Source organism: Pseudomonas ulcerans (genome assembly GCF_036324125.1).
GTDB classification, from domain to species: domain Bacteria; phylum Pseudomonadota; class Gammaproteobacteria; order Pseudomonadales; family Pseudomonadaceae; genus Aquipseudomonas; species Aquipseudomonas ulcerans.
This window is the reverse complement of record NZ_JAZDQN010000015.1, coordinates 57672-112783: the sequence shown is the minus strand read 5'-3', so window position 1 is coordinate 112783 and position 55112 is coordinate 57672. Positions and strand designations below refer to the sequence as shown.

Annotated in this window: 53 protein-coding genes and 2 tRNA genes (2 of these 55 cut by a window edge); 23 read left to right on the top strand and 32 right to left on the bottom strand. The window is 66.1% G+C overall.

Annotated features, from left to right (window positions below; translation table 11 throughout):
• From ercA to V0R59_RS15785, 12 genes are all read right to left on the bottom strand, one after another.
• A protein-coding gene (gene ercA / locus V0R59_RS15840; protein WP_330075200.1) for an alcohol dehydrogenase-like regulatory protein ErcA crosses the window boundary here: on the bottom strand, positions 1-1028 show its 5' portion. It extends 136 nt beyond the left edge of the window; the window shows 1028 of its 1164 coding nt (coding positions 1-1028); its start codon is at positions 1026-1028; its stop codon lies beyond the left edge, outside the window.
• 115 nt (positions 1029-1143) lie between these two features.
• Complete coding sequence (gene pqqA / locus V0R59_RS15835; RefSeq protein WP_009394664.1) at positions 1144-1215, bottom strand: pyrroloquinoline quinone precursor peptide PqqA; 72 nt, start codon at positions 1213-1215, stop codon at positions 1144-1146.
• A 110-nt stretch (positions 1216-1325) separates the two neighbouring features.
• A complete protein-coding gene (gene exaC / locus V0R59_RS15830; RefSeq protein WP_330075199.1) occupies positions 1326-2846 on the bottom strand; it encodes an acetaldehyde dehydrogenase ExaC in 1521 nt (506 codons plus the stop codon).
• Between the two features lie 137 nt (positions 2847-2983).
• Positions 2984-7528, bottom strand: coding sequence for a dermonecrotic toxin domain-containing protein (locus V0R59_RS15825; protein WP_330075198.1), 4545 nt, complete (start codon positions 7526-7528; stop codon positions 2984-2986).
• A gap of 292 nt (positions 7529-7820) precedes the next feature.
• A complete protein-coding gene (locus V0R59_RS15820) occupies positions 7821-8594 on the bottom strand; it encodes an enoyl-CoA hydratase (RefSeq protein ID WP_330075197.1) in 774 nt (257 codons plus the stop codon).
• Between the two features lie 12 nt (positions 8595-8606).
• Positions 8607-9734, bottom strand: coding sequence for an acyl-CoA dehydrogenase (locus tag V0R59_RS15815; protein WP_330075196.1), 1128 nt, complete (start codon positions 9732-9734; stop codon positions 8607-8609).
• Between the two features lie 8 nt (positions 9735-9742).
• The gene (locus V0R59_RS15810; RefSeq protein WP_330075195.1) at positions 9743-10936 is read right to left on the bottom strand and encodes an acetyl-CoA C-acyltransferase; all 1194 of its coding nucleotides are present in this window, start codon (positions 10934-10936) and stop codon (positions 9743-9745) included.
• Positions 10937-10948: 12 nt separating this feature from the next.
• Positions 10949-11716: an SDR family NAD(P)-dependent oxidoreductase gene (locus V0R59_RS15805; RefSeq protein ID WP_330075194.1), complete on the bottom strand. Its 768-nt coding sequence runs from the start codon at positions 11714-11716 to the stop codon at positions 10949-10951.
• Positions 11717-11727: 11 nt separating this feature from the next.
• A complete protein-coding gene (locus V0R59_RS15800) occupies positions 11728-13380 on the bottom strand; it encodes an AMP-binding protein (RefSeq protein ID WP_330075193.1) in 1653 nt (550 codons plus the stop codon).
• A gap of 141 nt (positions 13381-13521) precedes the next feature.
• Positions 13522-17967, bottom strand: coding sequence for an NEL-type E3 ubiquitin ligase domain-containing protein (locus tag V0R59_RS15795; protein WP_330075192.1), 4446 nt, complete (start codon positions 17965-17967; stop codon positions 13522-13524).
• Positions 17968-18070: 103 nt separating this feature from the next.
• Positions 18071-19135, bottom strand: a complete 1065-nt coding sequence (locus tag V0R59_RS15790) for an AraC family transcriptional regulator (protein WP_330075191.1) — start codon at positions 19133-19135, stop codon at positions 18071-18073.
• Entirely contained in the window at positions 19132-19995 is an 864-nt protein-coding gene (locus V0R59_RS15785; RefSeq protein WP_330075190.1) for a LysR substrate-binding domain-containing protein, read from the bottom strand. The genes V0R59_RS15790 and V0R59_RS15785 overlap by 4 nt, the downstream gene beginning before the upstream one ends.
• A gap of 111 nt (positions 19996-20106) precedes the next feature.
• On the opposite strand from V0R59_RS15785, the gene V0R59_RS15780 reads away from it, so the two are divergent.
• Both V0R59_RS15780 and phnX read left to right on the top strand, forming a co-directional pair.
• Positions 20107-21213, top strand: coding sequence for a 2-aminoethylphosphonate--pyruvate transaminase (locus V0R59_RS15780; RefSeq protein ID WP_330075189.1), 1107 nt, complete (start codon positions 20107-20109; stop codon positions 21211-21213).
• Between the two features lie 31 nt (positions 21214-21244).
• Positions 21245-22072, top strand: coding sequence for a phosphonoacetaldehyde hydrolase (phnX, locus tag V0R59_RS15775; protein ID WP_330075188.1), 828 nt, complete (start codon positions 21245-21247; stop codon positions 22070-22072).
• Between the two features lie 52 nt (positions 22073-22124).
• Here the strand turns inward: phnX and V0R59_RS15770 are convergent, their stop codons facing one another.
• On the bottom strand, positions 22125-22679 hold the full coding sequence (locus V0R59_RS15770) for an NADPH-dependent FMN reductase (protein ID WP_330075187.1): 555 nt from the start codon (positions 22677-22679) through the stop codon (positions 22125-22127).
• Between the two features lie 151 nt (positions 22680-22830).
• On the opposite strand from V0R59_RS15770, the gene V0R59_RS15765 reads away from it, so the two are divergent.
• The gene (locus V0R59_RS15765) at positions 22831-23049 is read left to right on the top strand and encodes a hypothetical protein (RefSeq protein ID WP_330075186.1); all 219 of its coding nucleotides are present in this window, start codon (positions 22831-22833) and stop codon (positions 23047-23049) included.
• Between the two features lie 117 nt (positions 23050-23166).
• Here the strand turns inward: V0R59_RS15765 and V0R59_RS15760 are convergent.
• Positions 23167-23243, bottom strand: a tRNA-Val gene (locus V0R59_RS15760).
• 211 nt (positions 23244-23454) lie between these two features.
• On the opposite strand from V0R59_RS15760, the gene V0R59_RS15755 reads away from it, so the two are divergent.
• Entirely contained in the window at positions 23455-23952 is a 498-nt protein-coding gene (locus tag V0R59_RS15755) for an HvfX family Cu-binding RiPP maturation protein (RefSeq protein ID WP_330075185.1), read from the top strand.
• Positions 23953-23983: 31 nt separating this feature from the next.
• Here the strand turns inward: V0R59_RS15755 and V0R59_RS15750 are convergent, their stop codons facing one another.
• The 4 genes from V0R59_RS15750 to V0R59_RS15735 all read right to left on the bottom strand — a co-directional run bounded on the left by V0R59_RS15750 (position 23984) and on the right by V0R59_RS15735 (position 26431).
• Complete coding sequence (locus V0R59_RS15750) at positions 23984-24721, bottom strand: HvfC family RiPP maturation protein (protein ID WP_330075184.1); 738 nt, start codon at positions 24719-24721, stop codon at positions 23984-23986.
• Complete coding sequence (locus tag V0R59_RS15745) at positions 24714-25550, bottom strand: HvfB family MNIO-type RiPP peptide maturase (protein ID WP_330075183.1); 837 nt, start codon at positions 25548-25550, stop codon at positions 24714-24716. The genes V0R59_RS15750 and V0R59_RS15745 overlap by 8 nt, the downstream gene beginning before the upstream one ends.
• A gap of 75 nt (positions 25551-25625) precedes the next feature.
• On the bottom strand, positions 25626-26090 hold the full coding sequence (locus V0R59_RS15740) for an HvfA family oxazolone/thioamide-modified RiPP metallophore (protein WP_330075182.1): 465 nt from the start codon (positions 26088-26090) through the stop codon (positions 25626-25628).
• A 264-nt stretch (positions 26091-26354) separates the two neighbouring features.
• A tRNA-Val gene (locus V0R59_RS15735) sits at positions 26355-26431 on the bottom strand.
• Between the two features lie 224 nt (positions 26432-26655).
• Here V0R59_RS15735 and V0R59_RS15730 point away from each other — a divergent pair.
• Positions 26656-27939, top strand: a complete 1284-nt coding sequence (locus tag V0R59_RS15730) for an NAD(P)/FAD-dependent oxidoreductase (protein WP_330075181.1) — start codon at positions 26656-26658, stop codon at positions 27937-27939.
• Between the two features lie 15 nt (positions 27940-27954).
• On the opposite strand, the gene V0R59_RS15725 is transcribed toward V0R59_RS15730, so the two are convergent.
• Entirely contained in the window at positions 27955-28683 is a 729-nt protein-coding gene (locus V0R59_RS15725; protein ID WP_330075180.1) for a PA2778 family cysteine peptidase, read from the bottom strand.
• A gap of 154 nt (positions 28684-28837) precedes the next feature.
• On the opposite strand from V0R59_RS15725, the gene V0R59_RS15720 reads away from it, so the two are divergent.
• Positions 28838-29023, top strand: coding sequence for a hypothetical protein (locus V0R59_RS15720; RefSeq protein WP_330075179.1), 186 nt, complete (start codon positions 28838-28840; stop codon positions 29021-29023).
• 79 nt (positions 29024-29102) lie between these two features.
• On the opposite strand, the gene V0R59_RS15715 is transcribed toward V0R59_RS15720, so the two are convergent.
• Positions 29103-29852: a TerC family protein gene (locus tag V0R59_RS15715; RefSeq protein ID WP_330075178.1), complete on the bottom strand. Its 750-nt coding sequence runs from the start codon at positions 29850-29852 to the stop codon at positions 29103-29105.
• Positions 29853-29890: 38 nt separating this feature from the next.
• Positions 29891-30127, bottom strand: coding sequence for a hypothetical protein (locus tag V0R59_RS15710; protein ID WP_330075177.1), 237 nt, complete (start codon positions 30125-30127; stop codon positions 29891-29893).
• Between the two features lie 135 nt (positions 30128-30262).
• Here V0R59_RS15710 and nhaR point away from each other — a divergent pair, with 135 nt between their 5' ends.
• Complete coding sequence (gene nhaR, locus V0R59_RS15705) at positions 30263-31168, top strand: transcriptional activator NhaR (protein WP_330075176.1); 906 nt, start codon at positions 30263-30265, stop codon at positions 31166-31168.
• Here the strand turns inward: nhaR and V0R59_RS15700 are convergent.
• Complete coding sequence (locus V0R59_RS15700; protein WP_330075175.1) at positions 31149-32297, bottom strand: MFS transporter; 1149 nt, start codon at positions 32295-32297, stop codon at positions 31149-31151. The two genes, nhaR and V0R59_RS15700, sit on opposite strands and share 20 nt — an antisense overlap.
• Positions 32298-32441: 144 nt before the next feature.
• Here V0R59_RS15700 and sstT point away from each other — a divergent pair, with 144 nt between their 5' ends.
• Positions 32442-33650 carry a serine/threonine transporter SstT gene (sstT, locus tag V0R59_RS15695; protein ID WP_330075174.1) on the top strand — a complete coding sequence of 403 codons (1209 nt, stop codon included), beginning with the start codon at positions 32442-32444 and terminating at the stop codon, positions 33648-33650.
• Positions 33651-33747: 97 nt separating this feature from the next.
• Positions 33748-34389 carry a YceH family protein gene (locus tag V0R59_RS15690; protein ID WP_330075173.1) on the top strand — a complete coding sequence of 214 codons (642 nt, stop codon included), beginning with the start codon at positions 33748-33750 and terminating at the stop codon, positions 34387-34389.
• 193 nt (positions 34390-34582) lie between these two features.
• On the opposite strand, the gene V0R59_RS15685 is transcribed toward V0R59_RS15690, so the two are convergent.
• A complete protein-coding gene (locus V0R59_RS15685; RefSeq protein ID WP_330075172.1) occupies positions 34583-35395 on the bottom strand; it encodes a shikimate 5-dehydrogenase in 813 nt (270 codons plus the stop codon).
• 160 nt (positions 35396-35555) lie between these two features.
• On the opposite strand from V0R59_RS15685, the gene V0R59_RS15680 reads away from it, so the two are divergent.
• Both V0R59_RS15680 and V0R59_RS15675 read left to right on the top strand, forming a co-directional pair.
• A complete protein-coding gene (locus V0R59_RS15680; RefSeq protein ID WP_330075171.1) occupies positions 35556-35909 on the top strand; it encodes a hypothetical protein in 354 nt (117 codons plus the stop codon).
• Between the two features lie 99 nt (positions 35910-36008).
• The gene (locus V0R59_RS15675) at positions 36009-36191 is read left to right on the top strand and encodes a hypothetical protein (protein ID WP_330075170.1); all 183 of its coding nucleotides are present in this window, start codon (positions 36009-36011) and stop codon (positions 36189-36191) included.
• Between the two features lie 68 nt (positions 36192-36259).
• On the opposite strand, the gene V0R59_RS15670 is transcribed toward V0R59_RS15675, so the two are convergent.
• The 3 genes from V0R59_RS15670 to V0R59_RS15660 are packed head-to-tail and all read right to left on the bottom strand — an operon-like array spanning position 36260 to position 39639.
• Positions 36260-37375 carry a carboxylate-amine ligase gene (locus V0R59_RS15670; RefSeq protein WP_330075169.1) on the bottom strand — a complete coding sequence of 372 codons (1116 nt, stop codon included), beginning with the start codon at positions 37373-37375 and terminating at the stop codon, positions 36260-36262.
• 3 nt (positions 37376-37378) lie between these two features.
• The gene (locus V0R59_RS15665) at positions 37379-38332 is read right to left on the bottom strand and encodes a class I SAM-dependent methyltransferase (RefSeq protein WP_330075168.1); all 954 of its coding nucleotides are present in this window, start codon (positions 38330-38332) and stop codon (positions 37379-37381) included.
• Entirely contained in the window at positions 38323-39639 is a 1317-nt protein-coding gene (locus tag V0R59_RS15660; RefSeq protein WP_375547379.1) for an iron-containing redox enzyme family protein, read from the bottom strand. The genes V0R59_RS15665 and V0R59_RS15660 overlap by 10 nt, the downstream gene beginning before the upstream one ends.
• A 277-nt stretch (positions 39640-39916) precedes the next feature.
• On the opposite strand from V0R59_RS15660, the gene pbpG reads away from it, so the two are divergent.
• The gene (gene pbpG / locus V0R59_RS15655; protein WP_330075167.1) at positions 39917-40840 is read left to right on the top strand and encodes a D-alanyl-D-alanine endopeptidase; all 924 of its coding nucleotides are present in this window, start codon (positions 39917-39919) and stop codon (positions 40838-40840) included.
• A gap of 56 nt (positions 40841-40896) precedes the next feature.
• Here pbpG and V0R59_RS15650 read toward each other — a convergent pair whose 3' ends face one another.
• The gene (locus tag V0R59_RS15650) at positions 40897-41337 is read right to left on the bottom strand and encodes a hypothetical protein (RefSeq protein ID WP_330075166.1); all 441 of its coding nucleotides are present in this window, start codon (positions 41335-41337) and stop codon (positions 40897-40899) included.
• Between the two features lie 154 nt (positions 41338-41491).
• On the opposite strand from V0R59_RS15650, the gene pvdM reads away from it, so the two are divergent.
• The 11 genes from pvdM to V0R59_RS15595 all read left to right on the top strand — a co-directional run bounded on the left by pvdM (position 41492) and on the right by V0R59_RS15595 (position 51325).
• On the top strand, positions 41492-42865 hold the full coding sequence (gene pvdM, locus V0R59_RS15645; RefSeq protein ID WP_330075165.1) for a pyoverdine-tailoring dipeptidase-like protein PvdM: 1374 nt from the start codon (positions 41492-41494) through the stop codon (positions 42863-42865).
• On the top strand, positions 42862-44148 hold the full coding sequence (gene pvdN, locus V0R59_RS15640) for a pyoverdine-tailoring periplasmic protein PvdN (protein ID WP_330075164.1): 1287 nt from the start codon (positions 42862-42864) through the stop codon (positions 44146-44148). The genes pvdM and pvdN overlap by 4 nt, the downstream gene beginning before the upstream one ends.
• Positions 44149-44162: 14 nt before the next feature.
• Positions 44163-45023 carry a dihydropyoverdine dehydrogenase gene (gene pvdO, locus V0R59_RS15635; RefSeq protein ID WP_330075163.1) on the top strand — a complete coding sequence of 287 codons (861 nt, stop codon included), beginning with the start codon at positions 44163-44165 and terminating at the stop codon, positions 45021-45023.
• Positions 45024-45213: 190 nt separating this feature from the next.
• Positions 45214-46416 carry a PepSY-associated TM helix domain-containing protein gene (locus V0R59_RS15630; protein WP_330075162.1) on the top strand — a complete coding sequence of 401 codons (1203 nt, stop codon included), beginning with the start codon at positions 45214-45216 and terminating at the stop codon, positions 46414-46416.
• On the top strand, positions 46413-46949 hold the full coding sequence (locus V0R59_RS15625; protein WP_330075161.1) for a thiamine pyrophosphate-binding protein: 537 nt from the start codon (positions 46413-46415) through the stop codon (positions 46947-46949). The genes V0R59_RS15630 and V0R59_RS15625 overlap by 4 nt, the downstream gene beginning before the upstream one ends.
• Positions 46949-47272: a hypothetical protein gene (locus V0R59_RS15620; protein ID WP_330075160.1), complete on the top strand. Its 324-nt coding sequence runs from the start codon at positions 46949-46951 to the stop codon at positions 47270-47272. Before V0R59_RS15625 ends, V0R59_RS15620 begins: the two co-directional genes overlap by 1 nt.
• The gene (locus V0R59_RS15615) at positions 47269-47835 is read left to right on the top strand and encodes a DUF6162 family protein (protein ID WP_330075159.1); all 567 of its coding nucleotides are present in this window, start codon (positions 47269-47271) and stop codon (positions 47833-47835) included. The genes V0R59_RS15620 and V0R59_RS15615 overlap by 4 nt, the downstream gene beginning before the upstream one ends.
• 10 nt (positions 47836-47845) lie before the next feature.
• On the top strand, positions 47846-48766 hold the full coding sequence (locus V0R59_RS15610) for a metal ABC transporter solute-binding protein, Zn/Mn family (RefSeq protein ID WP_375547377.1): 921 nt from the start codon (positions 47846-47848) through the stop codon (positions 48764-48766).
• Entirely contained in the window at positions 48763-49509 is a 747-nt protein-coding gene (locus tag V0R59_RS15605; protein WP_330075157.1) for a metal ABC transporter ATP-binding protein, read from the top strand. The genes V0R59_RS15610 and V0R59_RS15605 overlap by 4 nt, the downstream gene beginning before the upstream one ends.
• Positions 49509-50408 (top strand): metal ABC transporter permease, encoded by a 900-nt coding sequence (locus tag V0R59_RS15600; RefSeq protein ID WP_330075156.1) that lies wholly within the window; start codon positions 49509-49511, stop codon positions 50406-50408. The genes V0R59_RS15605 and V0R59_RS15600 overlap by 1 nt, the downstream gene beginning before the upstream one ends.
• Positions 50405-51325, top strand: a complete 921-nt coding sequence (locus V0R59_RS15595) for a metal ABC transporter solute-binding protein, Zn/Mn family (protein WP_330075155.1) — start codon at positions 50405-50407, stop codon at positions 51323-51325. Before V0R59_RS15600 ends, V0R59_RS15595 begins: the two co-directional genes overlap by 4 nt.
• Positions 51326-51513: 188 nt before the next feature.
• Here V0R59_RS15595 and V0R59_RS15590 read toward each other — a convergent pair whose 3' ends face one another.
• From V0R59_RS15590 to V0R59_RS15570, 5 genes are all read right to left on the bottom strand, one after another.
• Positions 51514-52578: a DUF1615 domain-containing protein gene (locus V0R59_RS15590; protein ID WP_330075154.1), complete on the bottom strand. Its 1065-nt coding sequence runs from the start codon at positions 52576-52578 to the stop codon at positions 51514-51516.
• A gap of 14 nt (positions 52579-52592) precedes the next feature.
• Positions 52593-53144, bottom strand: coding sequence for a hydrolase (locus V0R59_RS15585; protein ID WP_330075153.1), 552 nt, complete (start codon positions 53142-53144; stop codon positions 52593-52595).
• A gap of 84 nt (positions 53145-53228) precedes the next feature.
• Positions 53229-53447 (bottom strand): MbtH family protein, encoded by a 219-nt coding sequence (locus tag V0R59_RS15580; protein WP_330075152.1) that lies wholly within the window; start codon positions 53445-53447, stop codon positions 53229-53231.
• 95 nt (positions 53448-53542) lie between these two features.
• On the bottom strand, positions 53543-54883 hold the full coding sequence (locus V0R59_RS15575; protein ID WP_330075151.1) for an endonuclease/exonuclease/phosphatase family protein: 1341 nt from the start codon (positions 54881-54883) through the stop codon (positions 53543-53545).
• Between the two features lie 37 nt (positions 54884-54920).
• A protein-coding gene (locus tag V0R59_RS15570) for a hypothetical protein (RefSeq protein ID WP_330075150.1) crosses the window boundary here: on the bottom strand, positions 54921-55112 show its end. The gene runs 693 nt beyond the window's last position; 192 of the gene's 885 nt are visible here — the last part of the coding sequence; its start codon lies beyond the right edge, outside the window — the gene reads right to left on this strand; the stop codon is at positions 54921-54923.

Genomic DNA, 55112 nt, shown 5'->3' with positions numbered 1-55112 from the left:
GTCTCGTGGAAGCCCACGGCGTGCTTGAGGGCGATCAGGTGCTCAACCAGGCGCACGCGGATCTGGTTGTGGTTGAGCCCGCGGCAGTCGATGCCGAAGGTCTCGGCGATGACCTTGAAACGGTCCGGCGCGGCGCTGTAGTTGAACGCCACCACATGCTCCACCAGCACCGCGTTGCACAGGCCATGGGGCAGGTCGAGGAAGCCGCCGAGGCTGTGGGACATGGCGTGCACCGCGCCGAGGATGGCATTGGAGAAGGCCAGGCCAGCCTGCATGCTGCCGAGCATGATCGACTCGCGCAGGGCGATGTCCTTGGGGTTGGCGATCATCTGCACCAGGTTGCCGTTGATCAGGCGCATGGCTTCCAGGGCGTGGGTATCGGTCAGCGGGCCGTGGCCGGTGGAGACGAAGGCCTCGATGGCATGTACCAGGGCGTCGATGCCGGTACAGGCGGAGAGGAACGGGTCCATGCTCAGGGTGGTTTCCGGGTCGATCAGCGACACGTCGGGGACCACCGCCTTGCTGACGATGGAGAACTTCATGCGTTCCTGCTGGTTGGAAATGATCACGAACTGCGAGACATCCGCCGAGGTACCAGCGGTGGTCGGGATCAGGATCAGTGGCGGGCTCGGCACACGGATGGTGTCGACCCCTTCGAATTCGAGGATGTGCCGCCCATGGGCGACCACGATGCCGATGCCCTTGGCGCAGTCCATCGGGCTGCCGCCGCCGACCGCGACGATCACATCGCATTGCTCGGCACGGTAGCGTTCGGCGCCGTCCATCACTTCTTCGATGCGCGGATTGGGCGATACCTGGCTGTACAGCACGTAGTCGATGCCCTGGGCCTGCAGGCTGGCCTCGACATCGGCGACCCAGCCAGCTTTGATGACGCCGGGATCGCTGACCAGCAGCACCTTGCGCGCGCCGAAGGTACGGGCGTAGTTGGCGACGTGATGGCGGCAGCCGGCACCAAAGATGATTTCGGGGGAGACGAACTTGCGCAACGCGCTCAGGGTCGGGCTCATGCAACGCCTTCTTGTTTTTTTAAGTTAGCGCCAGCCTAAAGCAAAGAGGGGGGAATGCAATGCGACCATCGAGAAGCAGCGCCGGCCGCTGGAGAACCGGCCGGCGCCAGAGGGGTCAACGGTTGGCGAAGTACATGGTCACTTCGAAACCGATACGCAGGTCAGTGAACGCAGGCTTTTTCCACATAGGTCCATCCTCTTCTGGCACCGCAGGTTGGCGGTGCGTCTAGTGATACACCGTTTCCGGTGCGGGTCGAATGCTACTTTGGAAGCGTTTTGCTGCATCTATCCGGGCAATCAGAAGAAGCCCAGCGGATTGATGTCGTAGCTCACCAGCAGGTTCTTGGTCTGCTGGTAGTGGTCGAGCATCATCTTGTGCGTCTCGCGACCGACACCGGATTTCTTGTAGCCACCGAACGCAGCGTGAGCCGGGTACAGGTGGTAGCAGTTGGTCCAGACGCGACCGGCCTTGATCCCGCGACCCATGCGGTAGGCACGGTTGATGTCACGGGTCCACACGCCGGCACCCAGGCCGAACTCGGTGTCGTTGGCGATGGCCAGGGCTTCGGCTTCGTCCTTGAAAGTGGTGACGCCGACCACCGGGCCGAAGATCTCCTCCTGGAACACGCGCATGCCGTTGTGGCCCTTGAGCAGGGTCGGCTGGATGTAGTAGCCGCTGGACAGGTCACCGGCCAGTTGCTCGGCGTTGCCGCCGGTGAGGATCTCGGCGCCTTCGTCGCGGGCGATCTGCAGGTAGGAAAGGATCTTGTCGTACTGCTGCTCGGACGCCTGGGCACCGACCATGGTCTCGGTGTCCAGCGGGTTGCCGCGCTTGATCTGCTTGACCTTCTTCAGTACCTCTTGCATGAACTGCGGGTAGATCGACTCCTGCACAAGGGCACGGGACGGGCAGGTGCACACCTCGCCCTGGTTGAAGAAAGCCAGCACCAGGCCTTCGGCGGCCTTCTCGATGAAGGATGGCTCGGCCTGCATGATGTCTTCGAAGAAGATGTTCGGCGACTTGCCGCCCAGCTCGACGGTGGACGGAATGATGTTCTCCGCCGCGCATTTCATGATGTGCGAACCCACCGGGGTCGAGCCGGTGAAGGCGATCTTGGCAATGCGCTTGCTGGTGGCCAGCGCCTCGCCGGCTTCGCGACCGAAGCCCTGGACGATGTTCAGCACGCCCGGCGGCAGCAGGTCGCCCACCAGCTCGACGAACACGGTGATCGACAGCGGCGTCTGCTCGGCCGGCTTGAGCACGATGCAATTGCCGGCAGCCAGGGCCGGGGCGAGTTTCCAGGCGGCCATCAGCAGCGGGAAGTTCCACGGGATGATCTGCCCGACCACGCCCAGCGGCTCGTGGAAGTGGTAGGCGGCGGTGTTGTCGTTGATCTCCGCGGCGCTGCCTTCCTGGGCGCGGATGCAGCCGGCGAAGTAGCGGAAATGGTCGGCGGCCAGCGGCACGTCGGCGTTGAGGGTCTCGCGGATGGCCTTGCCGTTGTCCCAGGTCTCGGCCAGGGCCAGCACTTCGAGGTTCTGTTCGATGCGGTCGGCGATCTTCAGCAGGATGTTCGAGCGGTCCTGCACCGAGGTGCGGCCCCAGGCGTCGGCGGCAGCGTGGGCGGCGTCGAGGGCCTTGTCGACGTCGGCAGCGTTGGAGCGCGGGAACTCGGCGATGGTCTGGCCGTTGACCGGCGAAGTGTTGCTGAAGTACTGGCCGCTCAGCGGCTGGACGAACTCGCCACCGATGTAGTTGCCGTAGCGCGGTTTGAAGGAAACGATGGCATCCGGGCTGCCGGGAGCTGCGTAGATCATGGGGTAGGCCTCTGCTGAACGGCGCCCGTCGTGGATGACGGGCAGTGACTGGATCTTAGTCAGCCACAACGGAGCAACGAATCGGCCCTTGGCAGGGAAGCCCTACTCATTTGGTAGTAGGGCCTCGCCTGCTGGGTCTACAGGGTCAGGAACAACTTCAGCGCACTGCCCTTGTCGATCCGGCTGCGATACACCTCGATGATCGCCTGGTTGCTCTGCGCGGCGACCACCTGCGGGCCGCGGTCATAGCGTTGCTCGCGGGTCTTGAGGTGGGCAGCGCTGAACTCGGCGTCCAGCCCATCGGCACTGGCGTAGTGGAAGTGCGCGTACCACAGCGGCGTGCCGTCCTTGTCGCGGATCACGAACTCTTGCAGGTAGTCCTGGGGAAAGCCCTTGCGCCTGGCCAGGGCGACCCGCTCGCCTTCCCGGGCGATGCTGATCTCATGCTGGTCGAGCAGCCAGGACACATGCCCCACCGTAGGCGCCTGCTTCTTCAGGATCGCCACGCGCAAGCGCCGGCCTTCCTCACGCATCGACAGGGCCTTGGCGGTCAGCGCCGCGCACTGGCGCGCCGCACTTGCCCCGTCGACGCTGTCTTCAGTGGCGTTTTCCCGGGTCAGCGCCTCCTGGATCTGTTGCACCAGGGCATCCAGGGGGCGCGCTTCGTAGATCAGGATGTCCTCGATATCGGCGCCGACAGTGGCGGTTTTCGCCTGGCTGCGTACCTTGGCAATGCGCCGCTCGGCATTATTGAGCAGCGCTGTGGAACGCTTGAGCAGGGTCGCCAGGCTCGCCGGCGTCGGGGCTGGCGGCTCCGCCCGGGTTTCCGCGACCGGCTGCCAGACGCCCGGCTCGGCGCTTTCCTCGTAGCTGGCCAGTTCCGTGTTGTCGATGGGGTCGACCACCACCACGGTCTCCGGTCGGCCCCCTTCGGCCTTGCGCCGCGCTCCGACCACCACGCCGCGATGGCGGGTGCGGATCAGGACCTGCTTGCGCCTGGCCGGCTTCGCCGCCGGCTCGCTCTGGCCTGGCAGCATCTGCAAGCGCGCGGCCAGCTCGTCCTGGGCTTCGCGTTGCAGCGATTCGAGGATCTGGATGAACGCATCGAGAAGTTCTGCGCCACCGGCCCGGCGCGGCAGCGCCTGATACAGGCGCGAGGTGTCCAGCGCCATGCCAAGGCGGCTGACCACGCTGTCGAGAATCTCCACCTGCTCGGATTCACTGAAGGCTTCCTTGCCGTCCAGGGCATCACGCATGCTCAAGCCGGTGCGCGCCGCCAGCAATGCACGGTAGAGCACCATGTAGTCGCTGCTCTGCTCGATATCGAGGATGGTCGCCGCACGCAGGCTCAGGTCCACCGATTTCCACGAGCGCAGGCTGGGTTCGTCCTGCAGCAGCTTCACGGTCTTGTCCGCCAGTTCCGGGCCGCCCGGCAGAATCTCGCGCAACAGCCGGCCCATCTCGGCGATCACCTGGTGGCAGGCAATCAGGCCTTCCACCTCCTCCTTGGCCTTGCGGCAGGCCTCCATCATGCGCTGGAACCGCTCGACATGCTCCGGCGTCTGCTCTTCCTGCGGCGAAGACGCCGGGCGCATATCGCGCATGATCACCTGGTTGTCGCTGAACAGGGAATGCAGGACATAGGACAGTTGGCCCTGTGTCCCGGCCCGGTCGTAGAGGTTGCGGGCGTGCATGCGCTTGAACTCCGGCACCGGCTTGAGCTGCTGCAACTGGCACAGGTTGTCGTCGAACTCCACCAGCACCCGATCCTGCTCGCGCAGGTGGCCGGCATAGATCTGCAAGTGCTCCTGGGTCGGGTATTGCTGACGCGCGGCCTCCTCCAGATCGGCCTGGACCTGGTCGCTGGACGCCATCCGCCGCGCCAGCAAGCGGGCATGGTTTTCCTCCAGCTGGACGACGCGTTGCCGATTGCTTTCGCGCAATTGCGCGATCCGCCGGTTGGCCGGCATGCCGCCACGCAGGCGCAGGCCGAAATCCAGCTGCCAGGTCCCGGCGCCACTGTTGCGCACCCAAGGCCCCGGTTTGCCTGCAGCATCGACCAGCCGGGGGCCATCTTCGGTAAAGGACAAGAGGTAGATCACTCCGTCGATCGACGCCCACCACTGCTGCTGGTAGTGATAGAGCCCCTGGTACTGCCCCTCGGTCTGCGGCGTGCCCAGTTGCTCCGTGGTCAATTCGCGGCTGAAGCTGGCCAGCGCTGTACGCTGGACAGCGGTGAGCCCGGTGCTGCCCCAGCCGAACCCGGACCAGGCCGGCGGCTGCGGCAATTCGACCCTGGCCGGCTCGATGCGCGGCGCCTCGCTGCCGCCCGCCACCGGCGGCAAGGTGGTTTCCCGTTGCAGGACGGATTCACGTTCCGGCAGCAACAACAGCGCCAGGCTCAGCAACAGTTGCGGCAACTCGCTCGTGTGCCCGGCGTCCTGGGAGTCGGCCAGCACGGTGCGCAAGCTGGCGAACAGCGGCAGCATCCACGCCGCCTTGACCAGCGGGCCATTGAAGAACGGCAGCACGGTGTTGAGCATCAGCCAGCCCAACTCCTGGTAGCCCAGCCAGCGACTGGCCTGGGTAGACAGGGTTTCCCGCTGCGCCCGCTCGATCAGTTCGCGGGCACAGGCCTCGTACAAATGCAGCACCACATCACCGTCCAGGCTCGCCTCGCCAAGCTTGGCCAGGGCCGGGACGCTGATCATGGAAAACTCGTCGCCCGGGAAGAAACGCACGATATGGGGTTCGGCAAAACCACCGTGGGCATAGACCGCCTGGCGGGCCCGGGGCAGGCGCTGGAGGATATCGTCCTGCAGCGCGCCGGGCTCGCACAGGGCCTTGAAGAAGGCCTCGCGACTGGCGAATTCGCGCAACGGCTCGCGGTGTATCGGGCGATACAGCAAGCAAGGACCTTCGCCGATCCGCGGCGCCTCGATCAGCCAGGCATTGACCGCGACATCTGCGCTGGCCCCGGACCTGGCGATGAACGACAGCGGGCGCAATGCCACCTGCGCCGGCAATCCCGGGCGAAACAGACTGTCCACTCGGGCAAGGCTTTCGGCGCTGAGGGCAGCGGGGTCGCGCAAGCGCATCTCCAGGGCCAGCAGCGGCACCTGCTCGCGGATCTGCCTGGCAAAGCGGCGCTGGCGTGTTTCGCGCTCGCTGGCATCGTCCAGGAGGTGGCGCTGCAACAGCGACGGATAGCGACCACCGACATCCTGGCGGGCCACCACGGCCTTCAGGTAGTCGACCGTCAGCCAACCCGGCAGGGTCGCTCCAGAGCGGCTGTGCAAGGTGACGGTGCCGGCCTGCAGCAACGCCAGGTTGCCCAGGGCAAACTGCATCGGCGTCAGGCGCACGGTGTGCTCTTCACCCGTCACGATCACGTTGCCGCCACTACCGCCGGCGGCTGCACTGACCTGCCTGTTGACCAGTTCCAGGTCGTCCAGGTCGGGCAACGGGTCATGGGGGTGGTCCTTGCGCATGGCGTCGAGCAGCTGCTCCCTGGCGAATTCAATGGCGTCGGGTACGCCATCGAGGAATGACTTGTCCTCGCCATCGCGCTGTATCCAGGCCAGGCGCATCAAGCGTGCGGCATAGTCACGACGCTGCTCTTCGCCGGCCCGGTGCAGCCAGTCCGGCAACTGCAGGCGGAAGCGCCGGCGGATTTCCCGCTGGCTGGCCTGGCACAGCTCCAGCAGCGAACTGGCCTGGTCCAGGCGCACCTGCAACGACTGTGCGGCGGTCATCCCCGCCAGCACCGGCAGGCGTACCAGGGCACCGATCAGGTCCTGCTGCTGCTCGCGCAACAGCAACGCCTGGTCGATGAATACCGAACCCGGCGCGCTGTACTGGTACAGGGACCGCGGCGAGGATTCACCCGCGCAACGTCCCACCAGCGTGCCACCCAGGGCATTGCGCGAGCCGAAGCGATACAGGGCGCCGCTCAGGGTGAACAGCAGGGCCATGCTGCGCTGCAACTGCGGCACTTCGCGTTCGAGCAGGATCGCGCTGGACAGTTGCGGATCCAGCCCCTGCCCGACGCAGGGGACCTGGCCGAGCAGGCTGACCTTGACCTCGACCAGGTTGTTCAGCAGGGCCCGTTCACTGGCCAGCGGGAAGCTGGCGATCACCCGTGCCGTCGCAGCTTCCAGGCTGTCCAGGCTGCCATTGGCGAACGACGCGTTCAGCACCTGGCCATATTGCTGCTGCAGATGGCCGGCCAGCCACAGCAACGGGCTGCCCTCGCCATCGGGGGCGAAATTCCAGTACTCGTACAACGCCTGCTGATAGGCCGACAGCAGGTAGCGGGCACTCTCGTTGATCAGCGCCTGCATCTCGGCGATCGGAACCTTGCTGCGAAAAGGCGTTTCCGCGCCCTTGTAGAAGCTCAGGTAGTCGGTATCGGCGTCCAGGCTCAGCACGCGGCCTTGGGCATGGCAGTCGACCAGCACATCGGCCAGTTCCTCGACATGCCGGTTGCCCGCCGCGTCGGTGCGATACAGCAGCAGCGCCGAAGGATCGGGTTCGGTCAGGCCGCGCAGGAAGCATTGCTCGAAGATCAGGCACCAGGCCACGTCGCGCAACGACGGGCGCCGGGCGAAACGCCGGGCGATGGGGCCGCAGAAAGGCGAATCGAGGGCCAGTTGGCCCAGGGGCGAGGGGGTGGGGGTCATGGCTGCGCTTCCTTGTGGAGAATGGAAGCAGCATTTCAGCGCTGCCCCGTTCGGCGCTGGCGGTACATCTTGCTGGGAGGGGCGTGGGTATCTACAGATCTCAGCCAAGCAGAAAGAACTGAGGTTGAGAGAGCGACGCGAAACTTGTGGGAGCTGGCTTGCCAGCGATTGCAGTAGTGAATTCACCGACGTCATCGCTGGCAAGCCAGCTCCCACAGGGTCCGCGTCGCTCTCTCAATCTAACTGAGATCTATAGATACCCATGCAGCGACGAGACCTGGTCACCGGGATATCAGCAATCCTTGAACTGCGCCTCGCGCTTGGCGATGAACGCGGCCATGCCTTCCTTCTGGTCATGGGTGGCGAAGGCGGCGTGGAACACCCGGCGCTCGAAGCGCACGCCTTCGGCCAGGCTGACCTCGAAGGCGCGGTTCACCGACTCCTTGACCATCATCGACACCGGGATCGACTTGCTGGCGATCACCGCAGCCACCTTCAGCGCTTCCTCGACCAGCTCCGCCTGCGGCACGATACGCGCCACCACGCCGGCGCGCTCGGCTTCCTCGGCGCCCATCAGGCGCCCGGTCAGGCACAGTTCCATGGCCTTGGCCTTGCCCACCGCCCGGGTCAGGCGCTGGGTGCCGCCCATGCCCGGCAACACGCCGAGGTTGATCTCGGGCTGGCCAAACTTGGCGTTGTCGGCCGCGAGGATGAAATCGCACATCAGCGCCAGTTCGCAGCCACCGCCCAGGGCGAAGCCGGATACCGCGGCGATGATCGGCTTGCGCCGGTTGGCCACGCGGTCACAGTCGCTGAACAGATCGTCGACATAGAGCTGCGGGTATTGCAGCTCGGCCATTTCCTTGATGTCGGCACCGGCGGCGAAGGCCTTGGCGGAACCGGTGATGACGATGCAGCCGATGTTGGCATCGGCCTCGCAGGCGTCCAGCACCTGGTTCAGCTCGCCGATGATCTGGCGGTTCAGCGCGTTGAGCGCCTGGGGCCGGTTCAGGGTGACCAGGCAGACCCGGTCACGGTTTTCGACGAGGATGGTTTCGTACGTCATGAGCTGCTCCCTTCAAAGATTGCGCGCAATGACCATGCGCTGAATGTCGCTGGTGCCTTCGTAGATCTGGCAGACCCGCACGTCGCGGTAGATCCGCTCCAGCGGGAAGTCGCTCAGATAGCCATATCCGCCCAGGGTCTGCAAGGCGTCCGAGCAGACCTTTTCGGCCATTTCCGAGGCGAAAAGCTTCGCCATGGAGGCCTCCACCAGCGCTGCGCGCCCGGCATCGCGCAATGCCGCGGCGTGATGGACCATCTGCCGGGCCACGGCGATCTTCGTGGCCATGTCCGCCAGGCGGAAGGCCACGGCCTGGTGCTCGATCAGCGGCTTGCCGAAGCTTTCGCGCTCGCGGGCATAATCCCGGGCCACCTCAAAGGCGGCGCGAGCCATGCCCACCGATTGCGCGGCGATGCCGATGCGCCCGCCTTCCAGGTTGGCCAGCGCGATCTTGTAGCCCTCACCCTCCTCGCCCAGGCGGTTGGCGAGCGGCACACGCACGTCGTCGAAGACAATCTGGCAGGTATCCGACGCATGCTGGCCGAGCTTGTCCTCGACCCGCGCCACCTGGTAGCCCGGGCTGTCGGTCGGTACCAGGAACGCGGTGATGCCACGCTTGCCCGCCGCCGGGTCGGTGACGGCGAAGACGATCACCAGCCCGGCATTGCTGCCGGAGGTGATGAACTGCTTGCAGCCATTGATCACGTAGTGGTCGCCGTCGCGGCGGGCGCGGGTCTTCAGGCTGCTGGCATCGGAACCGGCCTGGGGCTCGGTGAGGGCGAAGGCGCCGAGCATGGCGCCACTGGCCAGCGGGGTGAGGAAGCGGGCCTTCTGCTCGTCGTTGCCGAACTTGAGGATCGGCACGCAGCCCACCGAGTTGTGCACGCTCATGATGGTGGAGCAGGCGCCGTCACCGGCGGCCACTTCCTCCAGGGCCATGGCGTAGGCCAGGTAACCGGTGTCGCAACCGCCCCACTGCTCCGGCACCAGCATGCCGAAGAAGCCCATGTCGGCCATCTCGGCCATGGCCTCCTTGGGGAAACGGTGCTCACGGCTCCACTGCTCGGCGAAGGGGCGCAGGCGCTCCTGGGCGAACTGGCGGGCGGCGTCGGCGATCTGTTGTTGCTCATCGTTGACCAGCATGATTCACCTCAGTCCAGCAATTCGACAGCCATGGCCGTGGCCTCGCCACCGCCAATGCAGATCGCCGCCACGCCGCGGCGCTTGCCCTTCTGGCGCAGGGCCGAGAGCAGGGTCACCAGGATCCGTGCACCGGACGCACCGATCGGGTGGCCCAGGGCGCAGGCACCGCCGTGCACGTTGACCTTGTCGTGGGGCAGTTCCAGCTTGTGCATGGCCGCCAGGGTGACCACGGCAAAGGCTTCGTTGATCTCGAAGAGGTCGACGTCCGCCAGGTTCCAGCCGGTGCGCTTCATCAGCTTCTCGATGGCGCCGATCGGTGCGGTGGGGAACAGTGCCGGGGTGTCGGCGAAGGCCGAATGGCCGTGGATCACCGCCAGCGGCTTGAGGCCCAGTTGCGCGGCACGGGACTGGCGCATCAGGACCAGTGCCGCAGCGCCGTCGGAGATCGAACTGGCGTTGGCCGCCGTCACGGTGCCGCCGTCGCGGAATGCCGGCTTGAGCTGCGGGATCTTGTCCAAGCGCGCCTTGGGCGGCTGTTCGTCATCGCTGATCAGTACCTTTTCCTTGCCCACGGTGACTTCCACCGGAACGATCTCGGCGGCGAAGCTGCCGTCCTTGATCGCCTGCTGGGCACGGGTCAGCGAGGCGATGGCGAAGTCGTCCTGGGCCTGGCGACTGAAACCGTTGGCCTCGGCGCAGTCCTCGGCGAAGGTGCCCATCAGGCGGCCCTTGTCGTAGGCGTCTTCGAGGCCGTCGAGGAACATGTGGTCGATGATCCGGCCATGGCCCATGCGGTAGCCGCTGCGGGCCTTGTCCAGCAGGTACGGGGCGTTGGACATGCTTTCCATGCCGCCGGCCACCACCACCTCTGCGCTGCCGGCCAGCAGCAGGTCGTGGGCCATGATCGCCGCCTGCATGCCGGAGCCGCACATCTTGTTCAGGGTGGTGCAGGTGGTGCCTTTGTCCAGCCCGGCGCCCAGCGCCGCCTGGCGGGCCGGGGCCTGGCCGAGGCCGGCGGGCAGCACGCAGCCAAACAGCACCTGCTCGACGCTGGCCGGGGCGACACCGGCGCGCTCGACGGCGGCACGGATCGCGGCGGCGCCCAGTTGCGGCGCGGTCAGGCTCTTGAGGTCGCCCTGCAAACCACCCATGGGCGTGCGCACGGCGCTGACGATGACGATCGGATCGTTGACGAGGCTCATCTGTGTCTCTCCTTACTTGGCAGCCATGCGCAGGGCACCGTCGAGACGAATGGTCTCGCCGTTGAGCATGCTGTTCTCGATGATGTGGCGGGCCAGCGCGGCGTACTCGTCCGGACGGCCCAGGCGTGGCGGGAACGGCACCCCGGCGGACAGCGAGGCGCGGACTTCGTCGGTCATGCCGGCCATCATCGGGGTCTCGAAGATGCCGGGGGCGATGGTCATCACGCGGATGCCGAAGCGCGCCAGTTCACGGGCGGCCGGCAGGGTCAGGCTGGCGATGGCGCCCTTGGACGCGGCGTAGGCAGCCTGGCCGATCTGGCCGTCGAAGGCAGCGATGGACGCGGTGTTGATGATCACCCCGCGCTCGCCCTGCTCCGACGCGCTGCCTTCGGCCATGGCTGCGGCGGCCAGGCGCAGCAGGTTGAAGCTGCCGATCAGGTTGACGTTGATCACCCGGCTGAAGCTGTCCAGGCCATGAGGGCCGTTCTTGCCCAGGACCTTCTCGGCACCGACGATGCCGGCGCAGTTGACCAGCCCGTGCAGGCTGCCGAAGGCGGCCACGGCGGCATCCACGGCAGCCTTGGCGGCGGCTTCGTCGCTGATGTCGGCGACGGCGAAACGCGCCTGCTCGCCGAGGGCGGCGGCCTTGGCCGCGACGGCGTCGGCATTGAGGTCGACCAGCATCACCCGGGCGCCGGCCTCGATGAGCATTTGCGCGGTGGCGGCACCAAGGCCGGAAGCCGCGCCGCTGACGATGAAGTTATGGTTGGCGATCTGCATGCTGTGGTTCCTCAGGCGCTGGCCTTGTGGGCGTGCGCTTGTTGTTGAAGGGCGATTTCCTGGTTGCGCAGGATGAAGCGTTGCAGCTTGCCGCTCGGGGTCTTGGGCAACTCGCTGACGAATTCGATTTCACGCGGGTAGGCGTGGGCATAGAGGCGCTGGCGCACGTGCTGGCGCAGGGTTTCGGCGAGGTCGTCGTTGCCGGCGTGGCTGGTGCCGAGGACGACGAACGCCTTGATCAGCTCGGTGCGCTCCGGGTCCGGCTTGCCGATCACCGCCGCCTCGACCACCGCCGGGTGTTCGATCAGGGCGCTTTCCACGTCGAACGGACCGACCCGGTAGCCGGAGGTGGTGATCACGTCGTCGCTGCGTCCGACGAAGCTGATGCTGCCGTCCTGGTTCAGTTCGACGGTGTCGCCGCTGAGGTAGTACTTGCCGGCGAAGGACCGGGTCGGCAGGCCGTGATAGCCGCCGAACCAGCACAGCGGCGACTGCTCGCGGTCCACCGCGAGGATGCCCGGCCGGCCGGCGGGCAGTTCCTGGTGTTGCTCGTCGAGCACGACGATGCGGTGGCCGGGAATGGCGTAGCCGGCCGAGCCCGGGTTCACCGGATGCGCGAGGCCATGATGGTTGCACAGGACCATGCCCAGCTCGGTCTGCCCGTAGTGGTCGTGGATGGTCACGTCCAGCTCCTCGCGGAACCAGCGGATCACTTCCGGGTTGAGCGGCTCGCCGGCACTGCTGACCGCCCGCAGGCGACCCCGGACCGGTGCGGAAAACGCCTCGCCGGCGGCGATCAGCAGGCGGAAGGCGGTGGGCGATCCGGCAAGGTTGGTGATGCCGTACTTGTCGATCACCCGGCAGGTACTTTCCACGCTGAACGGACCATCGAAGAAGGTGGTGGCGTGCCCCAGGGACAGCGGCCCGGTCACCGCGTAGTACAGGCCGTAGGCCCAGCCCGGGTCGGCGAGGTTCCAGAAGGCATCCTCGGCACGCAGGTCGACGGCGTCGCGCATGTAGCCCTGGAAGGCAACGATGGCGCGCAGCGGCACTTCCAGCGGCTTGGCCGGGCCGGTGGTGCCGGAGGTGAACATCAGCAGGAACGGCGCCTCGCCCGGCAACAGCACGGGTTCGCGCTCGGGCGCGGCAGCCTTCAGTGCGGTGTGGAAATCCAGGTCGCCGCTGCCCTGGCGGGCGTCGACGCAGACGATGGCCGGGCAATGCTCGACGTCATCCAGCTTGGCCCGGTTGTGCGGCTCGGTGACCACCACCTTGGCCCCGGACGCATGCACGCGGTGTTCGATGGCCTTGGGCCCGAAGGCGGTGAACAGCGGCTGGTAGACGGCACCGAGGCGCCAGGTGGCGAGCACGGTGACCAGCAATTCGGCGGTACGCGGCAGCAGGCCGGCCACCCGGTCGCCAGGGCCGACGCCCAATGCCGCGAGGACATTGGCAAAACGTGCGGCGCGCTCGCGCAACTCGCTGAAACGGTAGCTGGCAGACTGCCCGTCACGCCCTTCCCAATACAGCGCGACCGCATCGCCATCGGCATGCCGGTCGCAGCATTCGACGCAGGCATTGAGCGCCGCGAGGCTGCCGGCCAGGGCCGCCTCGGCCGCCTGCGGATAATTGAAGGTATGTGCCGCCGCGCTGTAGTCACGCATTCGCCAGACTCCCCGTTGTTATTTTTGGAAGGAATTCGAAGGTCTGGAAATAGTCGCCCCGGTACCGCCCTGCGGCAATGGTCAAAGCTGTCAATCTGGATGACTGGTTTGGCCATTGGCCGCGCCGGGGCGGTGTCTGGGTCAAGGGTCCTGAAGGGTTGCCAGCGCCGTTTCGGTCAGGCTCCGGGCCTGCTCGTGCAGGGCCGTCTCGCGCGCTGCGCCAAGCTGGTTCATGCGCTGCAGGTAGTCCCCCTCCGTCAACTGCGCCTGCTGTTCGCACAGCCTTTCAAGGCGGTCCCAGAACTGCGCTTCGACGCGCCGGAAGTCCACAGCGTGCTGCCCGCGCAGGTAGTCGAGCCAGAAATCCTGGCGGGCGATGAATTCGGCCAGAGCCGGACTCGCCTCGGCGGTGTCGACCGCCTGTTTCGCCGCCTGGAGGTCGTCGTCGCTGACTGCCGCGATATCGCCGAACTGCATGTACCGCGGTTGCCCGGGCAAGGCCAGCTGATCGGCAAGACGCACGCGAAAGGCCAGGCTCACTTCCACTTCGTCGACCACCTGCCCGGCCAACTGGCGCTGGGTGATGATCTGGCGCGCGTGCTGCTCGAGCCGATCCAGGCGGAACAGGCGCCGGGCGAAGGCCAGCAGCGCCGCGCCCTGGTCGCCGTCCGGCACGCGGGTCCGGGCCAGGCTCACCTGCAGACGCACATCCAGCACGCTGAAGGCGGACGACACGCTGTCGACGCAGGTGGTCGGCGCGCTGGCCAGTTCGAACAGCGACTCGCGCAGCACGCTGCTCTCCACCGCCGCCCCGACCATCTGCCACACCCGCTCCTGCAGGTGCGCCGGCGCCAGGCGATATTCGGCGGTGTCAAGCAGATTGCCGAGCAGGCTGAAGAACGCCTGGGAGCCCGGCTCGCCACGCAGGCTTTGCCACTGCTCGTCGCGCTCGCGCAGCAGACCGTCCTGCATGCCGGCCAGCCATTGCTCGCGCACGCCATCCGACTCCTGGGCTGCGGCGGCCAGGCCGTCCGCCTCGCCGGCCTGCCAGAGGCGCTCGCGCACCTCGCGACGCAACGGGTTGCCGAACAGCACCGTGGCGCTGCGAATCCGCGCCGGTGCGTCGAAGAACGCCTCCGGCAGCAGGGTCAACTGGTTGCCACGCAGGTCGGCCAGCTCCAGGAACGGCCGGCCGATCAGGCCCTCCGGCAAGCTGCGGATCCCCGTACCGCGCAGGCTCAGGCGACGCAGGCGCGGCAAACGGCTGACATCGGGCACGCGCCCCAGCGGGCTGCGGTCAAGGTTGAGCACTTCCAGCCGTGTCAGGGTGGACAGCGTGGCCTGGCCGGCAAGGCTGAGGTGGATGTCGTTGCCGTCCAGGTACAACTCCTGCAACTGCGACATGTTTCCCAAGGCCGCCGGGATCTCGCTGCAGCCGTTCTGCCCGAGGTCGAGCCAGCGCAGGCCGGGAAAGCGCCGCAGGAAACCATCGACCCGCCGCCACTGCCCGGAGCCGGACAGGACAAGATCGACCACATGGGCAAAATCCACCGACTCCGGCAGTTCGGGCAGGTCACCGACGAAGGTCCGGCCCAGGCGCAGGCGATAGCCGATGACGCGTCCGTCGACATCGCACACCGGCGGGGTCTGCCGGCACCAGCAGCGGCGTATTTCATCGGCGACCCGGCGGCGCGCGGGGCGTGCGCTCACGGTGGTTTCCTGCTGCCAACGGGCAAGGATGCGCTCCAGGGTGCGCAGGCTGTCCTGCAGGCGCAACAGTTCGGCCATCGGGTCACCGTGGCGTTGATGCAGCTCATCCAGCCAGACGCTGGCCTCCAGGTCGTTGAAGCCCGGATACAGGCTGCGCACCATGCCGGTCAGGGTTCGCACGCCTGTTCCGCGACCACTGAGGGGATAGCCCAGGCGGCCATCGACAAAGCGTTGCGGGGCGCGGAAAAAACGCGGGCCGACGCTCATGCCGAGCAGGCCCGGCAAGCGCTCGCGGTCGGCGCCGGCCGCTTCGCGCAACAGGGTGCGTAGAAGTGTCGCCGGCTCGTCGCCGGCCACGCCCAGGCTCGCGCAATGGGCCGCACCGAGACCATCGACCAGGGCCTGGAACAGACTGACCGAAGCACCACCCAGCGCCCCGCCCTGCCCGTCGAATGCGGCGAAACATCCCCTGCTCCCCACCAGTACGCGTATTTCGCAGACTTGCGCGAGCGGCAGCAGACGCTCCAGTACAGGCCCGTCGAACGTGCCTTCGCGCAATTCGAAGGAAAGGCCCTGCGGCCAGCGCGGCGATTGGCGGAACAGGGAAAACACCATCCGCACCGTATCGCCCGCGCACCGAGCGTCGAGGTACAGGCCTTCCAGTGCTTCGAGCACACGCACCTCGCGCAGGGTGTCGCGGGCCTGTTCCTGCAGCGCCAGGGGAATACGACCATCGCTGCGTTCGCTGACCTCGGCTGCCTCGCACAACGCCTCGACGAACGGCTCGGGCAGGCCGGGAAACGCCCGTTGCAGGCGCAGCCCTCCAGCATCCAGGGTTGTCAGCGAGGTCCGGGCGCTGCGCTCGAACAGCGCAATGCCCAACGCATGGACATCGGCCTGCCAGGCGAGGGCCTCGTCGACCACGCCAGGCGCCGGGGGGGCCAGGTGGCGCACCATGCCCAGCAGATCCTGATCCAGCTGCTGCGCTGCGACGCCCTCGGCCAGTTGCGCGAAAAACCGGCCGATACGCGCCTGCAGACGGAAATCCGCCAATACCCGCACCAGCGCCACCGGCATCGCCCGGCGCTCTACCAGCAGGCCACGCAGACGCGCTTCGTCGTAACCACAGATCAGCGCCACCTGTTCACAGGCGCTGGTGGAAAGCCCGGCGCTGCGCGAGCCGAGGCGGCGCAGCAGGTAGGCGGTGCCCTGCCACTCCAGAGGATGTTCGCCGACGTGCCACCAGGCGCCGTCGTCATTGCCCAGCAACTCCGGTGTCCAGGCCTCGGGCCGGGAGGGATGGACCAGGCGCCAGCGGTCGCTGGTAGAGTCCTGGCGCACTTCGAAAAGCTGCGTGCCGGAGCGCCACCAATGCCGGCCCTGCATCTGTGACAAGCCATCCTCGACGGCAGGCGCGGGCAGGCTCAGTGGCAACTGGAAGCGACTGAGGACGGGCGAACCCAGGCGTGCCGTGCCGTCGCCACGACTCACCGGCAGCAAGCCATCGACGAAGGTGCTGCGGCGCAGCGCGCGCAGGGCCGCTGTCGAGCCGGCGGCGATCAGCGCGCCGAGGGCAACGTTGCCGACCACCCCCATCAGATGCCCGAGGGTCTCTTCGCGCTGGCCGTGACTCCAGTCGACCACCCCTTCGTAGACCTCCGAGAGCAGGTCCTTGACCAGCCCTACCAACATCAGTTCGCCCACCCCGGGGATGAACGAGGCAAGAATGCTGGCCACGGTCAGCCCGGCCGACTCCAGCGCCTGCACGCGCTGGCGGTGCACGGCCTGGTCGATGGTCGCGGTCGGTACCAGCAAGGCGGCAGCATCGGCCTTGATCCGCTCGATCTGCCGGCGTGCCAGGCGGGCGAATGGATCTCCCTCGACGGTCAGCCCCTGGGCCTGCAGTTGCGGACGGCTTTCTCCCAGGCAGGCGCGCAGTTTTTCCAGGAAGCTCAGGCGATCGTCGCGATCCAGCTGGCGAGTGAAGAACGCCACGTGGCGCTCGTAGCGCAGGTCGGTGGCCAGCTCGTCATTGAGCATGCCCCACGAGGCGAACTGCCGCAGCGGCTTGAGCGGATCACCCGGCAGGTGCAGCAGCAGTTGCCCGGCCAGTGCCGGGGCCTGCGCCGGGATCTCCAGGAGCAGCGCGCCGGGCACGTCGAAGCCCAGCACCTGCAGGGTGCAACAGCGCAGCGGACCGGGGTTGCCGGCGACGAAGGCGATTATCCAGTGCAGCGCGGCGGCATCGATGTCGCCCTTGAGATAACCGCAACGCGCCTGGGTCACCAGGGTCGCGCGACGATCATCGGCGAACAGGTCGAGGATCCGCTGGCTAGCGTTGGCATCCGCCGGGGTCAGCACCTCGTCCAGGTGCGTCTGGTAATGCCCGCCCAGGTCCAGCTCGCGGCACAGCGCCGCCACCTGCGCGGGCGCGCAGGCAAGCAGCTTGCCCGTCTCGACGACGCCGGAGCCCGGGTAGTAGTAGCTCGCGCTCGCCTGCTCGGCAGTGAAGTTCTGCAGCAGCCGCGGCAGCAGGTCGCTGTCCACCGCATAGCGACGAAACACGGGCAAGTCGACGTCGGTGACCCTGAAGGGTGAGAACTCCACGCGCAAGCGCACTTCCCGCCACAGCGCACCTTGCGCCTGCGGGTCGCAGCCAAGGCTGGCCAAGGCTTCGCCCAGGCGCGGCAGGGCGAAGTCATCCGGTGCCTGCAAGCGCGCCAGCAACTCGCCGATCCGCCCTTGGTAGCGGTGGTGTTCGGCGAGGCTGTCGCGCAGGGCGTCCAGTTCTTCGAGGGAGGCATCCTTGAGCCAGTCAGGGGCATTGCTGGCGATGAAGCGGTCGAGCGCCACACGGTCGTTGGCTGATTCGGTCATGAGCGAGGCTCCTCGGTTGGAAGAGCCGGCAGCCTAGGGAGCCTTGCGCTGCGGCGATCAGCAGGAAAGCGCGCCGCCCACGTCAACGCTTCCTGCCAGGACTTCAGGCATTGGCCAGGACCAGGCTGCGGTAGTGCCCGGGATTGCTCCCGGACCACTTGCGAAACGCCTTGTGGAACGAACTGGCATCAGCGAAGCCGAGGCGTTCGGCGATCTCGGCGAAGCTGAGGTCAGGCTGGGCCAGCCAGCCGATCGCCAGTTCCTTGCGCACGCTGTCCTTCAGCGCCTGGTAGGTCTGGCCTTCCTCGGCAAGACGACGACGCAGGGTCGAGGCGGAGATGCACAGGCGCTGGGCCAGGGCCTCGGTTTCCGGCCACTGGGCGGCGGGCTGGCGGCGCAGGTCATCCTTGATGCGCCGGGCCAGGCTGTCCGGGTCGCGGTACTTGACCAGGATGTTGCCTGGCGCCTGGGCGAGGAAACGCTGCAGCTCCTCGGCGCTGCGCCGCACTGGCAGGTCGAGGCAGTCGGCGGCGAAGATCATCCGCGTGCGTGGCCGGGCGAAGCGCAGGTTCTGCGAGAACATCACCCGGTAGTCGTCGCAGAAATCCGGCTCGGAGCAACGCAACTCGATGGCCAGGATCGGAATACGTCGACCGGCCAGCCAGCAGGCCACGCCATGGACGATCATCCAGAAGGTGAAGTAGGTAAAGGGCCGGCGCGGGTCCTGGTGCGGCTCGCCGATGACGATCTCGGCCAGACCTTGCTGGCGTACCAGCACCGGTTGCAGGTGCTCGAACGTAAGGCCCAGGAACTCCAGCGCCGAGGCCAGCGCCGCGCCGACCGTGGGCTGGGCCATGGACGAGCGGCAGAGGAAGGCCAGGCTGCCGCTGCGCAGGCCGCGGGGGTCCATGCAGAAGAATTCGTCGTTGCACCGTCGCGCCAACAGTCGCCAGAGCCGCGCGTAGGCGCTGGCCGGAACCCGGGCGTCGGGCTGCTCCAGGCGCGCCGGGTCGATGCCGACGCGCCCCAGCACTTCGGCGGTGGCCGCGCCCGGCGGGCAACTCTGCAACAGCGCCTCGCGCACCAGTTGCATGGAGATGGTGTCCTTCGTGGTGTTCAACGCAGTGTCGTCCCGGAGTTCGCTGCCCGGCATCTTAGGCGGCGTCATGGCTGTGGCGCCAGACCGAGGAACGCCTGGATCAGGCGCAGTTCGCGCCGCCGTTCCAGGCAGCCCAGCATGTGCTGGTTGACCAGTACGGCGCCACTGATGGGCCGTGCCACCACCCGCGGGTCATGGCCCAGTTCCGCCGAGGAGACGATGCCGATGCCCAGTTGCGCCGCCACCGCCTCGGTCACCGCCTCGCGGCTGTCCAGCTCCAGCACCACTCGCGGCTGCACGCCGGCACTTTCGCAAGCCTGGTCGAAGGTGCGCCGGGTGATCGACGAGGGCTCGCGCAGGACCATGATCTGCTTGTCCAGCTCGGCCAGCGCCAGCTCGCCACTGCGATCCGCCCAAGGATGGGCCACCGGCAGCAGGGCACAGATCCGCGAGGGCTCCAGGGCTTGCAGGTACAGGCCCTTGCGCGGTTCGACCTCGGTCAGCACCGCCACGTCGGCGTGCTCGGAAAGCAGCGCCGCGAGAGTTTCCTGGGCGTTGCCCAGGCGCAGGTTGACGGTGATCCCCGGATAACGCTCGCGCAACTGCGCCAGCATCGGCATGACCCGGTGCGGGCCGTCGGCGGCAACCTCCAGGCGGCCGGTAAGCAACTGCCGGTTGGCTTCCAGCATGGCCTGGGCCTCTTCGGCCAGGCTGAACAAGGCCCGGGTGATCGCCGCCAGGCGCGTGCCCTCCTCGGTCAGCTCGACCCGACGGGCGGTACGCCGCAACAAGGTGATCTGGTAGTGCTCCTCCAGCGCCTTGACATGGCCGGTCACCGCCGGCTGGCTGATGAACAGCCGCGCGGCGGCGCGGGTGAAGCTGCCTTCGCGGGCAACGGCATCGAAGGCACGGAGCTGGAACAGGTTCATATCTATCGGCCTGACTTATGGCTGGCATAACGACAAACAATTTGATTGATGGCTCACGGAATTGCAACTTAGCGCCCATGGATTCTGCCAACCGCCGTGAGGAATACCGCGATGAGTAATGCCCCGCTCCTGCTGACCCCAGGCCCGCTGACCACCTCGGCACGCACCCGCAACGCGATGCTGACCGACTGGGGTTCCTGGGACCGCGACTTCAACCAGCTGACCGCGAGCCTGTGCGAGCAACTGCTGGGTATCATCAACGGCCACGCCAGCCACCAGTGCGTGCCCCTGCAAGGCAGCGGCACCTTCGCCGTGGAAGCGGCGATCGGCACCCTGGTACCGCGGGACGGCAAGGTCCTGGTGCTGATCAACGGTGCCTATGGCCAGCGCCTGGCGAAGATCTGCAAGGTCCTGGGCCGCGCCTTCAGCACCTTCCAGACCGCCGAGGACGAGCCGACCACTGCCGCTGCGGTCGACGAACTGCTGCACGCCGACCCGGCCATCAGCCATGTCGCCCTGATCCACTGCGAAACCAGCACCGGCATCCTCAACCCGCTGGCAGAGATCGCCCAGGTGATCGCCAGCCATGGCAAGCACCTGATCATCGACGCCATGAGCTCCTTCGGCGCCCTGCCGATCGATGCCGCCCAGGTGCCCTTCACCGCGCTGATCGCGGCTTCCGGCAAATGCCTGGAAGGCGTGCCGGGCATGGGCTTCGTCTTTGCCGAGAACAACGCGCTGGCCGCTGCCAAAGGCAACAGCCACTCGCTGGCCATGGACCTGCACGACCAGCACGCCTACATGAAGAAGACCGGACAATGGCGCTTCACCCCGCCGACCCATGTGGTGGCCGCACTGCACGAAGCCTTGCTGCAATACAACGAGGAAGGCGGCCTGGCCGCCCGTCACCAGCGCTACGCCGACAACTGCACGGCGCTGCTGGAGGCCATGGCCGATCTCGGTTTCCGTAGCTTCCTGCCGGCGCAGATCCAGGCGCCGATCATCGTCACCTTCCATGCCCCGCGAGACAGCCGCTACCAGTTCAAGGACTTCTACGAGCGGGTCAAGGCCAAGGGCTACATCCTCTACCCGGGCAAGCTGACCGAGGTGGAAACCTTCCGCGTCGGCTGCATCGGCTGCGTCAACCCGGACGGCATGCGCGCCGCGGTGGACGCGGTGGCGCAGGTACTGCGCGAAATGAACGTCAACGACATCTGAAGCCCGATCGAATTCGCCAAGGACTTTTCCAATGAACTACAGCAACCCGAAACAACTGCAAGCCGCGATTCTTGACTGGGCTGGCACCGTGGTCGACTTCGGCTCCTTCGCGCCGACGCAGATCTTCGTCGAGGCCTTCGCCGAGTTCGACGTCGAGGTTTCCATCGACGAGGCCCGGGGCCCCATGGGCATGGGCAAGTGGGACCATATCCGCACCCTGTGCGACCAGCCGCAGATCGCCGAGCGCTACCGCAAGGTGTTCGGCCGCGCGCCGAGCGACGACGACGTCACCGCCATCTACCAACGCTTCATGCCGCTGCAGATCGAGAAGATCGCCACCCACTCGGCGCTGATTCCCGGCGCCCTGGACACCATCACCCGCCTGCGCGGCGACGGCCTGAAGATCGGCTCGTGCTCCGGCTACCCGAAAGTGGTGATGGACAAGGTGGTGGAACTGGCCGAGAAGAACGGCTACGTCGCCGACCACGTTGTTGCCACCGACGAAACCCCGAACGGCCGCCCATGGCCGGCCCAGGCCCTGGCCAACGTGATCGCGCTGGGCATCGACGATGTGGCGGCGTGCGTGAAGGTGGACGATACCGTGCCGGGCATCCTGGAGGGTCGTCGCGCGGGGATGTGGACGGTGGCGCTGGTCTGCTCGGGCAATGCCCTGGGCCTGACCTACGAAGGCTACCGGGCGCTGGACGCCGAGACCCTGGTCAGCGAACGCAAGCGCATCCATGCACTGTTCGAAGGTTCGCGGCCGCACTACCTGATCGACACGATCAACGAGCTGCCGCAGGTGATCGCCGATATCAACCGGCGCCTGGCGGCAGGTGAGATGCCGCAGTCGGTGTAGGTCTGCTCCATCCCCGTGGGCGCTGGCCTGCCATCACCCACGGGGACCTGGCTTATCCCTGGTGCCGCGCCACCCACTTGGCAAAGGCATCGATGAACCCCTGCAAGAACGGCCGCGCCTTCTCCGACAGCTTGCCCTGCTCGTCGAACAAGGTCGCCGCCCCGCCCACGTAAGCCTCCGGCTGCTGCAGGCACGGCACGTCGAGGAACACCAGCGACTGGCGCAGATGATGGTTGGCGCCAAACCCGCCCACCGCCCCCGGCGACACGCTGATCACCGCCCCCGGCTTGCCGCTGAACACACTCTGGCCATACGGCCGCGAGCCCACGTCGATGGCATTCTTCAGTGCACCCGGCACCGAGCGGTTGTACTCGGGGGTGACGAACAACAGCCCCTGGGTCCCCTTGATCTCCTCGCGGAAGTGCTTGTAGGCCGCCGGCGGATCGACATCGATGTCTTCGTTGTAGAGCGGCAGGTCACCGATCTCGACGATCTTCAACTTGAGGTTCGACGGTGCCAATTCGCCGAGCGCCTGGGCGACCTTGCGATTGAGGGACGCCTTGCGCAGACTGCCAACCAGCACCGCGACCGTATAGACCTGGCTCATGACCACTTCCACCTGTACGAATATTGGGAATTGGTAGTTATAGATGATGGGTCGGCGACGTGAGGTTTTTTTCCAGGGCTGGTAAAACTCCCCCCAGACGCCACGGTCTATGGACCACGGAGTTAATCTTTTCTTGAGGCGTTGAACGAAAATGACAGCAGTACTGGTCGGGCAATTTCATGCGCGGGACGCCGAGGGACGCGTCTATCCCGTACATGAGTTTCAGGAAGCCACCTTGCAGGCCGATGGAAGCGCCGCCTCGTTACCGGTCACCACGTACCGCCTGGCGATCGGCGACCGGGTCAATCATCTGGGCGAAGATCGTTTCGAACTGGTGCAGAGCGGCGTGGAGATCATCCGCATTCCGTGATGCGGATCGACGACGGCCCGCCGTGCCGGGCCGTCGGGCATTTCCGCACGCGCAAACGAAAAAGGCGATCCTCGCGGATCGCCTTTTTCGTGTACCGCCAACAGGAGCGGATATGTTTGGTAGGCACAATTGGACTCGAACCAACGACCCCCACCATGTCAAGGTGGTGCTCTAACCAACTGAGCTATGTGCCTGCTGTGGGGCGGCATTCTACGCATCTGGCTGTGGCTGTCAACACCCTTCTTGCAGAAAAATCTGCAAAAAAATCAGCGACTTCAAAAACCAGCCGTACAGAGTGATACACGACAGTCACTTCCAGACATATCCCGGATACCCGTGGTGGAGACCATGGCATCGGCGGCACCCGCCCGCCCGTCGACTGACAACCTTGCCCATGAGGTCACCATGAACCTGCTTGCCCTGAATCCCCTCGACACCGCCCGCCAACGACTCGACCGCCTCGCCCCCTGGAGCTGGGACATCCCCCTGCGGCTGTTCCTGGCCTGGGAGTTCTTCGAGTCCGGGCTGGAGAAATGGCACGGCGACAACTGGTTCGAACAGATCCACGCCAACTTCCCGTTCCCCTTCGACCACTTTTCCGCCGGCTTCGACTGGCAGGTATCGATGTGGGCCGAACTGATCGCGCCGCTGCTGCTGTTGCTGGGGCTTGGCACCCGCCTGGCCTCTGTCGCCCTGGTAGTGCTGACCATCGTCGCCATCGCCGCGGTCCACTGGCCGGCACAATGGTCGACCCTGGGCGAGCTGGCCCAGGGCTATTCGATCACTGATCATGGATTTGGCAACTACAAGCTGCCCTTGATCTACCTGGTGGCGCTGGTCCCGCTGATGCTGAAGGGTGCCGGGAAGCTCAGTGTGGATGCGCTGTTGCGCAAGGTCGGTTAAAGAGTTGGGGCCGTTCTGCGGCCCCGGAACATCAATAGAGACAGGTGCCAGGTACCACGCCTTGCACCTTCAGGTCGTACAGCAATGCAATTCCTTCGCGCTCCAGGACAGCAGACTTCAGCCCCGTCCGTTCAGCCAGCGCTTGCAGATGTGCCCGCCCGCTGATGTGCTGCTCGCGCAACGACATCAGCAGCAGGTAGGCCAGCGGCGCAAGCCGCGAAAAATGCACCTTCTGATCCGCCCCGCGCCGCGCCAGCAGCAACGTGGGCTCGGTCGGCGCCTCTGTCGGCACTTGGCCGGGCCCTAGATGACTGACCGGCCAGGCGTACGCCAGCGGCATGGCGAGGCTGGACAGCAGCGGCACGCCGTCCAGCAGATCGCCCTCCGGGTCATGCGCCGGATCCGCGCTGTCGCTGAGCAGCAACACCGTCTCGATCCACTCGTAGTGGGCCAGCTCGGCCATCCAGCCGGGCAGGTCCTCGCGTTTCTCCAGATAGTCGACCCACTCCCCCGCCACTTCGGTGAACAGTGGCGTGCGGCAGCGATGGCGGGCATAGAAATCTTCCACCAGCGCCTGCCAGGGCTTATCCGCCAGGGTGGCGCGCAGCACCGGGAAGCTCCCGGCCAGCAGCCCTTGCACATTGCCGAGGAACAGTTGCCGGTACACCGCCAGGCGTCGTGCCTCGATACCGGGCGGCGGCGGGTTGGACTGGGGATCTCGGATAAAACGGGTCATGCGCAATTGTTGTTCACGCAGGGCCTCATCCATGACGTACCTCCAAGGCGGTCTGCATCTGACGAATATGCGCCACTTCGCCGAGCAACTCGGCGAGCGGCGGAAAATTGAAGTCGCGCTCCAGCAAGGTCGGTATCGGACCCATCCACCGATAGACCTCGGCCAGCAGGCGCCAGACGTCATCCACCACCGGGGCACCGTGGGTATCGATCTTCAGGTCCGGCGCCTCGTCGTAATGTCCGGCCACATGCAGGCAGGCCACACGGCCGACCGGTACACGGGCAAGGAAGGTCGCCGCGTCATAGCCGTGGTTGCAGGCGTTCACCACCAGATTGTTGACGTCCAGCAGCAGGTCGCAATCTGCCTCATCGAGCACCGCCAGGAGGAAATCGATCTCGCTCATCGCCTGGTAGGGCGCGGCGTAGTAGGAGATGTTTTCCACGGCAATGCGCCGGCCCAGGGCATCCTGCACCTCGCGGATGCGCCTCGCGACATGGCGCACGGCCTCTTCGGTGAAAGGCATGGGAATCAGGTCGTAGAGGTGACCGTCGTCGGAGCAGTAGCTCAGGTGCTCGCTGAACAGCGGCACCTGGTGGCGGTCGAGAAAATGGCGGATGCGCCGCAGGAATTGGTGATCCAGCGGCGCGGGGCCGCCGAGAGACAGCGACAGACCGTGGCAGGCCAGCGGATGGCGCTCGGCCAGGCGGGCCAGGTCGTCGCCAAAGGCACCGCCGACACCGATCCAGTTGTCCGGTGCGCATTCGAGAAAATCCACCGCGCCGGCCTCCATGGCCAGCAATTCGGGCAGCAACGAGCGACGCAGGCCGAGCCCCGCTCCCTGCAAGGTCGATGAAGGATTCATGGCAGCTCTCTACTTGGGAGGCCGTCACGAAACCCGACAAGCTCGCGCATTCAGGTTTCGTGTCGGCAATCGGGCTCAGTTGCCGGCCTTGCTCAGCTTGCCGTACAGGTCGGCAGGGAACGGCTTGCCGTTGGCGTCGAACTGGCCCTTGCGGAACTGATAGACCTCGCCCTCGGAAAGGAAACCGTCGTGGTTGGCGTCGATGGCCTCGAACTCGGCAGTGGCCTTGGGCGCTACCGCCAGCAGTTCGGCCTTGGAAACTCGGCCATCATGGTCGGTGTCGGTGCGGGCGAAGGACGCGTCGCCGCACTTGCCTTCACCGCACTTGCCTTCGGCCTGGGTGGCCTTGGCCTGGGCACCACCGCTACCGCACTTGCCCTCGCCACACTTGCCCTCCCCGGCCTTTTCCGCCGCGGCGAGCTGGTAGCCTTGCGGCAGGGCTTCCACTGCAAAGGCTGCGGACGTCATGTTGATACCTCCGACCAGGGCGATGCTGAGCAGGCCGAGACGGGTCTTGCTGGGGAACTGGATACGGGACATGGTGCTTCTCCGGGTTTCGACATGAGGGTGCCAGGGAAGTCGGCGTACTGGCCGCTTCGCTCAGGCAGGCTCATTGGACCCGCCGCATGTATCTGCCACGTATCCGCAAGGAGAAGGGTTTGTAAGCGAAGACCGGGAAGCGCGTGGCTGGATACAGAGGGATACATTGCGCCCCGCTGCCCGCCGCGCGGAAACGACAAAAGCAAAAAGGGCGACCCTCTCGGATCGCCCTTTTCGTTTACCACCAACAGGAGCGGTGATGTCTGGTAGGCACAATTGGACTCGAACCAACGACCCCCACCATGTCAAGGTGGTGCTCTAACCAACTGAGCTATGTGCCTGCTGTGGGGCGCATTCTACGCTTACGACAAAACGTGTCAACCGATTTTTCAGCTAAATCACTGAATAATAAAAATTTTTATCCCGACACCCGGTTCGGCCCACGGCTTTCGTCCGATTTCCAACGGGTGGCTGGCGGGTGTTTATTATTATTGATAGGATTGACGCATTCGTAAAAAATACAAAACACACAACTACAAAGTCACAGATTAGAGGTTCCCCGCGTATGGCCACCATCGCCTACCCACAATCGTACTACGCCGCCTCGGCCAATCCGGTGCCACCGCGTCCTGCCCTGCAGGAAGAAGTACAGACCGACGTCTGCGTCATCGGCGCCGGCTACACCGGCCTGTCCAGCGCCCTGTTCCTGCTGGAGAACGGCTTCAGCGTGACCGTGCTGGAAGCGGCCAGGGTCGGCTTCGGCGCTTCGGGTCGCAACGGCGGCCAGATCGTCAACAGCTACAGCCGCGACATCGATGTCATCGAACGCACCGTCGGCCCGCGCCAGGCACAGCTGCTGGGCCAGATGGCCTTCGAAGGCGGGCGCATCATCCGCGAGCGCGTGGCCAAGTACAACATCCAGTGCGACCTGAAGGACGGTGGCGTGTTCGCCGCCCTGACCAGCAAGCAGATGGGCCACCTGGAATCGCAGAAACGCCTGTGGGAGCGCTTCGGCCACACCCAGCTGGAACTGATGGACAAGAACCGCATCCGCGAAGTGGTGGCCTGCGACAACTATGTTGGCGGCATGCTGGACATGAGCGGCGGCCACATCCACCCGCTGAACCTGGCACTGGGCGAAGCCGCTGCCGTGGAATCCCTGGGTGGCAAGATCTACGAGCAATCGCCGGCCGTGCGCATCGAGCGCGGTGCCAATCCGGTGGTGCACACCCCGAACGGTCGCGTGCGCGCCAAGTTCATCATCGTCGCCGGCAACGCCTACCTCGGCGGCCTGGTGCCTGAGCTGGCAGCCAAGTCGATGCCCTGCGGCACCCAGGTGATCACCACCGAACCGCTGAGCGACGAACTGGCCCGCACCCTGCTGCCGCAGGACTACTGCGTCGAAGACTGCAACTACCTGCTCGACTACTACCGCCTGACCAGCGACAAGCGCCTGATCTTCGGCGGTGGCGTGGTCTACGGTGCCCGCGACCCGGCGAACATCGAGGCGATCATCCGTCCGAAGATGCTCAAGGCCTTCCCGCAGCTCAAGGACGTGAAGATCGACTTCGCCTGGACCGGCAACTTCCTCCTGACCCTGTCGCGCCTGCCGCAGGTCGGCCGGATCGGCGACAACATCTACTACTCCCAGGGCTGCAGCGGCCACGGCGTGACCTACACCCACCTGGCCGGCAAGGTCCTGGCCGAGGCCCTGCGCGGCCAGGCCGAGCGCTTCGACGCCTTCGCCGAACTGCCGCACTACCCGTTCCCGGGCGGCCAGATGTTCCGCGTACCATTCAGCGCCATCGGCGCCTGGTACTACTCGCTGCGTGACCGTCTGGGCGTATAAGCCCCAAGGGCGCCTTCAGCGCCCGATCGCGTCGACGGCCCGCCGCGCGGCCTGCTCCTGGCCCGCCTGGGCCAGGTCGTTGGCGGCCTTGAGCCAGCGCTGCCGGTCCACCCGGGCCGGCAACTGCTGGGGTTGCTGCACCAGCACCGCCCACGCGCCCTCCTTCTTCCAGGCAGATTCGAACGAGTCGAAGTCCATCGGCATCCGCCGATTGTTGCCCGCGCGCAGCAGCACCCGTTCCTTGTAGCGGTCATAGCCGACCATCAGGGCATAACGCGGCTCGCTCCAGAACGCCGAACCCTCCTGGTAACGCACCAGCACCGGATACCCTGCCGCCACCTGGGCCAGCAAGGCCGGCAGGCTGCTGTCCAGCGGATACACCACCATCCCGTACTGCCGCGCCACGGTCGCCATCGATTGCTGCAGGCGTTCCTGGTCCTTCGGCAGCTTCAGGGCTTCTTCCACCATGCCCGGGGTGATGCGCACGCCCTGCTGGGAGAGGATCGCCGCCAACGCCATCGGTGCGCTCTGGTGGGCGTTGCCGCGGAAGAACGGTACCGAGCTGAGCTCGACCCGCTGCGGCAGTTGCTTGAGTTCGGCGGGAGGCTGGCTGGCGCAGCCGCCGAGGGTGGCGGCCACGAGAAGCGCCGCCAGCAGGCGACGCGGTGTTGCACAAAGGATCGGCATGGGTCCTCGCTTGGACTGTCGCCGGGCAGACAGCGCCCGGCCCTGAGGGGCGATCATAGGCCGACGGACGGCGCAGGCATAGCCCGTGGCCGGCTTGGAACAAAGCGGTCTGAGCGCCAGACCTTTGTTCAATACCCTGAAATAAATGAGCATCTAGACTGAAGGGGTGTCTGAACTACAGGTCCCGCCTGTAATGACAAAGGAGGCAACCATGAGCCTGACCATGGCCATCTTCATGTTGATCGCAGCCTGGCTGAGCGTCGCCGCTGCAATGTTGTGGGGCGTACTGCGCATCGCCCGTCGCCATCACCTGCACCACCAGGACCCGCATCCGCAGGCCAAGCCACTGGGGCCTGTCCATCGCCGTGCCCCGCGTCGCCCCGCCAGCGCCCACTGATCCGCGTCAAGAATAACGAGCATAAAAAAGGGGCTCCATCAGAAGCCCCGTAACTTACTGCACGCAACAGATTCCGTTGTCAGCCCTCGACCGCCTCGCGACGCTGGCGAGCACGACGGGACATGATGTTCAGCACTTCGATCGCGGTGGAGAACGCCATCGCCGCATACACATAGCCTTTCGGTACATGGGCGCCGAAGCCTTCGGCGATCAGGGTCATGCCGATCATGATCAGGAAGCCCAGGGCCAGCATCACCACCGTCGGGTTGTCGTTGATGAATTTGGCCAGCGGATCGGCGGCCACCAGCATCACGATCACGGCGCTGATCACGGCGATGATCATGATCGGCAGGTGCTCGGTCATGCCCACTGCGGTAATGATGCTGTCGATCGAGAAGACGATGTCCAGCAAGAGGATCTGGCCAATGGCCGCCGCGAAGCCCAGGGTAATGGTAGACGAGGCTGCGGATTCTTCCTTGGCCCGCGGATCCACGCTTTCATGGATTTCCTTGGTGGCTTTCCACAGCAGGAACAGGCCACCGGCGATCAGGATCATGTCCTTCCACGAGAAGCTCTTGCCGAGGATGTCGATCACCGGCTCGGTCAGCTGGACGATCCAGGCCACGGTGCTGAGCAGCGCCAGGCGCATCACCAGGGCCATGCTGATACCGATGCGACGAGCCTTGGAGCGGAATTCCACGGGCAGCTTGTTGGTCAGGATCGAGATGAAGATCAGGTTGTCGATGCCGAGGACGATCTCCATGGCCACCAGGGTGGCCAGGGCGACCCAGGCGGTCGGGCTTGCAGCGAGTTCCAGCAGGTATTCCATGAATCAGATCCTGAATTGTCGATTATTGAAAAAATAGATCAGATTTTCTGACCGTCAGCTTCCTTGGGTTGTTCTTTCTCCGCCTTCTGCGAGCCGGTGGCTTCGCTCAACGCCTGCTGGGCCGCTTCGTTGGTCTTGTCGATGGCCTGCTTGGCCGACTCGGCGGCCTGGTTGAGCACCTGCTGGGCGGATTTCTCGGCCTGCTCGCAGCCGGTCATGGCGAACAGGGCGAGTACCAGGACCAGGGGCGTACCGATGGATTTGATGTCGAGCATGTTGTCCTCACTGGAATGTCGTCGGTGCCGGGAAAAACCGCACCGCAATGACGAGGCATTCTAGTGAGCTGAAATCTTCAGAAAAATTCGTATTTTCAGCGGGTATACTTCGGTTTTTCCGAATCGAGACCCGCCATGCTCAACTACCGGCAGATGCACTACTTCTGGGTCGTGGCCAAGACCGGCAGCATCGTCCGTGCCTGCGAACAGCTGAACCTGACTCCGCAGACCATCAGCGGACAGATCAGCCTGCTGGAACAGACCTACGGCATCGAGCTGTTCCAGCGCGTCGGGCGCCAGCTGGAACTCACCGAGACCGGGCGCCAGGCGCTGTCCTATGCCGAGCAGATGTTCCAGATCGGCGGCGAGCTGGAAGCCATGCTGCGTGCCCAGCCCAACGAACAGCAGGTGCTGTTCCGCGTCGGCGTGGCCGACGTGGTGCCGAAATCCATCGTCTATCGCTTGATCGCACCGACCATGGAGCTGGCCGAGCCGCTGCGCATCAGCTGCCGCGAGGACAAGCTGGAGCGCCTGCTCGCCGACCTGGCGATCCAGCGCCTGGACCTGGTGATTTCCGACAGCCCGATGCCCGGCCACCTGGATATCAAGGGCTACAGCCAGAAACTCGGCGAATGCGGCATCAGCTTCCTCGCCACTCCGCAACTGGCGGCGCGCCAGCCCCTGCCCTTCCCCGCCTGCCTGCAACATGCGCCGCTGCTGATTCCCGGCCAGGAAACCATGGTGCGCAACCGCCTGCTGCGCTGGTTCGCCGAGCAGCAGTTGCAGCCGCGGATCGTCGGCGAGTTCGACGACAGCGCGCTGATGCAAGCCTTCGGCAAGTCCGGCAGCGGCATCTTCATCGCCCCCAGCGTGATCGCCGAGGAAATCTGCCGGCAGTACGACGTCGAGCTGGTCGGCCAGACCGATGCGGTCACCGAGTCGTTCTATGCCATCTCGGTGGAGCGCAAGGTCAAGCACCCCGGCATCGTCGCCATCACCGAGGGCGCGCGGCGCGAGCTGTTCAACTGGCCGCTGGCGTGAGGCGGCCCAGCCACAGGGCGACGAGCACGGAGAGGACGATCAGCAGCGCAGCGACATAACCGACGCTGGCAAGGCCGAGGTGTTCGATCACTCGCCCACCGATCACCGCGCCCAGGCCGATGCCGAGATTGCCGCCGGCGACGTTGAGCGAGGCGCCAAAAGCCGGCGCCGTCGGCGCGGCCTTGATCACCCGCACGTGGCTGACCAGGAACAAAGCCGCCTGGGTACAGCCCCACAAGGCCAGGGCCAGCACCAGGCCAGGCGGCGAATGGATCAGCGGCACCACCATCAGCAAGGCGACCGCCAGCAACCCGCAGAACCCCGCCGAAGCCAGCAGCGGATGGCGATCCACGGCCCGCCCGCCAAGGCTGTTGCCGATCAGGCCGACCGCGCCGAAGCCCATCAGGTACCAGCCGACGGTCTTGCCGTCGAAGCCGGCCAGGCGCTCCAAAAGGTCGGCGAGGTAGGTGTAGGCGGTGAACATGCCACTGAACACCAGCACCGAGAGCAGCACATGGCCTTGCAACAGCCGCCCGCGCAGCAGGCCGAACTGGCTGCGCAACGAGGTCGCCTGGCTCTGCCGCGGCGTGTGCGGCAGGTAGCGCCAGAGCAACAGCGCCTTGAGCAACGCCAGCCCGGCCAGCAGGGCGAAGGCCGCGCGCCAGCCGAAGGCATCACCCAGCAGGGTACCGAGGGGAATGCCGAAGACCATGGCGCAGACCACGCCGAAGCTGATCTTGCTGATGGCTCGCCCGGCATAGGCCGGGCCGACGATATCCACCGCCGTCTCGCTGGCCAGCGACCAGAACACCGGCAGGCCCAGGGCCGGTACCAGCCGCGCCACGGCCATCACCGCATAGTTCGGTGCCAGCGCCGCCAGGGCGTTTGACGCGGCGAACAGCAGCAAGACCCCGACGAACAGGCGCTTGCGCTCCAGCCGCGCGCACCAGGCGGTGAGGAACGGGCCGAAGCAGGCCACGGTGAAGGCGAAGAAGGTCACCAGCAGTCCGGCCTGGGGCACGCTGACCTCAAGGTCGCGGGCAATCCCCGGCAGCAGGCCGACGATCAGGAATTCGGTGGTAAGGACGGTGAAGCCGGCCGCGGCCAGCAACAGGATAGGCAGGAACATCCAGACTCCAACTCGGAACGGCCGCGCATGGTACCAGCGGCACCGACGAGTGCCATCGGTAATGACCACCGCCCTGTGCTAAAGTCCCGCCCTTTTTTCACGTTCCTCATACATCCGCGTACAAGAATCCGAGAAAACCCGCACATGATGCCCCTTTTGAAACTGCTCAACCGCACCAGCCTGGTGCTGCAAATCATGATCGGCCTGGTGGCCGGCATCGTCCTGGCCCTGGTCGCCCCCCAGGTCGCGGCGAGCCTGGCCTTCGTCGGCAAGCTGTTCGTCAGCGCATTGAAGGCGGTGGCACCGATCCTGGTGTTCATCCTGGTCATGGCCTCGATCGCCAACCACAAGCACGGCCAGGAAACCCATATCCGCCCGATCCTCGTGCTGTACCTGTTCGGCACCTTCGGCGCGGCGGTGGTCGCCGTGGTGGCCAGCATGCTCTTCCCCTCGCAACTGGTACTGAGCGCCGGCGACGCACAGATGAGCGCCCCCGGCGGCATCGGCGAAGTGCTGCAGGGCCTGCTGCTGAGCGTGGTGGACAACCCGGTCAAGGCCCTGATGGAAGGCAACTTCATCGGCATCCTGGCCTGGGCCATCGGCCTTGGCATCGCCGTGCGCCATGCCGGCGAGACCACCCGCACCGTGCTGGACGACCTGTCCAACGGCGTGACCCTGATCGTGCGCGTGGTGATCCGCTTTGCACCGCTGGGCATCTTCGGCCTGGTCTCCGCGACCCTGGCCCAGTCCGGCCTCGACGCCCTGCTCGGCTACCTGCACCTGCTGCTGGTGCTGATCGGCTGCATGCTGTTCGTCGCCCTGGTGATGAACCCGCTGATCGTCTGGTGGAAGATCCGCCGCAATCCGTTCCCGCTGACCCTGCTGTGCCTGCGCGAGAGCGGCATCACCGCGTTCTTCACCCGCAGTTCGGCGGCCAACATCCCGGTCAACCTGGCCCTGAGCGAAAAGCTCGGCCTGCATGAAGACACCTACTCGGTGTCGATCCCGCTGGGCGCCACCATCAACATGGCCGGCGCAGCGATCACCATCACCGTGCTGACCCTGGCCGCCGTGCACACCCTGGGCATCGCCGTCGACCTGCCCACCGCGGTGCTGCTCAGCGTGGTCGCCGCCGTCTGTGCCTGTGGCGCTTCCGGCGTGGCCGGCGGCTCGCTGCTGCTGATCCCGCTGGCCTGCAGCCTGTTCGGCATTCCCAGCGAAATCGCCATGCAGGTGGTGGCGGTAGGCTTCATCATCGGCGTGCTGCAGGACTCGGCGGAAACCGCGCTGAACTCCTCCACCGACGTGCTGTTCACCGCCGCGGCCTGCGAAGCCGAGGCACGCCGCGCCTGATCGCCCCGCGACCGGTGGCGCAAAGCCATTGGTCGCTTGTGTTTTACCCTGCCGCACACCTAGGCTAGTGGCCCTTTCCTTGTACCGAGACAGGGCCATGTCCGCCGATCACGAAACCTCCGCCGTCCGTTTCACCCCTGCCGAAATCCGCATTCTCGGCTCGCTGATCGAGAAACAGGCGAGCAACCCGGAAACCTATCCCCTGACCCTCAACGCGCTGATGCTGGCCTGCAACCAGAAGACCAGCCGCGAACCGGTGATGAACCTGACCCAGGGCCAGATCGGCCAGAGCCTGCGCAACCTCGAAGGCCAGGGCCTGGTGCGCCTGCAGATGGGCAGTCGTGCCGACCGCTGGGAACAGCGGGTGGACAAGGGGCTGGAGCTGGTGCCGGCGCAGTTGATCCTGATGGGGCTGATGTTCCTGCGCGGGCCGCAGACCCTGAATGAACTGCTGACCCGCAGCCAGCGCATGCATGAGTTCAGCGACACCGACGAGGTGTTGCACCAGCTGGAACGCCTGATCGCCCGCGACCTGGCCCTGCACCTGCCGCGCCAGGCCGGGCAGCGCGAGGACCGCTATACCCATGCGCTGGGCGATCCCGAAGAGATCGAAGCGATCCTCGCGGCGCGCCAGCAAGGGCCGGAGCGAGTGGCCAGCGGCGTGTCGGCGGAGCGGATCGAGGCGCTGGAAGCCAGGATCGCGGCGCTGGAAGAGCGTCTGGCCAGGCTGGAAAGCTGACGCAAGCGCTTGTAGGAGCGGGTTCGTCACACGACAAGCCAACGCTCATAGAACACCACATAACTCATTGATTTAGCGGGGACTTGTGGGAGCGGGTTTACCGGAACGCCGGACCGCCGCGATTGCGATTGGTGAATTCACTTGCGTAATCGCGGGTAAACCCGCTCCCACAGGGTTCGCGTCGTTCTTCAGGTCAGCCTCGCGCGAACGCCACTGCCCGCTCCACCTGCTCCCGGCTCGGGCGCACCCCGGTGTACAGCACGAACTGCTCCAGCGCCTGCAATGCAATCACCTCCAACCCGGTGATGACCTGTTTGCCACGCCCCTCGGCCGCCACGATCAAGGGCGTGCGCGCCGGCATCGCCACCACGTCGAACACTGTCTGCGCGTCCTCGATCGCCTCCTCGGCGAACGCCAGCTGCTGCGCCTCGGCGCCACCGGCCATGCCGATCGGCGTGACGTTCACCAACAGTGACGGCCGCAACTCGCCCAGCGAGGCCCGCCACTCATAGCCACAGTTCGAGGCCAACTGCCGTCCGGCGTCTTCGTTGCGGGCAACAACGGTGCCGAGGGCAAACCCGGCATCGCGAAACGCGCAGGCCACCGCCTTGGCCATCCCGCCACTGCCACGCAAGGCAAAAGTTTGCCGAGGATCCAGGTCATGCTGCTCGATCAGCTGGCGCACCGCGATGTAGTCGGTGTTGTAGGCCTTCAGGTGCCCATCGGTGTTGACGATGGTATTCAGCGAATCGATGGCCGCCACCGACGGATCCAGCTCGTCCACCAGCGCGATACTGGCCTCCTTGTACGGCATCGACACCCCGCAACCGCGAATGCCGAGGGCGCGGATCCCGCCGACCGCCGCCGGCAGGTCCTGGGTGGTCATGGCCTTGTAGTAGTAATCCAGCCCCAACTGCTCGTACAGGTGATTGTGGAAGCGCACGCCAAAGGTGCCGGGGCGCCCGGCCAGGGAGATGCACAGGACGGTGTCTTTGCTGGGGGTCATCACGGACTCCTGAAAACCACGGAAGTCGACAGTATGCCGACCGCCTATCGGCCCTTACAAAACCTTTACCAAGCCCCCCGGCGAAACCTTTTGAAATAGTGGTCATAGTGGTATCCCCGACCCGTTCTACGGGCGGTGTTATGCCCTGCGAGGAGTCAACATGAATCGTCATATCCCCGGTATCGCCCTGCTGATCGGTGCCATGGCCCTGTCCGGACAAGCCTCCGCCCACGGCGGTGGCTGGGGACCGGGTCCGGTGATCGGCGCGGCCGTAGTCGGCGCCGTGGTGGGTGCCGCGGTGTCCGGTGGTCGCGACCGTACGGTGGTCGTCGAACAGGCCCCGGCCTACTATCCGCCGCCCCCACCGGCGCCGGTGTACTACCAGCCGCCACCGCCCCCGGCGGTCTATTACCAGCCGTACCCCGTGGTCGAACGCTATGTGCCGGCACCGCCGCCGCACTATCGCCGCTACTACGGCCCGCCACCGGTCTACTACGGGCCTCCGCGCTGGTAGTTGGTTTCATCAATGACCACTATTGAGAACACTGATTTCTCGCTGCCCGCATCGACATCTAAGGTACGAGCCATGAGTTCAGCAACTGGAGTAATCAACATGGCCACGATCAACATCATGTCCGTTGTCGGCAGCGCAGTCCCACCCGCACTGAGGGAGCTGGGTCTCCTGGCCTGCTGGTACCTGGTCCGCGACGGCGAGAAGATCGGCGGCCCGATCACTTCGCTGCCGGATGCCGAGGCCCGCGCCCGCGACATCGCGCAGGAAACCTTCAAGGCCTGACTCGACCCGCTTTCCCTTGTGCGTTGCTCCGCACACCTCCCCTTGCCCCGCCTTCATGGCGGGGCTTTTTATTGCCCGGCGGTTTCCTCCAGCAGTTGCTCCAGCACCAGGCGCAGCGCCTGCGGCTGGCTTGCACCGCTTTGCCGGGCCAGGGCGAACGCTGTCAGCTGGCGATCGGCACTGGTGCCGAACAGCAGGATCGAGGCGGCCTGGGCGAAGGCCTGGCGCGCTTCGTCGGAGGCCGGCTGCAGGCGGTTGGCAGTTTCCTCCAGCCACTGCCGCGCGGTGTGCGAGCCACCGTCCTCGTCCAGGTATTGCCCGCGTCGCCCCAGGCGCAGGGCCCGCCAGTAGTTTTCCTGCTCGCGCCACAGCGACGCTGCGTCCGGCGCGGGACAGGGGCCGGGCTGCGCCACCGCCCACGTCACCATCTCGCGGAACAGTGCCGCGATGCACAACGCGTCCTCCAGCCGTGGGCAGGCATCGCTGATGCGCAGCTCCAGGGTCGGGAAACGCGCCGACGGGCGCAGCGCCCACCAGCAATCGCTGTCCGGGCGCAACGAGCCGCTGTCATGCAGGAAGGCCAGGTAGCGCTCGTAGGCCGCCCAGTCCGCCAGGGGTTCCGGCAGCCCCATGCGCGGCCACTCGCCGCAGAGCACCCGGCGATAGCTGCAATAGCCGCTGTCCTCGCTCTCCCAGAAAGGCGACGAGGTGCTGAGCAGCAGGAGCAAGGGCAGCCAGTGGCGAATGCGGTTGACCACCGCGATCCGGTCGATGTCGGGCGGCACGCCGACATGCACGTGCAACCCGCAGACCACGCTGCGACGCGCCACCTGGCGGTAGTCCTCGAACAACTGCCGGTAATGCGCCTGCTGGGTCGGGCGCTGGGTGCGCCAGTTGCCGAACGGGTGACTGCCGGCATTCAGCAGGCCCACGCCGTGGCGCGCCAGGCGCAACGCCAGCTGCTCGCGGCGCAGGGTGAGGAAATCCCGAGCCTGGGCGATGCTGCGGAACACCGGCGACGCCAGTTCGATCTGGCAGCGGAACATCTCCTCGGCAAAATGCTCGCCAAGCACCTCCCGGCACTCGGCCAGCACCGCTGGCGACGGCGCATCCAGCAGGCGACCGCTGTCCAGCGCCACCAGCAGGTATTCTTCCTCGATCCCGAAGCTGCACCCTTGCGCCATGGTTCAGGCCCGCCGGGTCACGGTCAGGGCCACCGCCGCGATGCGCTCGACCCGCTCGTAGCCGGGTTCGAGCAACTGCTCGCCGAACACATCGGGATCCACTTCTTCGTAGAACCAGGCCCAGCGTTCGCCGTGCAGCATCCCGCGCAGGCCGTCGAGAAACGGGTCCTGGCCATCGACCATGGCTACGCCGGTGTACAGCAGCAGGCTGCCGCCCGGGGTGAGCCGGTCGAGGGATTCACGCACCATGCGCAGCGACAGGCCTTCGCCGAGCTGGCCGCCACCGTGGCGGTAGGTACGCCGGCGTGCGTCGAGCATATAGGGCGGGTTGGCGACGATCAGATCGAAGGTGCCGGTGATGCCGTCCAGCACATCGCTGTATTCCACCGAGACATTGCCCAGCTCGGCCAGGGCCACGTTGACCGCGGCGTAACGCAGGGCGAGCGGATTGATATCGAGGGCGCTGACCTGGGCATGGGGCCGCGCCCGGGCCATCAGCAAGGCGCCGATGCCGGTGCCGCAGCCGATCTCAACCGCATGTTCGATAGGCGTGGCAACGTGGCGCAGATGGTCCTCGATGACCCGGGCGAAGCGATAGCTGTCCGGACCGAAAAACACCGCGTCCGCGGTGTCGGTGGGATAGCTCGAATGCACCAGCAGCAGGCCGTCGACGCTGGACCAGCGCACCTGGCTCTGCAGGCGTCCCTGGTGCGGACGGACGATTCCGGCCTCGCGCATGTGCTGCAGTTCGTCCGGCGACAGCAGCGCTTCATCGAACGGCAGGTTCCAGCCGAACACATCGCGCAAGGTCGGCGCCGTCCCCTTGCCCGCACGGGCCTGGTAACGCTGCTGGGTCAACGGCGTGACACAGGTGAAGCGGTAGCCATCGGCATGCAGGCGTCGCCCCAGGTGCAACAGGGCCTCGTCACTCTGGCGTTGCTGGTCGGTCAGTTGCATGGGCAATGGCCCCCCTTCAGGCCGGTCAGTTGCAGGTAACGACGGGTGGCTGCGAGGCCAGCCGGGGTGGCGTGGCGATCGCCGGCCATCTGCTCGATCAACCGGGTCATGGACATCTCTTCAACCAGTGGCGGCAGCGCCATGTCGGGGAAAGCCACCGGCAGCGGACGCTGCTTCGGTGGTGTCCAGTCGCCGGCGATCCAGTCATGCAAAAGCTGCTTCTCGTAAGGGCTGAAGACCCCGAACATCGCCGCTTGCGGGCCCTCCACCAGGTTCCAGAAACGGCTCTCGGCCGGATCGCGATCGCGCAGGATCCAGCGCTGACGCTGGAGTACCTCAAGGAACGCGGGGAAGCTGCCGGGCGCCGACAGCCATTCGTTCACCGTGCGCCCATCGAAGCGGCAGCGGTCGGAATGCAGGTGCCGGGCAAAGGCGCGCTTGCGCTCCAGGGCGGCCAGCAGTTCGCTTTCCAGGTCGAAGCCGGCGGCGATGTCCATCGAACCGGCGCCGAGGTCGTTCAGACGATAGCCGCGGGCCAGGCGCTTGTAGAACAGGCCGCCATCCTGCTCCGGCCAGAACTGGCGCACCGCCTCCAGGGCCTTGTTGGCGTGGCCGGTGCAGGCATTGTCGATGGTCACGTGAAGACGGAAGTAATGCGGGTCGATGCCCAGCTCTTCCAGTTCGTGACTGCTGATCAGCAAGTGCAGGGGCAATTGTTCGTAGCCGAGGTTGTAGCCCAGCACTTCCGGGAGGAAACGCTCGGTGTTGAAGCCCAGCGCCAGTTGCAGCGCGCCTTGCAGGTAGCGTTCGTCGGCCAGGGGCAGTACCTCGTGGCAACCCAGTTCGCCGAGCAGGCGGCGGAAGATCACCACGTGGTTACAAGCCGGATCACCGTCTCCGAGCTCTTCCAGGTAGATGCGGATCAGGCCGTGGTAGCGAGGATCGTCCCAATGGCGCAGCACGCCATGCAGCCAGGCACCGTCGACGAGCTTGGTCGGGGTGACCTGCTGGAGGAAGTACAGGGCATGGGCGCGGCTGCCGAACATGCGCCGTGGTGCACCGCTGCGGCGCGCTGCCAGGTAGTCGGCGTAATGCCGGGCCACGCTGGCGGTGCGCGCAGCTGTCCAGTTGGCGAGCTGGTCCGGGGTGGCCGGTAAATCATCCGTCAGCGAATCGGCCCGGCGCAGTTGCGCCGCCAGCCAGGATTCGCTGTCGCCGACTTCGCCTCGCAGCAGTTCGAAATAAACCGATTCGAAACTATCGGCCCGCATGACGGGGCTGGCCGTGACTTCGCCTGTATCCGGCATTCGACCCATGGCGCTATATCCCCTGCATGACCTGTTGGCTATCTATGCAAGGGAGGGGAAAGATGAACCACAAGTTCAGAAAGATTGCCCCGCGACAATGGAGAATGCGCGGGCGCCGTTAGGCTGGCGGGGTCCAAGGCGATTAAAGATTATTCATATTCGAACTAAGGCCCGGACGGCAATCGACAGGTTCCGAGCCATACTCCAGAATGTCACGCTTAGAAAAATAAAAATCCTTGCACTGCCAACGACATACCTTCTTTTAGTGAGCACCTACGTGAAAACCTCTCTTTCGATTCTCAGTCTGCTGTTGTTGCTCACTGGCACTGCCGGCGTCACGTCCACCGCCGTTGCCGCCCAACCTGCCGCCCAGGTCCAGCGTGATCCTGCCAAGCTGCACCTGGCCTCCGGCAGCGCCATGCTGGTCGATCTGCAGACCAACCAGGTGCTCTACTCCAGCCATCCCGACATGGTCCGCCCGATCGCCTCGGTGACCAAGCTGATGACCGCCATGGTGGTGCTCGACGCCAAGCAGTCGATGGACGAGATGCTGACCATGACCATCGCCCAGACCAAGGAAATGAAGGGCGTCTACTCCCGCGTGCGCCTGGGTAGCGAGCTGAGCCGCCGCGAAACCCTGCTGATCACCCTGATGTCCTCGGAAAACCGCGCCGCGGCGACCCTGGCCCACCACTATCCGGGCGGCTACGGCGCCTTCATCAAGGCGATGAACGCCAAGGCCAAGGCGCTGGGCATGAGCAGCACCCGCTATGTCGAGCCCACCGGCCTGTCGCCGAACAACGTGTCCACCGCCCGCGACCTGACCAAGCTGCTGCTGGCCGCGCGCAGCTACCCGCTGCTGAGCGAGCTGAGCACCACCCGCGAGAAGACCGTGGCCTTCCGCAAGCCCAACTACACCCTGGGCTTCCGCAACACCGACCATCTGGTGAACAAGCCGAACTGGGACATCAAGCTGACCAAGACCGGCTTCACCAACGACGCCGGGCACTGCCTGGTACTGCTGACGAAGATGGACAACCGCCCGGTGGCGATGGTGATCCTCGATGCCTTCGGCAAGTACACCCACTTCGCCGATGCCTCGCGCATGCGCCAGTGGCTGGAAACCGGCGCGACCAAGCCGGCGCCGGCAGTAGCGGCGCGCTACAAGGCCGAGCGCAGCCAGAACCGGCCACAGGACTGAGCCAAACGAAAAGGCCCGGCGTGATAGCCGGGCCTTTTTCTTTGCCTGAAGAAAACTCAGGCAGTGGTGCTCACCGAATTGCCGGCACTGCTGCTGCCGGCTTCGGTCAGCGCCTGCAGCAGCGCCGACGTCGCCTGCAGCAACTGGCCGGTGACAGTCGCCACGGCGGCCTGGGCTGCCGCGACGCGCACGGCCTTCTGTTCGTCTTCCTTGCTGGCCATGGCGGCCTGCAATTGTTTCTGCTGCTCGGCCAGCTGCTGCTGCAGCTTCTTGACCTGCTCGCGCAGTTGCTTGATTTCCTGGGATTCGCCGGAGTCCTCGGTGGACGACTTGGTCGCCGCCGGCGCGCCTTCGCTGCGCAGCTTCGACATGTCGCCACGCACCTGGCCGTCCGGTACCGCCGAAGGGTCCGAGGCGACGTTGGTCTTGTTGGTCACGTTGCTGACAGTGCCGGCAACCGACAGGTTGGATGCCAGGGCTTTGAGGTAATCGGCCATGAGAGAAAGCGTCCTGAAATAAGAGATCCGAACAGGCCATCGGCCGTTACCGGCAAATCTTTAATGATCCCGCCAACGGTAAATTTCCCGCCCCGCTCTTCGTCCTTCCCCTGACACCCGACCACTGCCCACCTGAATCGCGACCGAGATGGCAATGACCAAACCCCGCTCCCGCAAAGCCTTGTACATCGGCCTGCCGCTGGCCCTGGCGCTCGGCATCGGCGCCGCTGTCGGCGGCTGGCTGTACTGGAAGAACGACGCCGGCTACCCGCGCAAGATCGTCGAGCAGGCCAATGCCCTGCACGAGCACATGATTTCCTTCGACAGCCACATCACCGTGCCGCTGGACTTCGGCAGCGCCGGGCGCGAGGCGGACAAGGACGGCCCGGGCCAGTTCGACCTGGTCAAGGCCGGACGCGGGCGCCTGTCCGGCGCGGCGCTGACCATCTTCGGCTGGCCGGAACTGTGGAACGGCCCGAACGCCCCGCACCGCCCCACCGCCGGCTTCGTCGACGAGGCACGCCAGCAGCAGGAAGTGCGCTACAAGATCATCACCGGCATGGTTCGCGACTTCCCCAACCAGGTGGGGATTGCCTACACCCCGGACGATTTCCGCCGCCTGCACGGCGAAGGCAAGTTCGCCATCTTCATCAGCATGCTTAACGCCTACCCGCTGGGCGACGACCTGTCGCAACTGGACCTGTGGACCGCCCGCGGCATGCGCATGTTCGGTTTCAACTACGTCGGCAACAACCCCTGGTCCGACTCGTCGCGCCCCCTGCCGTTCTTCAACGACACCGCCGACGCCCTCGGCGGCCTCGCGCCGATCGGCAAGCAGGCAGTGGCCCGGCTCAACGACCTCGGGGTGATCATCGACGTGTCGCAGATGTCGACCCTGGCCCTGGAACAGGTCGCCGGGCTCAGCCGCGCCCCGCTGGTGGCCTCGCACTCGGCGCCGCGGGCGCTGGTGGATATCCCGCGCAACCTCAGCGACCGCGAACTGCAACTGATCAAGGACAGCGGCGGCGTAGTGCAGATCGTCGGCTTCCCGACCTACCTGCGGCCACTGAGCAAGCCGACCCTGGACAAGCTCGAAGCCCTGCGCGCGCGCTTCGACCTGCAGCCGCTGCAAGGCCTGGCCAACGCCCTGATGCCCGGCGACGCAGTGATCGCCATCTGGCCGGAAAAGCGCTTCGGCGACTACGCCAGCAACCTCTACGGCATCGTCGACCAGGAGCCCAAGGCCGGCCTCAAGGAGCTGGGCGACGCCATCGACTACGCGGTGAAGAAGATCGGCATCGACCATGTCGGCATCGCCTCCGACTTCAACGACGGCGGCGGCCTGGCCGGCTGGAAGGATGTCAGCGAGATCCGCAACATCACCGCCGAGCTGCTGACCCGCGGCTACAGCGAGGCGGACATCGCCAAGCTGTGGGGCGGCAACTTCCTGCGGGTCTGGGAGCAGGTGCAGAAGAGCGCCCGCCCCGTCGCCGCCCTTACATCCAGCACCGGATCGCCTGCGCCATGACCGACCGCCGTACCTTTCTCAAGCAGGCCGCCATCCTCGGTGCCGGCCTGCCGCTGGCCAGCAGCCTGGCCACGGCCAGCGCAGCGACCAGCGGCACGCCGTCGTTCAACGGGGCAGACAAATGGCGCCAGTTGCGCGAGCTGTTCCCCCTGGACCGTGATACCGCGCACTTCGCCAACTTCCTCATCACCGCCCACCCGCGCCCGGTGCAGGAGGCCATCGACCGCTACCGCCACGACCTCGACCGCAACCCTGCGGCGCTGATGGACTGGGAAAGCCAGTACGAATGGAACCGCGAGGACGAGGTCCGCGAGTGGGCCGCGCGCTACCTGGCGGTACGTCCGCGGCAGATCGCCCTGACCGGCAGCACCACCGAGGGCCTGGGCATGATCTATGGCGGCCTGCAGGTGGCCGCCGACCAGGAAATCCTCACCACCGTCCACGAGCACTACTCCACCCACAAGACCCTGGCCTTCCGCGCCCGCCACCAGGGCACCCAGGTGCGCAAGCTGCGCCTGTTCGACAAGCCGTGGGAGGTCTCCAGGGACCAGGTGCTGACCACCATCGACCAGGCCATCCGCCCCAGCACCCGCGTGCTCGGCATGACCTGGGTGCATTCCGGCAGCGGCGTCAAGCTGCCGGTGGGCGAGATCGGCGAGATCGTGCGCCGGCACAACCGCGACCGCGACGAAGGGCAGCGCATCCTCTACGTGGTCGATGGCGTGCACGGCTTCGGCGTCGACGACTGCAACTTCGCCGACTTCAACTGCGACTATTTCATTTCCGGCGTGCACAAGTGGATGTTCGGTCCGCGCGGCACCGGGATCATCTGCGCCGCCTCGGAACAGATGGGTCCGCTGACCCCGACCTTCGCCACCTTCTCCCAGGAAGAAGATTTCGCCACCATCATGACCCCCGGCGGCTACCACGCCTTCGAGCACCGCTGGGCCATGGGCAAGGCCTTCGAGCTGCACCTGCAACTGGGCAAGGCCGACGTCCAGGCACGCATCCACCAGCTCAACGACCGGCTCAAGGAACGCCTGCTGGAACACCGCCAGATCCAGCTGGTGACCCCGCGCAGCAGCGAGTTCTCCGCCGGCTTCACCTTCTTCCGCATCAAGGACCGCGACCCGGACGCCATCGCCGCCTACCTGGTGGACAACAAGGTGATGTCCGACGCGGTGAACCGCGATGTCGGCCCGGTCATCCGCCTGGCCCCGGGCCTGCTGAACAACGAGCAGGAAATCGATCGGGCCATGGCCCTGCTGACCAAGAAACTCTGAAAGAAGGCCCTGCGATGACGCTTACCCTCCCCCGCCTGACCCTCGCCGCGCTGCTGGCGGCCGCCAGCCTGTCCGCTGGCGCCGCCGAGCAGAAACCCGGCACGGTGCTGCGCGACTGCAAGAGCAGTTGCCCGGAAATGGTCGTGCTGCCCGCCGGCAGCTTCATGATGGGCACCCCGGACGATGAACTGGGACGCCAGCCGGACGAAGGCCCGCTGCATGAAGTGACCTTCGCCAGGCCGTTCGCCATCAGCCGTTTCCAGGTCACTGCCGGGGAATGGGATGCCTATGTCCGCGAGTCCGGGGCGAAGATCGCCGACGGCGATACCCGCCCCGGCCGCGAATGCAAGGCCGGCAAGCCGCGCTACAAGCAGGGCCCGCGGCAGCCGGCGGTGTGCATGGACTACCACGATGTCGAGGCCTACGTGGCCTGGCTGTCGAAGAAGACCGGCAAGCATTACCGCATGGTCAGCGAGGCCCAGCGCGAGTACGCCGCCCGTGCCGGCAGCAGCGGGCCCTTCCCGTTCCCGCTGGATCCGGATGCGGAATACGAAATCAGCCAGCACGCCAACGTCTACGGGCCGAAGGATGGCTACAGCTTCACCTCGCCGGTGGGCAGCTTCCCGGCCAACGCCTTTGGCGTGTACGACATGCACGGCAACGTCTACGAGTGGGTCGCGGACTGCCATCACGGCAGTTACGTCGGCGCGCCGAGCGACGGCAGCGCCTGGAAGGAAGCGGACTGCAAGGTGGTGCAGATCCGCGGCAACGACTGGGGCGAGGCGCCGATCTTCTCGCGCTCGGGGAACCGCAACAATCTCTACCCGAGCACCCGCGGGGACTGGATCGGGTTCCGGGTGATCCGCGAACTCTGAAGGCCAACGAAGGAGGAACACAGTCAGCACATCAGTCCATCCGGCGCTGCCGGACGAGCCGCGAAACCCGTCTTTGAATTATTTACTTACATATTCCCTGACGGGTTTCCGATTCTCATCCGTCCTTACTAGTGCAGCCCTCAGGTTGAGCGTTGGCTCGACCCCACTTTTTACAAAAAAGACTGATGCAATGGCCCAACAAGCGAAAAAGTCCAAATCCAGACTGTGGTTCCTGGTCCACAGCTGGCTCGCACTGCCGATCTGGTTCTTCGTGCTGATCGTCTGCGTCACCGGCACCCTGGCCGTGGTCAGCCAGGAGATCGTCTGGCTGGCCAACCCCGACGTGCGCGCCAGCCAGCCCGACGACAACGCCGAGCGCCTGAGTTTCCAGCAGGTCCTCGACACCCTGCACAAGGCCGAGCCGGACATGGCGGTGCGCTACATCAGCCAGCCCGATGGCTCGCACTTCGCTCTCAACGTCGCCGTGACCTACCCCGACGGCACCGCGCCGATCCTCTACGTCAACCCGTACACCGGGGCGATCCAGGGCAAGCAGCCGGACTTCAACTTCGAAGGCTTCACCCGCGCCCTGCACGGCTGGTGGCTGGTGCCCTTCACCAACGGCTACAGCTGGGGCTGGTACCTGGTGTCGCTGCTCGGCCTGCCAATGCTTGCTTCGCTGGTCACCGGCCTTGTGGTGTACAAGCGCTTCTGGAAAGGCTTCTTCAAGCCGACCCTGCGCTTCAACCACGGCGCGCGGATCTTCTGGGGCGACTTCCACCGCCTGAGCGGCATCTGGTCGATCTGGTTCATCGCGGTGATCTCCATCACCGGCACCTGGTTCCTGATCCAGGCGATCCTCGCCGACAACCACATCACCATTTCCACGGAGCCGGTGATCCCGGGCATCTCCCGCGAGGACGTGCCGCGCTCGGAAACCACCGCCCCGGTGCCGCGCATCGACGTCGACGAGGCCACGCGCATCGCCTCCGCGCAGGTATCCGGACTCGACGTCAGCTTCGTGATGATGCCCGGCAACGCCTACGGCCACCTCTACCTGGGCGGCCGCGGCTGGTACCCGCTGATGTTCCAGACGGTCAACGTCAACCCGTACACGCGCAACGTCGATGCCTCGTTCCTGATTTCCGACCGCTCGGCCCTGGAGTTCGTCACCGAATCCATGCGCCCGCTGCACACCGGTGACTTCGGCGGCCTGGCGATCAAGCTGATCTGGGCCTTCTTCGGCCTGGTGCTGTCGATGATGGTCCTCAGCGGCCTGCTGATCTGGACCAAGCGCACCGCCCAGGCCACCGCCGCTGCGCTCAAGCGCGCGGAAAAGCCGCAACGGCCGCGCAAGGCCCGCCAGGAAACCGCCACGGAGGTGCAGCTATGAGCCAGACCGCGATCGTCACGCCTTCGCCCCTGAAACAGTGGTGGCTGAAGTGGCGCTTCCACCTGAACATTCTCCTGATCCTGCTGCCGCTGGGCTTCATGCCCAAGTACTTCGCCGACCAGAAGCTGTTCCGCGGCGAGAGCGGCCTGGGCGCGAACATGCTGGAGAACGTCCAGGTCGGCCCGTGGAGCGTCAGCCTCGCCGAACTGCGCGACGAAGCACCACGCCAGGATGGCCCGGCCGGCTACTTCAAGACCTTCAACCTGGCCCTGTGCCAGGCCTGCGTCGGCGAGGTCAAGGCCGTCTACCTGCGTATCGGCAAGCCGCGCAGCCTGCGCGCCGCCGGCACCATCTTCTTCGGCACGCCGTACCGCATGGCCACCAGCCTGCCGGTGCCGGAGCGCACCCGCGGCGACGCCGAGCTGTGGATTACCCTGGAAGGCTGGGACGGTGCCATGCACCAAGCGGCGGTCCCGCTGGCCAAGGCATCCCCGGCCACCCTCGCCTGGCTGAACAAACAAGGAGGCAAATGATGAAATCCAAGGCCGGCAGGCTCGCCCTGCCCCTGTTCCTGCTGTGCCTGGCCGGTCCGGCCCTGGCGCACAACCCGATGTGCCAGTGCGAGCCGGTGGACGGCGACCAGATCAAGTGCACCGGTGGCTTCTCCGACGGCAGCGGCGCGCCCGGGGTGACCCTCGACGTGATCGGCTACGACGAAAGCGTGCTGGTCCCGGGCAAGCTCGGCAGCGACTCGACCCTGACCTTCAAGCGCCCTGCCGGCGAGTTCTACGTGCTGTTCGACGCCGGCCCCGGCCACGTCGTGGAAATCGACCACGCCGACATCGGTGAGCCATGAGCCGGGTCCAGGTGGTACGCCCGGCCGGCGCCGGGCATGAAACCCTGTACGTGGCGCTGGTCGCCCTGCTGATCCTGGTACTGGCCGCCACGGTGGTGAGCCTGCGCGGCGAGCGCGAGGACGAGCCGTCCATCGCCGCCCACCAGCTGGATGCCCGCCGCGACCTCAACGCCGCCGAGCAAGGCATCTACACCGACCTGCGGGTGGCGTTCGACGAGATCCAGGCACGCCGCGCCGAAGCGCCCGGGCTGGCCAGCGTCGAGCTGCTGGCCGAGGAAGGCTTCGCGCCGTTCCTCGCCGACGCCAGCAGTGTCACCCGCGGCGGTCACCAGTGGCGCCAGGTGGATGGCGTCTACCTCGGCCTGAGCCCACGCCCGGACACCGCCGGCAGCTTCCTGCTGCTGGTGCCCGAGGCCCAGGACGGTGCCGCCGACGTCTGGCTCAACCGCGACGCCAGCGCCGCCCTCCCCGCCGAACGCTCCGCCAGCGCCCTGCAGGCCGCCGGCTGGAAACAGATCGCCGCCCACTACGACGCCGGTGTGACCCGCCAGCATCAGCACTGACCCGCAAGGAATGCCCATGCTCCGCTCCGTTCTCGTTCGTGTCCTCAGCCTGTTCGTCGCCCTTGCCCTGCCCGCCCTGGCACTCGCCGAAAACGGCAAGCCGCTGCGCATCGGCATCACCCTGCACCCCTACTACAGCTACGTCAGCAATATCGTCGGCGACCGCGCCGAGGTGGTGCCGCTGATCCCCGCCGGCTTCAACCCCCACGCCTACGAACCGCGCGCCGAGGACATCAAGCGCATCGGCTCGCTGGACGTGGTGGTGCTCAACGGCGTCGGCCACGACGACTTCGCCGACCGCATGATCGCCGCCAGCGAAAAGCCGAATATCGCCACCATCGAGTCCAACGCCAACGTACCGCTGCTCGCCGCCACCGGCATCGCCGCCCGCGGCGCCGGCAAGGTGGTCAACCCGCACACCTTCCTGTCGATCAGCGCCAGCATCGCGCAGATCAACAACATCGCCCGCGAACTGGGCAAGCTCGACCCGGACAACGCCAGGTACTACAGCCAGAACGCCCGCGACTACGCCAAGCGCCTGCGCAAGCTGCGCGCCGACGCCCTGGCCCAGCTGACCGAAGCGCCGAACCCGTCGTTCAAGGTGGCCACCATCCACGCTGCCTACGACTACCTGGTGCGCGAGTTCGGCCTGGAAGTCACCGCGGTGGTGGAACCGGCCCACGGCATCGAGCCAAGCCCGGCGCAGCTGAAAAAGACCATCGACCAGTTGCACGCCCTGGACGTGAAGGTGATCTTCTCGGAAATGGATTTCCCCTCCGCCTACGTCGAGACCATCCAGCGTGAAGCCGGCGTGAAGCTGTACCCGTTGACCCATATCTCCTACGGCGAATACACCAAGGAGAAATACGAAGTGGAAATGCAGCGCAACCTCGACACCGTAGTGCGCGCGATCAAGGAGAACCAGGCATGACCGTCGCCGAACCCGTGGTCGCCGCGCCCTGCGGCCCGTCCATCGACTTCGCCGGCATCGACCTGACCCTGGGCCGCACGCGCATCCTCGACCAGGTCAGCTTCCAGGTCGCCGCCGGCAGCGTGCATGCCATCGTCGGCCCCAATGGCGGCGGCAAGAGCTCGCTGATCAAGACCCTGCTCGGGCAGATGCCGCATCAGGGCCGCCTGGCCCTGGACTGGCCGGACCAGCGTCAGGTGATCGGCTACGTGCCCCAGGCCCTGGAGTTCGACCGCGGCCTGCCGATGACCGTCGACGATTTCATGGCCGCCATGTGCCAGCGCACCCCGGCGTTCCTCGGCCTGTCACGCCGGGTCAGCCCGGCCATCGACGCGGCGCTGGAGCGCGTGGGCATGCTCGACAAGCGCAAGCGGCGCATGGGCGCGCTGTCCGGTGGCGAGCGCCAGCGCGTGCTGCTGGCCCAGGGCCTGATCCCGGCGCCGCAACTGCTGGTGCTGGACGAACCCATGTCGGCGCTGGACGAGGCCGGTATCCAGGTGTTCGAGCGCCTGCTCGGCGAATGGCGCCAGGCCGGGACCACGGTGCTGTGGATCGAGCACGACCTGCAGGCCGTGGCACGCCTCGCCGACCGGGTCACCGGCCTGAGCCGACGGGTGCTGTTCGACGCACCGCCCAAGGAAGCGTTGACGCCCGAGCGCCTGCTCGGCCTGTTCTCCATCCACCCGCGCAGCGAGAGCCTGTGATGAACTACGAAGAATTCCGCCTGATGATCCAGGGCTGGGCCGCGTCCGGCTACCTGCCCGAGGCCCTGGCCTATGGCTTCGTGGTCAACGCCCTGCTCGCCGGCCTGATGATCGGCCCGGTGCTCGGCGGCCTGGGCACCCTGGTGGTGGTCAAACGCTTTGCCTTCTTCTCCGAGGCCGTGGGCCACGCCGCGCTCACCGGCGTGGCCATCGGCATCCTGCTTGGCGAACCCTATACCGGGCCCTACGGCAGTTTGTTCGGCTACTGCCTGCTGTTCGGCATCCTGCTCAACTACCTGCGCAACCGTACCGGGCTGTCGCCGGACACACTGATCGGCGTGTTCCTCTCGGTGTCCCTGGCCCTGGGCGCCAGCCTGCTGCTGATGCTGGCGGGCAAGATCAACGTGCATATCCTCGAAAACGTGCTGTTCGGCTCGGTACTGACCGTCAGCGGCCACGACCTGGTAGTGCTGGGCATCGTCGGTGCGCTGGTGCTGGGCCTGGCCCTGCCGCTGTACAACCGCATCATGCTGGCCAGCTTCAATCCGCAGCTGGCGGCGGTGCGCGGGGTGGCGGTGAAGAGCCTGGACTACCTGTTCGTGGTGCTGGTGACGCTGGTCACCGTCGCGGCGGTGAAGGTGATCGGCGCGATCCTGGTCGGTGCCCTGCTGGTGATCCCGGCGGCGGCGGCGCGGCTGGTCAGCCAGTCGCTGAAGGGCTTCTTCTTCAGCTCGGTACTGATCGCCACCTTCAGCACCCTGATCGGCATCCTCCTGCCCATCGTCTTCGACCTGCCGGTGCCTTCGGGCGCTGCGATCATCCTGGTCGCCGGCAGCTTCTTCGCCCTCGCCGCGCTGGCCCGCGGCCTGGTCCCACGCCTGCAAGGAAACCCGGCATGAACCCGACCCTCAAGCACCTCAGCCTGGCCCTGCTGCTGGCCGGCCTGCCCCTCGCCGCCCACGCCGCACCTGCCGCGAAAGCCGCCGCGCAACAGGGCAGCGGCATCACCGTCCTGGCGTCGTTGCCGGTGACCTATGGCCTCGGCAGCCTGCTGCTGGATGGCACCTCGGTGCAACTGCAGCGCGCGGCCCCGGACAATCTCCCGGCGAGCCGCCAGCCCTCGTATTTCAGCGGGCGCGGCGCTGCCAGCCTGCAGAAAGCGGCGGGCAAGGCCGACGCGGTGATCGGCCTGCGCTCGATCTGGAGCGACGATCCGCTGTACCCGGTGGCGCGCAGGAGCAACATCCGCATCGTCGAGATCGATGCCGCGCGGCCGGTGGACGGTGCGCTGCCGGGCATCGCCGCCCAGGGCGACAACGTGATCGCCGGCTACCCCTGGTTGAACCCGAGCAACATGGGGCGCATGGCCGATGTCATGGCCAACGACCTGGGGCGCCTGTCGCCGGCCGACCAGACGAAGATCCAGGCCAACCTGGCCGGGCTCAAGCGCCAGTTGCTCGACCTCAGTGCCAGCAGCGAGGCGAAGCTGGCCGAGGCCGACAACCTCAGCGTGGTGAACCTGTCGGATCGCCTGGGCTACCTGATTGGCGGGCTGAACCTGGACCTGATCGATCATCCGCAGGTGGTGGACGACAAATGGAGCGAAGAACAGCTCAAGCACCTGGGTGAAGAGCTGAAGGCGCAGGACGTGGCCCTGGTGCTGCACCACAAGCAGCCGCCCGAGGCTGTCGCGCAAGTCATCGCGGCAAGCGGAGCCAGGCTGGTGGTGGTGGATACCGACGGTGCCGATAGCCTGGCCGGGTTGAAGGCCGGGGTGGAGTCGGTGGTGGCGGCCTTGACCGGCAGCAAGGGCTGACAGGCTTTCTGGCTTTTATGACCTCATTGCTGCAGGGAAATCTACACATCTCGATCAAGTGAAGCGCGGCCCCTGTGGGAGCGGGTTCACCCGCGATGACGATGCTGGATTCACCGCCGTCATCGCGGGTAAACCCGCTCCCACAGAATCCGGGTTGCCTTGCTGACTCTGGTCACTCATGTAGCGGCCTAGCGCTTCATGCACCGCTGATAACGCTCATCCACCCGCTTGGCGAACCATGCAGTCGTCAACTGCCGGGTGATCTTCGGACTCTCCAGCCGAATCCCCGGCAACACCTCCCGCGCCACCCGCTTGCCGGCAGCCTTGTCCGCCAGGGCGAAGACCTGCTGGTACAGGCGGGTCTCCTCGAAATCCTCACCCTCGCCCTTCTCCAGTTGCTCGCGAATGGCCGGATTACGCATGCCGAAGCGCTCGCCCAGCAACCGCGCGGCCTTCTCGGTGCTCCCCGGCAGGATCGAGCCATGGGCGATCAAGTCGCCGTCCAGCGCCAGCTTCGCCCCGGTCACACGGTTCAGGGCCGCCTGGAACGCTGCATTGCGGCTGGCATACCAGCCCGCGTTGAAATCAGCAAAACGGTACAGCGGCCGCGAATAGCTGGCCGGATATCCCAACAAGTGGGCGATACCGAAGTACATCCCGCCGCGCCGGCTGAACACTTCCTGGCGAATGCTGCCGTCATGGGCATAGGGATAATCGCGGGCATGGGCCTCGGCGAAATCGATGCTGACCTGCATCGGCCCGCCGGTGCGCACCGGGTTGAAACCGCCGAGCAGGGTCTTGCCCAGCGGCAGCGAGCCGATCAGTTCGTCGTACAGCCCGCTCAGCTCGCGCTCGCTGCGCACCGCAGCCAGGCGCTGGTTCCAGGTCTTGCCGTTGGCGGAGCGGGTGTCGAGGGCAACGTCCACCAGTTTCCTGGGTACGAAGGCCTTGGCCGCGCGACGCTCGATTTCCTCGCGGGCGATGCGCCCGAGGTTGGGGACCTTGGGGTCGGCGCTGAAGGTGGATTCCTGCTCGGTCACCGCCAGCACCGCGCAGATGTTCGACTGGCTGGGGTCGAGCTTCTGCGTGGTGAATGCGGTCTGGATGTCCCGCGCCCAGCCCTGGCGATCGCTCGCCGTGGCCGGCAGCAAGGCCGCGACGCGCGCCTGCACCTGTTGCGGCGAAAGCGCTGGCTCCTGGCCCGTACGCGTGCCGACGCAGCCGGCGAGCAGCGCCAGCAGCCCGAAAGGCAACCAGCGCAGGGCCTTCAGGGTTGCTCCCCGACCAGGAAGGTCTTGCTGATGGTGCGGAATTTCTCGTGGCTGGAACTGCGCATCAGCTCGAACAGGACCATCTCGCGGGTGACGATCTGCGCGCCGCCACCCCGCATGCGCTCAAGACCCGCAGACTTGCTCTCGGCACTGCGACTGTCGCAGGCATCGGCGACGACGAACACCTGCTTGCCAGCCTCCAGCAGTTCGAGGACGGTCTGCAGCACGCAGACATGGGTTTCCATGCCGCAGACGATCACCTGGTCACGGGCCAGCAACGAGGCCGGCAGGCACTCGCCGGCCACGCAGGAGAAATGCAGCTTCTCCACCACCGTGGCCCCCGGCGCGGCTTCCAGCAGGCTGCCGACCGTGGGCCCGAGGCCCTTGGGGTACTGCTCGGAAATCACCGTCGGCAGGCCGAGCTCGGCGCTGGCGGCGAGCAACCAGCGGGTGCGCGCCAAGGTACCGGCGGGGTCGCTGACCGCGCCGATGAGTTTTTCCTGGACGTCGATGACCAGCAGCGTGGCCCGGGAAGCGTCGATCAGCATTGCGCAAGCTCCTTGCAGTCGGAAATGCTGCCGACTATGCGGGCCTGGCCGCCATGACGCAATGGCGGCGCCGCGCGGGCGGCCTCAGGAGGCTGCAGCGGCCATCTTCTGGCGCAGGCTGAGCGGACGCATGTCGGTCCACACCTCGTCGATATACGCCAGGCAGTCCTTCTTCAGGCCGCTCTTGCCTACCGCGCGCCAGCCTTCGGGGATGGCCTTGTAGTCGGGCCAGATCGAATATTGCTCCTCGTGGTTGACCACTACCTGGAACTGGATGTCGTCACGATCGAAAACGGAAGTCATTGCGGCTCTCCTTGTGAGAAAAGGGGGGATTTCCCGTGGCGCGGGAAAACTCATTGGTGAACGAACCCGCGCCAGGAAAAATTAGCCCTTTGCCCTCAGGAGAAATGCACCAGGTAGCTCACCGCCAGATGGTCCGACGGCCCGGGTGCCTCGACCACGCCCGGCTGGACCGGTTCGGTGGTGCCGTTGACCAGGGCGTAATCGAGCATGTGCTCCGGCGCCGTGGCCGGGTGGGTGTTGCCGTTGGCCGGATGGATGCGCGCCAGGCTTTCCGGCGAGACCCAGTTGCCGCCTCCGGTTCCCGGCGGGCGCGGATCGCGGTTGAAGTCACCCAGCACCACGTAGGGCGTGTCGGTGTGCCAGCTGATCTCGCGGATGAGTCGCGGCGCATTGGAACCTCCACCGGACAGGGCATGGACGTTGTACACCGTGACTTCCTGGCGATCCACCGCCCCCTCCCCGCGCCGGCGCAAGCGCAGGCCCAGGGCCGGCCGGGCCACCGGCAGCGTGCCGGACTCCCACAGCCCGTCGGCGACCACCCGTACATCGCGTATATCCAGTTGGGCGCTGGCACGCACCACGATCGCCAGGTTCACGCGCAGACGCTGCACGTCGAGAAAGTAGACCTGGTACGACTCCGGCCGGCTGCCGGTACCGGCGTGCCACAGGTACTGGTCGACCTCCTGGACCATGCCGAACTGGTCCGCCACCTGGGTGCGCACCACCAGTTCGGCGGAACTCGGTGGCGCGCCGGCCTCCTGGATCACCAGCACGTCGTGACGCCTGGCCAGTTGCAGCACATAGGTGCGCCATTTGTTTTCGGCGGTCGCCGCGGTGCCCTGCATGTTCCAGGTGGCCAGGCGCAACTCCAGGCCCACCGCGTCGCTGCGGGCCCGGCCGATCTCGATCAGCGCGTCGCCAGCCTGATGGCGGATGCGGCAGTGATAGTAGTCGCGCAACCCGCCCTGGAGCTGTACCAGCCCCTGCCAGGGCCCGTAGGCGGCACCGATGATCGACTGCAAGGCGCGCAGCGGATCGCCGACATCCAGCAGCAGCGGCCCGTCGTCCGCCAGCAGACCATTCATGGTCAGCACGTAGTGCATGCGATAGAGCACCAGCAGCAACTCGAAGCCGCGCTCGCGGCGTGGCTGGGCCAGCAGGGCAGCGGTGGCCGGGTCGTTGTACAGGCGCCGCAGCAGTGCGGTCATGCGCTGGGCGAAACGGCACTGCTGCGCCTGGTTGGCACTGCGCATGTATTGGCGGGAAATCACGTACGCCAGGTAGGAGGCCGTGGGCTGCGCGTTATAGGGCGACGAGGCGAGCAGCGCAAAGATGTCGAGAAGAATCACTTCGGTTTCGTTGAAGAACACATCGTCGCTCAACCTGTCGACCAGATGGCTGTCGATGTAGCGACGTATGGTGTTGTCGATTGCCATGGGGAGGTCCCGTCGAAGAGTGTGGGATGGCTGGGCGTCAGGGTTTGCCGCGGTAGAGGATGTTGAGCACACCATCCTGCACTGCGGCGCCGATGCTGTTGGTCGCACCGAGGTGGGTGCTGACGGTCACCGGGCCAAGGACATTGCCGTCGTAGGCGTACTGGTGGACGTTGTAGCTGGCACCGGCCTGCGGCGTGTCGCCGCTCGCTTCGTTGAAGAACAGCTTGAG

Excerpts from the sequence above, each read along its gene's own strand:
- V0R59_RS15745 (WP_330075183.1), bottom strand. The coding sequence starts at position 25,550 with ATGAATCCTTCATCGACCTTGCAGGGAGCGGGGCTCGGCCTGCGTCGC.
- V0R59_RS15720 (WP_330075179.1), top strand. The coding sequence starts at position 28,838 with ATGAGCCTGACCATGGCCATCTTCATGTTGATCGCAGCCTGGCTGAGC.
- V0R59_RS15685 (WP_330075172.1), bottom strand. The coding sequence starts at position 35,395 with ATGACCCCCAGCAAAGACACCGTCCTGTGCATCTCCCTGGCCGGGCGC.
- V0R59_RS15800 (WP_330075193.1), bottom strand. The coding sequence starts at position 13,380 with ATGCGTGACTACAGCGCGGCGGCACATACCTTCAATTATCCGCAGGCG.
- V0R59_RS15575 (WP_330075151.1), bottom strand. The coding sequence starts at position 54,883 with ATGGCAATCGACAACACCATACGTCGCTACATCGACAGCCATCTGGTC.
- V0R59_RS15605 (WP_330075157.1), top strand. The coding sequence starts at position 48,763 with ATGACCGTCGCCGAACCCGTGGTCGCCGCGCCCTGCGGCCCGTCCATC.
- V0R59_RS15670 (WP_330075169.1), bottom strand. The coding sequence starts at position 37,375 with ATGGCGCAAGGGTGCAGCTTCGGGATCGAGGAAGAATACCTGCTGGTG.
- V0R59_RS15615 (WP_330075159.1), top strand. The coding sequence starts at position 47,269 with ATGAGCCGGGTCCAGGTGGTACGCCCGGCCGGCGCCGGGCATGAAACC.
- V0R59_RS15665 (WP_330075168.1), bottom strand. The coding sequence starts at position 38,332 with ATGCAACTGACCGACCAGCAACGCCAGAGTGACGAGGCCCTGTTGCAC.
- V0R59_RS15815 (WP_330075196.1), bottom strand. The coding sequence starts at position 9,734 with ATGCTGGTCAACGATGAGCAACAACAGATCGCCGACGCCGCCCGCCAG.
- pvdM (WP_330075165.1), top strand. The coding sequence starts at position 41,492 with ATGACCAAACCCCGCTCCCGCAAAGCCTTGTACATCGGCCTGCCGCTG.
- V0R59_RS15725 (WP_330075180.1), bottom strand. The coding sequence starts at position 28,683 with ATGATCGCCCCTCAGGGCCGGGCGCTGTCTGCCCGGCGACAGTCCAAG.
- V0R59_RS15710 (WP_330075177.1), bottom strand. The coding sequence starts at position 30,127 with ATGCTCGACATCAAATCCATCGGTACGCCCCTGGTCCTGGTACTCGCC.
- V0R59_RS15730 (WP_330075181.1), top strand. The coding sequence starts at position 26,656 with ATGGCCACCATCGCCTACCCACAATCGTACTACGCCGCCTCGGCCAAT.
- V0R59_RS15585 (WP_330075153.1), bottom strand. The coding sequence starts at position 53,144 with ATGCTGATCGACGCTTCCCGGGCCACGCTGCTGGTCATCGACGTCCAG.
- V0R59_RS15770 (WP_330075187.1), bottom strand. The coding sequence starts at position 22,679 with ATGAGCCAGGTCTATACGGTCGCGGTGCTGGTTGGCAGTCTGCGCAAG.
- exaC (WP_330075199.1), bottom strand. The coding sequence starts at position 2,846 with ATGATCTACGCAGCTCCCGGCAGCCCGGATGCCATCGTTTCCTTCAAA.
- V0R59_RS15595 (WP_330075155.1), top strand. The coding sequence starts at position 50,405 with ATGAACCCGACCCTCAAGCACCTCAGCCTGGCCCTGCTGCTGGCCGGC.
- V0R59_RS15765 (WP_330075186.1), top strand. The coding sequence starts at position 22,831 with ATGACAGCAGTACTGGTCGGGCAATTTCATGCGCGGGACGCCGAGGGA.
- V0R59_RS15675 (WP_330075170.1), top strand. The coding sequence starts at position 36,009 with ATGGCCACGATCAACATCATGTCCGTTGTCGGCAGCGCAGTCCCACCC.
- V0R59_RS15620 (WP_330075160.1), top strand. The coding sequence starts at position 46,949 with ATGAAATCCAAGGCCGGCAGGCTCGCCCTGCCCCTGTTCCTGCTGTGC.
- V0R59_RS15785 (WP_330075190.1), bottom strand. The coding sequence starts at position 19,995 with ATGAACCTGTTCCAGCTCCGTGCCTTCGATGCCGTTGCCCGCGAAGGC.
- V0R59_RS15755 (WP_330075185.1), top strand. The coding sequence starts at position 23,455 with ATGAACCTGCTTGCCCTGAATCCCCTCGACACCGCCCGCCAACGACTC.
- V0R59_RS15810 (WP_330075195.1), bottom strand. The coding sequence starts at position 10,936 with ATGAGCCTCGTCAACGATCCGATCGTCATCGTCAGCGCCGTGCGCACG.
- V0R59_RS15740 (WP_330075182.1), bottom strand. The coding sequence starts at position 26,090 with ATGTCCCGTATCCAGTTCCCCAGCAAGACCCGTCTCGGCCTGCTCAGC.
- sstT (WP_330075174.1), top strand. The coding sequence starts at position 32,442 with ATGATGCCCCTTTTGAAACTGCTCAACCGCACCAGCCTGGTGCTGCAA.
- V0R59_RS15625 (WP_330075161.1), top strand. The coding sequence starts at position 46,413 with ATGAGCCAGACCGCGATCGTCACGCCTTCGCCCCTGAAACAGTGGTGG.
- V0R59_RS15795 (WP_330075192.1), bottom strand. The coding sequence starts at position 17,967 with ATGACCGAATCAGCCAACGACCGTGTGGCGCTCGACCGCTTCATCGCC.
- V0R59_RS15690 (WP_330075173.1), top strand. The coding sequence starts at position 33,748 with ATGTCCGCCGATCACGAAACCTCCGCCGTCCGTTTCACCCCTGCCGAA.
- V0R59_RS15650 (WP_330075166.1), bottom strand. The coding sequence starts at position 41,337 with ATGGCCGATTACCTCAAAGCCCTGGCATCCAACCTGTCGGTTGCCGGC.
- pvdN (WP_330075164.1), top strand. The coding sequence starts at position 42,862 with ATGACCGACCGCCGTACCTTTCTCAAGCAGGCCGCCATCCTCGGTGCC.
- pvdO (WP_330075163.1), top strand. The coding sequence starts at position 44,163 with ATGACGCTTACCCTCCCCCGCCTGACCCTCGCCGCGCTGCTGGCGGCC.
- V0R59_RS15630 (WP_330075162.1), top strand. The coding sequence starts at position 45,214 with ATGGCCCAACAAGCGAAAAAGTCCAAATCCAGACTGTGGTTCCTGGTC.
- V0R59_RS15790 (WP_330075191.1), bottom strand. The coding sequence starts at position 19,135 with ATGACGCCGCCTAAGATGCCGGGCAGCGAACTCCGGGACGACACTGCG.
- V0R59_RS15780 (WP_330075189.1), top strand. The coding sequence starts at position 20,107 with ATGAGTAATGCCCCGCTCCTGCTGACCCCAGGCCCGCTGACCACCTCG.
- phnX (WP_330075188.1), top strand. The coding sequence starts at position 21,245 with ATGAACTACAGCAACCCGAAACAACTGCAAGCCGCGATTCTTGACTGG.
- nhaR (WP_330075176.1), top strand. The coding sequence starts at position 30,263 with ATGCTCAACTACCGGCAGATGCACTACTTCTGGGTCGTGGCCAAGACC.
- V0R59_RS15580 (WP_330075152.1), bottom strand. The coding sequence starts at position 53,447 with ATGACTTCCGTTTTCGATCGTGACGACATCCAGTTCCAGGTAGTGGTC.
- V0R59_RS15825 (WP_330075198.1), bottom strand. The coding sequence starts at position 7,528 with ATGACCCCCACCCCCTCGCCCCTGGGCCAACTGGCCCTCGATTCGCCT.
- V0R59_RS15715 (WP_330075178.1), bottom strand. The coding sequence starts at position 29,852 with ATGGAATACCTGCTGGAACTCGCTGCAAGCCCGACCGCCTGGGTCGCC.
- V0R59_RS15680 (WP_330075171.1), top strand. The coding sequence starts at position 35,556 with ATGAATCGTCATATCCCCGGTATCGCCCTGCTGATCGGTGCCATGGCC.
- V0R59_RS15600 (WP_330075156.1), top strand. The coding sequence starts at position 49,509 with ATGAACTACGAAGAATTCCGCCTGATGATCCAGGGCTGGGCCGCGTCC.
- V0R59_RS15610 (WP_375547377.1), top strand. The coding sequence starts at position 47,846 with ATGCCCATGCTCCGCTCCGTTCTCGTTCGTGTCCTCAGCCTGTTCGTC.
- V0R59_RS15700 (WP_330075175.1), bottom strand. The coding sequence starts at position 32,297 with ATGTTCCTGCCTATCCTGTTGCTGGCCGCGGCCGGCTTCACCGTCCTT.
- V0R59_RS15750 (WP_330075184.1), bottom strand. The coding sequence starts at position 24,721 with ATGGATGAGGCCCTGCGTGAACAACAATTGCGCATGACCCGTTTTATC.
- V0R59_RS15820 (WP_330075197.1), bottom strand. The coding sequence starts at position 8,594 with ATGACGTACGAAACCATCCTCGTCGAAAACCGTGACCGGGTCTGCCTG.
- V0R59_RS15805 (WP_330075194.1), bottom strand. The coding sequence starts at position 11,716 with ATGCAGATCGCCAACCATAACTTCATCGTCAGCGGCGCGGCTTCCGGC.
- V0R59_RS15660 (WP_375547379.1), bottom strand. The coding sequence starts at position 39,639 with ATGCCGGATACAGGCGAAGTCACGGCCAGCCCCGTCATGCGGGCCGAT.